Source organism: Phytomonospora endophytica, from assembly GCF_014202425.1.
Classification (GTDB): Bacteria; Actinomycetota; Actinomycetes; order Mycobacteriales; family Micromonosporaceae; genus Phytomonospora; species Phytomonospora endophytica.
The window spans coordinates 126,133-180,746 of the sequence record NZ_JACHGT010000019.1 but is presented as its reverse complement, the minus strand read 5'-3'; the positions used below and the strand labels follow the sequence as shown (position 1 = coordinate 180,746).

58 protein-coding genes and 1 pseudogene (2 of these 59 only partly in view) are annotated in these 54,614 nt (G+C 70.6%); 28 read left to right on the top strand and 31 right to left on the bottom strand.

Translation table 11 applies throughout. From position 1 onward, the window contains the following. On the top strand, nucleotides 1–493 hold the 3' portion of the coding sequence (locus HNR73_RS34155; protein WP_373316580.1) for an enoyl-CoA hydratase/isomerase family protein. 242 nt of this gene lie to the left of the window's left edge; only the last 493 of its 735 coding nucleotides appear in the window; its start codon lies beyond the left edge, outside the window; the stop codon is at nucleotides 491–493. Between the two features lie 48 nt (nucleotides 494–541). After that, on the top strand, nucleotides 542–1,321 hold the full coding sequence (locus HNR73_RS34150; RefSeq protein WP_184792120.1) for an SDR family oxidoreductase: 780 nt from the start codon (nucleotides 542–544) through the stop codon (nucleotides 1,319–1,321). A gap of 18 nt (nucleotides 1,322–1,339) precedes the next feature. Here HNR73_RS34150 and HNR73_RS34145 read toward each other — a convergent pair whose 3' ends face one another. From HNR73_RS34145 to HNR73_RS34130, 4 genes are all read right to left on the bottom strand, one after another. After that, a complete protein-coding gene (locus HNR73_RS34145) occupies nucleotides 1,340–1,921 on the bottom strand; it encodes a DUF1707 SHOCT-like domain-containing protein (RefSeq protein WP_184792118.1) in 582 nt (193 codons plus the stop codon). A gap of 182 nt (nucleotides 1,922–2,103) precedes the next feature. Further along, nucleotides 2,104–2,877 (bottom strand): DUF4097 family beta strand repeat-containing protein, encoded by a 774-nt coding sequence (locus HNR73_RS34140; protein WP_184792116.1) that lies wholly within the window; start codon nucleotides 2,875–2,877, stop codon nucleotides 2,104–2,106. A gap of 95 nt (nucleotides 2,878–2,972) precedes the next feature. Continuing rightward, on the bottom strand, nucleotides 2,973–3,866 hold the full coding sequence (locus tag HNR73_RS41045) for a carbohydrate kinase family protein (protein WP_184792114.1): 894 nt from the start codon (nucleotides 3,864–3,866) through the stop codon (nucleotides 2,973–2,975). Beyond that, entirely contained in the window at nucleotides 3,863–4,369 is a 507-nt protein-coding gene (locus HNR73_RS34130; protein WP_184792112.1) for a MarR family winged helix-turn-helix transcriptional regulator, read from the bottom strand. Before HNR73_RS34130 ends, HNR73_RS41045 begins: the two co-directional genes overlap by 4 nt. Nucleotides 4,370–4,502: 133 nt before the next feature. Between HNR73_RS34130 and HNR73_RS34125 the strand changes: the two genes are divergently transcribed. Beyond that, on the top strand, nucleotides 4,503–5,144 hold the full coding sequence (locus HNR73_RS34125) for an FMN-dependent NADH-azoreductase (RefSeq protein WP_184792110.1): 642 nt from the start codon (nucleotides 4,503–4,505) through the stop codon (nucleotides 5,142–5,144). Nucleotides 5,145–5,247: 103 nt separating this feature from the next. On the opposite strand, the gene HNR73_RS34120 is transcribed toward HNR73_RS34125, so the two are convergent. Next, complete coding sequence (locus HNR73_RS34120) at nucleotides 5,248–6,261, bottom strand: magnesium and cobalt transport protein CorA (protein WP_184792168.1); 1,014 nt, start codon at nucleotides 6,259–6,261, stop codon at nucleotides 5,248–5,250. 495 nt (nucleotides 6,262–6,756) lie between these two features. Here HNR73_RS34120 and HNR73_RS34115 point away from each other — a divergent pair, with 495 nt between their 5' ends. Together HNR73_RS34115 and HNR73_RS34110 are read left to right on the top strand one after the other, a co-directional pair. Then, entirely contained in the window at nucleotides 6,757–7,179 is a 423-nt protein-coding gene (locus HNR73_RS34115) for a hypothetical protein (RefSeq protein WP_184792108.1), read from the top strand. 60 nt (nucleotides 7,180–7,239) lie between these two features. Beyond that, nucleotides 7,240–7,941: a hypothetical protein gene (locus HNR73_RS34110; protein WP_184792106.1), complete on the top strand. Its 702-nt coding sequence runs from the start codon at nucleotides 7,240–7,242 to the stop codon at nucleotides 7,939–7,941. 30 nt (nucleotides 7,942–7,971) lie between these two features. On the opposite strand, the gene HNR73_RS34105 is transcribed toward HNR73_RS34110, so the two are convergent. Beyond that, on the bottom strand, nucleotides 7,972–10,470 hold the full coding sequence (locus HNR73_RS34105; RefSeq protein ID WP_184792104.1) for a polynucleotide kinase-phosphatase: 2,499 nt from the start codon (nucleotides 10,468–10,470) through the stop codon (nucleotides 7,972–7,974). After that, nucleotides 10,467–11,876 carry a 3' terminal RNA ribose 2'-O-methyltransferase Hen1 gene (locus HNR73_RS34100; protein ID WP_184792102.1) on the bottom strand — a complete coding sequence of 470 codons (1,410 nt, stop codon included), beginning with the start codon at nucleotides 11,874–11,876 and terminating at the stop codon, nucleotides 10,467–10,469. Before HNR73_RS34100 ends, HNR73_RS34105 begins: the two co-directional genes overlap by 4 nt. A 316-nt stretch (nucleotides 11,877–12,192) precedes the next feature. Here HNR73_RS34100 and HNR73_RS34095 point away from each other — a divergent pair, with 316 nt between their 5' ends. Beyond that, nucleotides 12,193–14,259 (top strand): tetratricopeptide repeat protein, encoded by a 2,067-nt coding sequence (locus HNR73_RS34095; RefSeq protein WP_184792100.1) that lies wholly within the window; start codon nucleotides 12,193–12,195, stop codon nucleotides 14,257–14,259. A gap of 590 nt (nucleotides 14,260–14,849) precedes the next feature. On the opposite strand, the gene HNR73_RS41280 is transcribed toward HNR73_RS34095, so the two are convergent. After that, a complete protein-coding gene (locus HNR73_RS41280; RefSeq protein WP_184792098.1) occupies nucleotides 14,850–15,149 on the bottom strand; it encodes a pentapeptide repeat-containing protein in 300 nt (99 codons plus the stop codon). 419 nt (nucleotides 15,150–15,568) lie between these two features. Next, nucleotides 15,569–16,360 carry a dihydropteroate synthase gene (gene folP / locus HNR73_RS34085; RefSeq protein ID WP_184792166.1) on the bottom strand — a complete coding sequence of 264 codons (792 nt, stop codon included), beginning with the start codon at nucleotides 16,358–16,360 and terminating at the stop codon, nucleotides 15,569–15,571. 144 nt (nucleotides 16,361–16,504) lie between these two features. Here folP and HNR73_RS34080 point away from each other — a divergent pair. Continuing rightward, a pseudogene (locus HNR73_RS34080) lies at nucleotides 16,505–16,975 on the top strand (aldo/keto reductase); the annotation flags it as partial. Nucleotides 16,976–17,026: 51 nt separating this feature from the next. Here the strand turns inward: HNR73_RS34080 and HNR73_RS34075 are convergent. The 10 genes from HNR73_RS34075 to HNR73_RS34030 all read right to left on the bottom strand — a co-directional run bounded on the left by HNR73_RS34075 (nucleotide 17,027) and on the right by HNR73_RS34030 (nucleotide 24,401). Continuing rightward, nucleotides 17,027–18,301 (bottom strand): peptidoglycan DD-metalloendopeptidase family protein, encoded by a 1,275-nt coding sequence (locus HNR73_RS34075; protein ID WP_203687046.1) that lies wholly within the window; start codon nucleotides 18,299–18,301, stop codon nucleotides 17,027–17,029. A gap of 90 nt (nucleotides 18,302–18,391) precedes the next feature. Then, nucleotides 18,392–19,960, bottom strand: coding sequence for a polyamine aminopropyltransferase (locus HNR73_RS34070; RefSeq protein ID WP_184792164.1), 1,569 nt, complete (start codon nucleotides 19,958–19,960; stop codon nucleotides 18,392–18,394). Nucleotides 19,961–20,010: 50 nt separating this feature from the next. Continuing rightward, nucleotides 20,011–20,436 (bottom strand): DUF350 domain-containing protein, encoded by a 426-nt coding sequence (locus HNR73_RS34065; RefSeq protein WP_184792092.1) that lies wholly within the window; start codon nucleotides 20,434–20,436, stop codon nucleotides 20,011–20,013. 37 nt (nucleotides 20,437–20,473) lie between these two features. Next, nucleotides 20,474–20,935 carry a DUF4247 domain-containing protein gene (locus HNR73_RS34060; RefSeq protein WP_184792090.1) on the bottom strand — a complete coding sequence of 154 codons (462 nt, stop codon included), beginning with the start codon at nucleotides 20,933–20,935 and terminating at the stop codon, nucleotides 20,474–20,476. Beyond that, nucleotides 20,932–21,459: a DUF2617 family protein gene (locus HNR73_RS34055; RefSeq protein ID WP_184792088.1), complete on the bottom strand. Its 528-nt coding sequence runs from the start codon at nucleotides 21,457–21,459 to the stop codon at nucleotides 20,932–20,934. The genes HNR73_RS34060 and HNR73_RS34055 overlap by 4 nt, the downstream gene beginning before the upstream one ends. After that, nucleotides 21,459–22,082, bottom strand: coding sequence for a DUF4178 domain-containing protein (locus tag HNR73_RS34050; RefSeq protein WP_184792086.1), 624 nt, complete (start codon nucleotides 22,080–22,082; stop codon nucleotides 21,459–21,461). Before HNR73_RS34050 ends, HNR73_RS34055 begins: the two co-directional genes overlap by 1 nt. 51 nt (nucleotides 22,083–22,133) lie before the next feature. Beyond that, nucleotides 22,134–22,658 carry a hypothetical protein gene (locus HNR73_RS34045; protein WP_184792084.1) on the bottom strand — a complete coding sequence of 175 codons (525 nt, stop codon included), beginning with the start codon at nucleotides 22,656–22,658 and terminating at the stop codon, nucleotides 22,134–22,136. A gap of 92 nt (nucleotides 22,659–22,750) precedes the next feature. After that, a complete protein-coding gene (locus HNR73_RS34040; RefSeq protein ID WP_184792081.1) occupies nucleotides 22,751–23,308 on the bottom strand; it encodes a hypothetical protein in 558 nt (185 codons plus the stop codon). A gap of 45 nt (nucleotides 23,309–23,353) precedes the next feature. Continuing rightward, on the bottom strand, nucleotides 23,354–23,875 hold the full coding sequence (locus HNR73_RS34035; protein ID WP_184792079.1) for a hypothetical protein: 522 nt from the start codon (nucleotides 23,873–23,875) through the stop codon (nucleotides 23,354–23,356). 16 nt (nucleotides 23,876–23,891) lie between these two features. Continuing rightward, nucleotides 23,892–24,401, bottom strand: coding sequence for a hypothetical protein (locus HNR73_RS34030; RefSeq protein WP_184792077.1), 510 nt, complete (start codon nucleotides 24,399–24,401; stop codon nucleotides 23,892–23,894). Nucleotides 24,402–24,545: 144 nt separating this feature from the next. On the opposite strand from HNR73_RS34030, the gene clpB reads away from it, so the two are divergent. The 6 genes from clpB to HNR73_RS34000 all read left to right on the top strand — a co-directional run bounded on the left by clpB (nucleotide 24,546) and on the right by HNR73_RS34000 (nucleotide 30,842). Next, nucleotides 24,546–27,146, top strand: a complete 2,601-nt coding sequence (clpB, locus tag HNR73_RS34025) for an ATP-dependent chaperone ClpB (protein ID WP_184792075.1) — start codon at nucleotides 24,546–24,548, stop codon at nucleotides 27,144–27,146. An 81-nt stretch (nucleotides 27,147–27,227) separates the two neighbouring features. Continuing rightward, nucleotides 27,228–28,019, top strand: coding sequence for a hypothetical protein (locus HNR73_RS34020; protein ID WP_184792073.1), 792 nt, complete (start codon nucleotides 27,228–27,230; stop codon nucleotides 28,017–28,019). A gap of 72 nt (nucleotides 28,020–28,091) precedes the next feature. Continuing rightward, entirely contained in the window at nucleotides 28,092–28,736 is a 645-nt protein-coding gene (locus HNR73_RS34015; RefSeq protein ID WP_184792071.1) for a hypothetical protein, read from the top strand. Nucleotides 28,737–28,780: 44 nt separating this feature from the next. Beyond that, the gene (locus HNR73_RS34010; RefSeq protein ID WP_184792069.1) at nucleotides 28,781–29,581 is read left to right on the top strand and encodes an SDR family NAD(P)-dependent oxidoreductase; all 801 of its coding nucleotides are present in this window, start codon (nucleotides 28,781–28,783) and stop codon (nucleotides 29,579–29,581) included. Beyond that, entirely contained in the window at nucleotides 29,578–30,003 is a 426-nt protein-coding gene (locus HNR73_RS34005) for a RidA family protein (RefSeq protein WP_184792067.1), read from the top strand. The genes HNR73_RS34010 and HNR73_RS34005 overlap by 4 nt, the downstream gene beginning before the upstream one ends. 47 nt (nucleotides 30,004–30,050) lie before the next feature. After that, entirely contained in the window at nucleotides 30,051–30,842 is a 792-nt protein-coding gene (locus HNR73_RS34000) for an SAM-dependent methyltransferase (protein WP_184792065.1), read from the top strand. On the opposite strand, the gene HNR73_RS33995 is transcribed toward HNR73_RS34000, so the two are convergent. Together HNR73_RS33995 and HNR73_RS33990 are read right to left on the bottom strand one after the other, a co-directional pair. Further along, nucleotides 30,839–31,462 (bottom strand): hypothetical protein, encoded by a 624-nt coding sequence (locus HNR73_RS33995; protein ID WP_184792063.1) that lies wholly within the window; start codon nucleotides 31,460–31,462, stop codon nucleotides 30,839–30,841. The two genes, HNR73_RS34000 and HNR73_RS33995, sit on opposite strands and share 4 nt — an antisense overlap. A gap of 77 nt (nucleotides 31,463–31,539) precedes the next feature. Next, a complete protein-coding gene (locus HNR73_RS33990) occupies nucleotides 31,540–32,331 on the bottom strand; it encodes a PaaX family transcriptional regulator (protein WP_184792061.1) in 792 nt (263 codons plus the stop codon). 132 nt (nucleotides 32,332–32,463) lie between these two features. Here HNR73_RS33990 and HNR73_RS33985 point away from each other — a divergent pair, with 132 nt between their 5' ends. The 3 genes from HNR73_RS33985 to HNR73_RS33975 all read left to right on the top strand — a co-directional run bounded on the left by HNR73_RS33985 (nucleotide 32,464) and on the right by HNR73_RS33975 (nucleotide 36,889). Beyond that, complete coding sequence (locus tag HNR73_RS33985) at nucleotides 32,464–34,041, top strand: AMP-binding protein (protein WP_184792059.1); 1,578 nt, start codon at nucleotides 32,464–32,466, stop codon at nucleotides 34,039–34,041. Nucleotides 34,042–35,400: 1,359 nt separating this feature from the next. Further along, a complete protein-coding gene (locus HNR73_RS33980) occupies nucleotides 35,401–35,829 on the top strand; it encodes a hypothetical protein (RefSeq protein ID WP_184792057.1) in 429 nt (142 codons plus the stop codon). 10 nt (nucleotides 35,830–35,839) lie between these two features. Further along, entirely contained in the window at nucleotides 35,840–36,889 is a 1,050-nt protein-coding gene (locus tag HNR73_RS33975) for a hypothetical protein (protein WP_184792055.1), read from the top strand. Nucleotides 36,890–36,932: 43 nt separating this feature from the next. Here HNR73_RS33975 and HNR73_RS33970 read toward each other — a convergent pair whose 3' ends face one another. Both HNR73_RS33970 and HNR73_RS33965 read right to left on the bottom strand, forming a co-directional pair. Then, a complete protein-coding gene (locus HNR73_RS33970) occupies nucleotides 36,933–37,706 on the bottom strand; it encodes a hypothetical protein (RefSeq protein ID WP_184792054.1) in 774 nt (257 codons plus the stop codon). Continuing rightward, nucleotides 37,703–38,263, bottom strand: a complete 561-nt coding sequence (locus tag HNR73_RS33965; protein WP_184792052.1) for a hypothetical protein — start codon at nucleotides 38,261–38,263, stop codon at nucleotides 37,703–37,705. The genes HNR73_RS33970 and HNR73_RS33965 overlap by 4 nt, the downstream gene beginning before the upstream one ends. A gap of 99 nt (nucleotides 38,264–38,362) precedes the next feature. Between HNR73_RS33965 and folB the strand changes: the two genes are divergently transcribed. From folB to HNR73_RS33935, 6 genes are all read left to right on the top strand, one after another. Next, a complete protein-coding gene (folB, locus tag HNR73_RS33960) occupies nucleotides 38,363–38,731 on the top strand; it encodes a dihydroneopterin aldolase (RefSeq protein ID WP_184792050.1) in 369 nt (122 codons plus the stop codon). Continuing rightward, nucleotides 38,728–39,252, top strand: coding sequence for a 2-amino-4-hydroxy-6-hydroxymethyldihydropteridine diphosphokinase (folK, locus tag HNR73_RS33955; protein ID WP_184792048.1), 525 nt, complete (start codon nucleotides 38,728–38,730; stop codon nucleotides 39,250–39,252). The genes folB and folK overlap by 4 nt, the downstream gene beginning before the upstream one ends. Before the next feature lie 10 nt (nucleotides 39,253–39,262). Next, complete coding sequence (locus HNR73_RS33950; protein WP_184792046.1) at nucleotides 39,263–39,772, top strand: DUF3180 domain-containing protein; 510 nt, start codon at nucleotides 39,263–39,265, stop codon at nucleotides 39,770–39,772. A 143-nt stretch (nucleotides 39,773–39,915) separates the two neighbouring features. After that, nucleotides 39,916–41,166 (top strand): hypothetical protein, encoded by a 1,251-nt coding sequence (locus tag HNR73_RS33945; protein WP_184792044.1) that lies wholly within the window; start codon nucleotides 39,916–39,918, stop codon nucleotides 41,164–41,166. 106 nt (nucleotides 41,167–41,272) lie between these two features. Next, on the top strand, nucleotides 41,273–41,824 hold the full coding sequence (locus tag HNR73_RS33940; protein ID WP_184792042.1) for an RNA polymerase sigma factor: 552 nt from the start codon (nucleotides 41,273–41,275) through the stop codon (nucleotides 41,822–41,824). 14 nt (nucleotides 41,825–41,838) lie between these two features. Beyond that, nucleotides 41,839–42,423 (top strand): hypothetical protein, encoded by a 585-nt coding sequence (locus tag HNR73_RS33935; RefSeq protein WP_184792040.1) that lies wholly within the window; start codon nucleotides 41,839–41,841, stop codon nucleotides 42,421–42,423. A 44-nt stretch (nucleotides 42,424–42,467) separates the two neighbouring features. Here the strand turns inward: HNR73_RS33935 and HNR73_RS33930 are convergent, their stop codons facing one another. Next, nucleotides 42,468–43,448 carry an ABC transporter ATP-binding protein gene (locus HNR73_RS33930; RefSeq protein ID WP_184792038.1) on the bottom strand — a complete coding sequence of 327 codons (981 nt, stop codon included), beginning with the start codon at nucleotides 43,446–43,448 and terminating at the stop codon, nucleotides 42,468–42,470. A 3-nt stretch (nucleotides 43,449–43,451) separates the two neighbouring features. Between HNR73_RS33930 and HNR73_RS33925 the strand changes: the two genes are divergently transcribed. The 3 genes from HNR73_RS33925 to HNR73_RS33915 are packed head-to-tail and all read left to right on the top strand — an operon-like array spanning nucleotide 43,452 to nucleotide 45,888. After that, the gene (locus HNR73_RS33925) at nucleotides 43,452–44,174 is read left to right on the top strand and encodes an ABC transporter permease (protein WP_239122289.1); all 723 of its coding nucleotides are present in this window, start codon (nucleotides 43,452–43,454) and stop codon (nucleotides 44,172–44,174) included. Further along, the gene (locus HNR73_RS33920; RefSeq protein ID WP_184792036.1) at nucleotides 44,174–44,857 is read left to right on the top strand and encodes an ABC transporter permease; all 684 of its coding nucleotides are present in this window, start codon (nucleotides 44,174–44,176) and stop codon (nucleotides 44,855–44,857) included. The genes HNR73_RS33925 and HNR73_RS33920 overlap by 1 nt, the downstream gene beginning before the upstream one ends. Before the next feature lie 32 nt (nucleotides 44,858–44,889). After that, nucleotides 44,890–45,888, top strand: a complete 999-nt coding sequence (locus tag HNR73_RS33915; RefSeq protein WP_184792034.1) for a glycine betaine ABC transporter substrate-binding protein — start codon at nucleotides 44,890–44,892, stop codon at nucleotides 45,886–45,888. 56 nt (nucleotides 45,889–45,944) lie between these two features. On the opposite strand, the gene HNR73_RS33910 is transcribed toward HNR73_RS33915, so the two are convergent. From HNR73_RS33910 to HNR73_RS33880, 7 genes are all read right to left on the bottom strand, one after another. After that, complete coding sequence (locus HNR73_RS33910) at nucleotides 45,945–46,811, bottom strand: GNAT family N-acetyltransferase (protein WP_184792032.1); 867 nt, start codon at nucleotides 46,809–46,811, stop codon at nucleotides 45,945–45,947. Between the two features lie 82 nt (nucleotides 46,812–46,893). Continuing rightward, nucleotides 46,894–47,661: an ABC transporter permease gene (locus HNR73_RS33905; RefSeq protein WP_184792030.1), complete on the bottom strand. Its 768-nt coding sequence runs from the start codon at nucleotides 47,659–47,661 to the stop codon at nucleotides 46,894–46,896. Beyond that, nucleotides 47,658–48,605: an ABC transporter ATP-binding protein gene (locus tag HNR73_RS41040; RefSeq protein ID WP_184792028.1), complete on the bottom strand. Its 948-nt coding sequence runs from the start codon at nucleotides 48,603–48,605 to the stop codon at nucleotides 47,658–47,660. Before HNR73_RS41040 ends, HNR73_RS33905 begins: the two co-directional genes overlap by 4 nt. Before the next feature lie 164 nt (nucleotides 48,606–48,769). Then, nucleotides 48,770–49,408, bottom strand: a complete 639-nt coding sequence (locus HNR73_RS33895) for a PadR family transcriptional regulator (protein ID WP_184792026.1) — start codon at nucleotides 49,406–49,408, stop codon at nucleotides 48,770–48,772. A 71-nt stretch (nucleotides 49,409–49,479) separates the two neighbouring features. Next, nucleotides 49,480–50,601 carry an epoxide hydrolase family protein gene (locus tag HNR73_RS33890; protein ID WP_373316635.1) on the bottom strand — a complete coding sequence of 374 codons (1,122 nt, stop codon included), beginning with the start codon at nucleotides 50,599–50,601 and terminating at the stop codon, nucleotides 49,480–49,482. Between the two features lie 18 nt (nucleotides 50,602–50,619). Next, nucleotides 50,620–51,813, bottom strand: coding sequence for an MFS transporter (locus HNR73_RS33885; protein ID WP_184792022.1), 1,194 nt, complete (start codon nucleotides 51,811–51,813; stop codon nucleotides 50,620–50,622). Next, nucleotides 51,810–52,424, bottom strand: a complete 615-nt coding sequence (locus HNR73_RS33880; protein WP_184792020.1) for a mycothiol-dependent nitroreductase Rv2466c family protein — start codon at nucleotides 52,422–52,424, stop codon at nucleotides 51,810–51,812. Before HNR73_RS33880 ends, HNR73_RS33885 begins: the two co-directional genes overlap by 4 nt. A gap of 65 nt (nucleotides 52,425–52,489) precedes the next feature. Here HNR73_RS33880 and pdxR point away from each other — a divergent pair, with 65 nt between their 5' ends. The 3 genes from pdxR to HNR73_RS33865 all read left to right on the top strand — a co-directional run. After that, nucleotides 52,490–53,869, top strand: coding sequence for a MocR-like pyridoxine biosynthesis transcription factor PdxR (gene pdxR / locus HNR73_RS33875; protein ID WP_184792018.1), 1,380 nt, complete (start codon nucleotides 52,490–52,492; stop codon nucleotides 53,867–53,869). A 74-nt stretch (nucleotides 53,870–53,943) separates the two neighbouring features. Next, on the top strand, nucleotides 53,944–54,459 hold the full coding sequence (locus HNR73_RS33870) for a ricin-type beta-trefoil lectin domain protein (RefSeq protein ID WP_184792016.1): 516 nt from the start codon (nucleotides 53,944–53,946) through the stop codon (nucleotides 54,457–54,459). 152 nt (nucleotides 54,460–54,611) lie between these two features. Continuing rightward, on the top strand, nucleotides 54,612–54,614 hold the 5' end (the start) of the coding sequence (locus tag HNR73_RS33865; protein ID WP_184792014.1) for a dihydrofolate reductase family protein. It continues 606 nt past the right edge of the window; only the first 3 of its 609 coding nucleotides appear in the window; it begins with the start codon at nucleotides 54,612–54,614; its stop codon lies off the right edge, out of view.

Here is a 54,614-nt window from a genome sequence, read left to right as displayed (position 1 = left end):
GTTGTTCACGCGGATCCTGAAGCTCCCGCTGCCGACGGTCGCGGCCGTCGACGGTCCCGCCCTCGGCGGCGGCGCCGAGCTCGCCTACGCCTGTGACGTGCGGGTCTGCACCGACCGGGCCTTCTTCGGTCAGCCGGAGGTGCGGCTCGGCATCATCGCGGGGGCGGGCGCGACGTGGCGGCTGCCGAGGCTGGTGGGGGAGTCCCTGGCGAAGGAACTGCTGTTCACGGGCCGCCGCATGCCGGCCGAGGAGGCCCTGGCGGCGCGGCTGGTGTCGCGAGTCGTGGCGCCCGGGGCGCTGCTCGACACCGCCCACGCGATCCTCGACGACATGGCGAAGGCCTCGCCGATGGCGTTGCGGTTGACGAAGCTCGCCGTCGACGCCCCCGAAGGCGCCCACCCGAACGTCGAGCTGGCGGCTCAGGCGGTGCTCTTCGACAGCGCCGACAAGCGCGAGCGGATGACGGCCTTCCTGGAGAAGCGGGCGAAGTAAGGCGAAAACCAGGTGATCTTCGCAAAGGCTTCGGGAACACTCCCGGGCATGAAGAACACCGATTCGCGTCCCCTCGCCCTCGTCACCGGTGTCGGCCGCCGCGCCGGTATCGGCGCTGCCGTCGCCGACCGGCTCGCCGCGACCGGCTGGAACGTCGCCTTCACCTACTGGTCGCCCTACGACGACCGGATGGACTGGACGAGCGCCGACGCCGAGGCCCGCGAGGTGATCGGCACGGGCCTGACCGCGCACGGCGCCGCCTGGCACGCCGTCGAGGCGGACCTGACGCGCCCGGAGGCTCCCGGCGAGATCTTCGCCGAGGTCACCGGGGCGCTCGGGCCGGTCACGGCGCTGGTCATGGTGCACTGCGAGTCGGTCGACTCCTCCATCCGCGACACGAGCGTCGAGGCCTTCGACCGGCACTTCGCGGTCAACAGCCGCGCCACCTGGCTGCTCATCAAGGAGTACGCCGAACGCCACGAGGTCCCGCACGGCACCGGCCGCATCATCGCCTTCACCAGCGACCACACGGTCCACAACATGCCCTACGGCGCCAGCAAGGGCGCCCTCGACCGCATCACCCTCGCCGCCGCCGAGGAACTCCGCGAGCTCGGCGTCACCGCCAACGTCGTCAACCCCGGCCCCATCGACACCGGCTGGATGACGCCCGAACTACGCGACTGGGTCCTCGCCCGCACGCCCCTGGCCCGCGCCGGGCGCCCGGAGGACGCGGCGAACCTCGTCGGGTTCCTGTGCTCACCCGAGGGCGGCTGGATGAACGGGCAGCTCCTGGAGAGCAACGGGGGGTTCAGCCACGGGGTGGGGTGAGGCCGCGCATCCGGAGGCTCAGTACTCCCACCACAGGAACCGCTGCCGGTGCCGGATCGTCAGCGAGCTGCCGGTCAGCTCGCCGTTGATCCGGAAGTGCAGCGGGGTCGGCCCGAAACCGGCGTCGACCTTGTTCTTCGACGACGAGCCGCGCATGGTGACGCCGGTGTCGTCGGCGGTGGCGTGCCTGGGCAGGACGAGTGTCACCGAGCTGCCCTTGATCTGGACGTCGACGTCGACGACCGTGTGCGGGATAACCGCCTCGGTCATGTCGAGCTTGATGGAGGCGCCCCGGGAGCGGATCGTCATGCGCCGGGGGACGAGCCAGCGTCCGCCGCGTTTGAGCGCCGACCCGTCGGTGCGGACCTCCAGCGCCCCGGTCTCGGGGGCGGGCCGGTCGGGCGCGTCGAGGGCGGGCAGGTCGACGGTGACCGGTTCCAGGTCGCCGAAGGTGCGGGCGGCGTAGACGGCGTCGACGCGTTCGGCGAACTCGTCGAGGTCGAGTCGCCCCTCGGCGGTGCAGGCCTGGAGGTGCTCGATGACGCGTTCGCGGTCGGCGTTCGATATCCGCAGGTCACGTCGGGCCAGTTCACCGCTCACGGGTGCCCCCTAGTCGTCGGCTCTGCACGACATCTTAGTGACGTCACTGTGCTGGCGCCAGGGGCGGGTCGAGGACGTTTCACGAAAGACGCGCTGAGGGCGCCCCGCCGAAGCGGGGCGCCCTCGACGAAAACGACCGGCCCGGCGAACCCCTCCGACCGGGCCGGTCGTTCGTCAACCGGTCACGTGCTGCTGACCCGCACGTTCCCGGAGTCCACGTTCGCGTTGATCGCGTGGGTCGAGGCGTCGTTCCGGGTGACGTCGATGGTGCTCTCACCCGAGTCGACCTCGGTGGTGACCTTGTACCCGTCGGTGGAGGCGGGGACCTTGACGTCGATGTCGCCGGAGTCGGCCTCCATGTCGAGCAGGATCGGGGCCTCGGCGAAGGTGATGTCGATGTCGCCGGAGCTCAGGGAGAGGTTGACGTTGTCGGAGGTGATCTGGGAGGCGTCGAGGTTGCCCGAGGACATCGTCACGTTGACCGTGTTGCTCAGGCCGCTGAACTCCAGGTCGCCCGAATCGAGGGTCGCCTCGACGGTCCCGGTGACGTCGCGCAGCTTCCCGTTGCCCGAGTCGATGTCGAGCTTGACGCTCACGTCCGGCGGCACGGTGATCACGTAGTCGATCCCGCAGTTGCCGGTGCAGTCGCTGACGACCTTGAAGGTCGTGCCGTTCCAGGTCTCGTTGATCGTGGGCTTGGTGTTGTACCACTTGAGCGTCCGCTCGACCGTGACCTCACCGACGTTGCCCGGCTTGATCTCGACCTCGCCGGAATCCGACTCGACCTCGATCCGCGTGGCCGTCTGGCTGTAGGTCTGCGCCTGCGTCTCGGTCTGCTTCGGGCCGAAGCCGTTGGTGACCCCCCAGACGACGAGGCCGCCGGCGATCAGCAAGCCGAGCACGACGAGACCGATCAGAATGATCGCCCGGCTCGACTGGTCGTTGTTCTCCGCCATCGTCTTCTCCATGGGCTGGTGGCTTGGACTTGAGCCAACTTTATGGAGAAGCCGTGGTCTTTCCCATGGGTTGATCCCCCTAATCCGGAGGGGGGTTATCCCCCCGGAAGGGATCCGCCCAAAGTCGTAGCGTCGATGAACGCGCTGGCAGTGCCCTCGGACGTACAGGCGAACGCGCCACCGACCAGACCCGCGCGCACGCAGTCGTCGGTCTCGCCGCCGCGTGCCCTCGCCCACAGGAACGCCGCCACGAAGGAGTCGCCGGCCCCGTTGGAGTCCACGACCGGGCCCGGCGGATCGACCGCCGGGAAGTGGCGCGGGCCGTCGTCGTCGAGGACGTCGACACCCCGCGCGCCCGACGTCGCCACCACCACCGACGCGCGGCCCTCGTCGCGGATCGCGCGCATCACCTCGCCGCGGCGCTCGCCGAGGGCGACCGCCGACAGGAACACCAGATCGGCGCGCAGCGCGAAACGACGGTGGTAGGGGTTCACCCCGTCCCAGTCGTGCAGGTCCGTGGAGGTGGAGACGCCCGGGCCGACGTCGTCGAAGACGCCGGCGGCGTAGTCGGAGATGGTGACGTGGACGTGGCGGGCGCGTTCGACGTAGGGGAGATAGAAGTCGCGCGGCAGGTCGCGGCCGGGATGGCGCGGGTCGAAGAAGGACTGCCGCCGGCCGGTGGCGTCGACGAGGTTCACCGAGCGGGTCGTGCCCGCCGGGTTCGGCAGCCACGCGAAGTCGAGGCCCCGCCGGGCGTACTCGGCGCGCACGAGGGCGCCCTGGGTGTCCTCGCCGAGGAAGTCGATGAGGGTCGTGGCCATGCCCAGCGTGTGGCAGGCGAGCGCGACGGCGTTGCCGGTGTTGCCGACCCAGTCGCGGATGGGCGGGACGGGCACGCTGTCGGCGTAGGGGACCGGATGGGAGTCGACGCGGACGATCGTGTCCACGCCCGTGCCGCCGACGACGAGGACGTCGAGGCGTCCGGTCACATGCACGACCCGTGGAGCCCGCCGTCGCCGTCACCGAAGGCGAGGCGGCGCAGGACGTGCTGGAAGACGTTGCGTTCCTCGTCGGTGAACTCGTCGAGCATGGCGTTCTCGACGCCGTCGCGGCAGTCCTGGAGTGCGGCCTGCACCTCGCGGCCCTTCTCGGTGGCCTCGGGGACGCGGGCGCGCCGGTCGTGGGGGTCGACGGTGCGGACGATGAAGCCGTCGCGCTCCAGGCGGTCGAGGAGGGCGGTGAGGGTCGTCTTGTCGAGGGCGACCTCGTGGCTGATGGCGAGCTGGGTGCGCTTCTCCCCGCTGACCAGGGCGGCGAGCACGATCCAGTCGCGGAAGCCGGACAGGCCGTAGCCGCGGGCCTTCTCGTCGAGGTCGGTCTTGATGCGCTGGGCGGCGCGGTGGAGCAGCCAGGACAGGTCGCCGTTGGGGCTCGTGCGGTCGGGTTCGGGGCAGACCCGGGCCGCTTCGGCGGTGCCTCTGGTGACGGTCATGGGGCCAAGACTAGCGCAGGAAGTTCTAGGGTGATACATTCCGAACCGAGAACGTCTTGACTCGGAACATCTCAAGTCGTAAGTTCTGAGTTGAGATCACTACCCGTGAACCTGTGAAAGAGGGCAATCCCAGATGGCGACGCTGCTGCACATCGACTCCAGCATCAACGGCGAGAACTCCTTCTCCCGCAAGGTCACCGCCACCTATGCCGAGGAGTGGCGCAAGGCGAACCCCGACGGCACCTACATCTACCGCGACCTCGGCGCCGACCCGATCCCGCACATGACGGCGCTCGCCTACGGCGCGCAGAACACCGACCCGGCCGAGCACGACCCCGAGCAGGCGAAGGCGTGGGAGCTGACCGGGACGATCCACGCGGAGGTCGACGCCGCCGACGTGATCCTGCTCGGCGCGCCGATGTACAACTTCTCGATCCCCTCGACGCTGAAGGCGTGGCTGGACCGCATCGCCTCGCAGAAGTACGCCGCCGGGCCCGACGGCAGGAGCGCGCTGTCGGACAAGAAGCTCATCGTGGCGACCGCGCGCGGCGGCTCGTACGCGCCGGGCACCCCGCGCGAGTCCTTCGAGCACCAGGAGCCCTACCTGCGCAGCTTCTTCACTTTCCTCGGGCTGACCGACGACGTGCACTTCCTGCACACCGAGATGACGCTGTCGCACGTGGTTCCGGCGCTTGAGCAGTTCAAGCACATCTTCGAGGCGACCAGCGAGCAGGCCCACGGCCGCGCGCGCGAGCTGGCGGGGGCGGTGGGCTAGAGCGTGACGTCCGGGCCCGGGACGCCGGGCCCGGCGAGACGTGGGGAGGCGACGGGAAGGGCGGGCCGCGTGGTGGCCCGCCCTTTCGCATGGGTGCTGGCCCCTACAGCCAGTCGCGCCGTTTGAAGGTGACGAACAGTCCCGCGCACACCAGCAACATCAGCAGGATCGCGAAGGGATAACCCAGCTCCCAGTGCGTCTCGGGCATGACGTCGAAGTTCATGCCGTAGACGGTCCCGATCAGGGTCGGGGCGAACAGGATCGCCGCCCATGCCGAGATCTTCTTGACCTCCTCGTTCTGCGCGAGGCTGGCCTCGGTGAGCCGCTTCATCTCCTCGTTCTGCTGCTGGGCAACGAGGGTCGCGTTGACGTTGAGCACCGCCTGGAGCAGCTGCCGGAAACCGTCGAGCCGCTCGATGACGCGCACGAGGTGGTCCTGCACGTCGCGCAGCCGGCGCTGGAGTTCCTCGCCGACGCCGTACTTGGCGAAGCCCGCCGCCAACCGCACCAGCACCGTCGACAGTGGACGCGCGGCCCGCTGGAACTCCACGACCTGCCGCGACAGTTCGTAGATCCGCTGCGACACGCGCGGCTGGCCGCTGAAGACCTCCGCCTCGATCTCGTCGATGTCCTGTTCGAGACCGTCGACGACGGGCAGGTAGTCGTCGACGACCTGGTCGATGATCGCGTACAGGACCGCCTCGGGACCCTGGTCGAGCAGGCTCGGGTCGCGTTCGGCCCGGGCGCGGACCTTGCCGAGGTTCGGGGCGCCGCCGTGCCGCACGGTCAAGACGAAGTCCGGACCGGTGAACACGTGCAGCTCGCTGAACTCGACCTTCTCGGTGGAATCGACGTACCGCGCGGGCCGCAGCACGACGTAAAGGGTCTTGCCGTAACGCTCGATCTTGGGCCGCTGATGCGCTTTGAGCGCGTCCTCGACGGCCAGATCGTGCAGTTCGAACTCCCGCGCGAGCGAGGTCAGTTCGCGTACGTCGGGCTCGAAGAGCCCGATCCAGGCCAGGCCGTCCGACTCGCGGAGCAGCCGGTAGGTCTCCGCGAGCGACTCCGGGCGCGCCACGGGGCGCCCCGACTCGTACACGCAGTTGTCGACGATCATCACCACACGTCCTCCTTTGGGGGAGGGTGTGCGCACACAATGGTCACGGTGTGCCGGCCCACGCGCACGATCGCACCACCGGGCCGCACGGCGGAAAGCCGTGCCGTCACGGGGACGCGAAAAGAGCGCGGTGGGGCGCGTTCACACCACCGGGAAGATCTCGGTCACTCGCGCAGCCGCCCGCCGACGAGTCACGGCCTCTTTCAGATGAGGGCCGGAACGAAAGACGCGGCAAGCGGCCACCGGGTTCGACCAAGACTGCCACTGGCCATGTGCCGCTCACCTGCCTTCCTGTTCTTGTGGGTCGGCGCACCATTTGTGCGGACCGCCGAAAAGAGTAGCAAAGCGCACGCCGAGGGCGCTAACCGGCGCGCTCGGTCGTCCGGCCGGAATCGGCGGGCGGTTCGGTCGCAACCGCGACAGCCCGCTGGCGGGCCCGGCCCCGCAGCGGCTACTTTTGTGCCGCGCGTGACGACACCGACCTGGGGAGGCGCGATGGTGGAACGTGCCGTCTTCACGGGCTTCGCCGATCCCGTGAACCCGACCCGCGAAGAGGTCACGGCCTGGGCCTACGACCCGGTCGCGGGGATCCCGATCAGCCAGGACTGGGACCTGGTCGTCGCCGACGACGAGATCGCTCCCGCCCTGCTCGAACTCGCCTGCGACCCCGTCTGTCCCAAACGGACCTTCGCGCTGCACTGTCTCTACATCTACGCCGGCGACTCGGTGCGCACCGGCTTCCGCGCGCACCCGAAGCGCAAGGTGCTCAAGCTCCTCGAACTGGCCGCCGCCAGCGGCGACCCGTGGGTGAGCCTGTGGACGTACAACACCAAGGCGCTCATCGACAACCCGCGGCTGTTCGACTACGGCGACTGGTGCGACGGGGGACTGGCCCGCAGACCGCGCCGGATCGTCTAACCGGAGGACGTGCCGGGATCGGTTAGGGTGGCGAGTTCCCGATCCCGACGAGGTGCCGCCATGACCTATCCCGGCCCGCAGCAGCCGACCGGACCCGTTCCGCCGCAAGGGTTTCCGCCCCCGCCGCCGCAGGGCTTCCCACCGCCGTCCCCGCGTCGCAAGAGCCGGGCCGCGCTGTGGATCGCGATGGCGTCGGTGCTCGTCTTCGTCGTCCTCGTCGGCGGTGCCGCCGGGCTCTATGCGGCCGGGGTCATCGGTCCCGGCGACGACCCGGCGACGCCGCAGGAGCCGGTGAACCAGACCCACAAGTACGACGCCGAGGTCTGCGAGCGGATCGACCTGTCGGTCTACGAGCGTTTCGGGAAGCCGGACGGAGCGGTCTCCGCCGTGCCCAACGACACCGACACCGACGACTTCATCGGCTGCAACATCACCTTCAGCGGTGACGCCTTCGTCGGCGGGACCCTGATGATGACGCTGTGGTTCTACCAGAACCCCGAGTCCGCCATCGAGAAGATGGGCTACAGCGGGGTCGGGCCGCTCATGGACGAGGTCGAGGCCCTGCCCGCCGGGTCCTGGGACGAGGGCACCTGGGGATGGCGCCTGCAGAACGACGGTGAGGCCGTCGACGTCGATCTCGTCTCCCGGCACGCCAACCTCGTCGTCGAGGTCGTCTGGCACTGGACGGGTGAGGTGATCGCGCCCTCGATCCACCGGGACGCCGTCCTGGAGACCGCCGAGTCGGCGTTCGCCGTCGCGTGAGCGTGGGGGCGGTCGCCCGCCCCCACCACGTCACAGCCTCGGGTCCACGCCCTCCGACTCCAGCGCCAGGATCGCGAAGACCAGTTCGTGCACCCGCCACAGTGGTTCCCCGGCGGCGAGCCGGTCGAGGGCCTCCATGCCCAGCGCGTTCTCCCGGATCGCCAGGCCGCGTTTGCGGCCGAGATGCCGGTCGCGCAGGCGTTCGAGGTTGTCGGGGCGGGTGTAGTCGGGTCCGTAGATGATCCGCAGGTACTCCCGGCCGCGGCATTTTACGCCGGGCTGCGCGATGCGCCTTCCGTTGCGCACCAGGCCTTCCCACGGTTTGACGACCATGCCCTCACCGCCGGCGGCGGTCAGGTCGAGCCACCAGTCCGTCGCGGCCTCGACCTGCGCCTCGTCGTCGAGGGACACCGTCATCCGCCGCGTCGGCGTGAACAGCGCCGGGTCGGCGGCGACGAGCCGGTCGGCCATCGACAGGTGCCAGCCGTGGTCGCGGGCGTGGTGCGCGGCTCCTTCGCTCGCCAGCACGACGAAAGGCGCGAGGGTGACCTCGTCCCCACCGACGTAGGCGCGATAGGCGTCGCGGTAGGCGAAGGCGTTGTCGCGGCGTTCCCGCAGGCTCGCCAGGAGCTCCCCGGCGCCTTCGGCCCGGTCGGCGATCCCTCGCAGGACCTCGACGGCGGCCGGAAGCACGCCCGTCGCGGCGGCGCCGACGGCCGCGTACTGGCCGCGGATCAGGCCCATCGCCTTGGCGGACCAGGGAAGCAGCTCGCCGTCGAGCAGCAGCCAGTCCGACCTCAGTTCCTCGAAGAGCCCTTCGGCGGCCGACGCGACCCGCGTCAGCAGCGCGGAAGTCTCACCGGGACCGAAGAAGGAGCGCCCGGTGCGGGTATAGATCGCGCCTTTCGACGGGTCGTCGCGGTGGACGCGCACGACCGCGCGCGAACCCATGTGCTTCTCCTCGCACACGACTTTGACGACCCCGTCGCCCCGGTAGTCGGCGAAGGCCTCGGCCGGGTGCTCCAGGTAGCCCTCGCGCGTCGAGGTCGAGCACGGCGCCATCGTCGGCGGCAGCCACGGCACCCGCGCCGGTTCGAGCGCGAAACGGCTCATGACCTCAAGGGCCGCCGCGTTCTGCTCGGCCGGGATCGTGATGCGGCCGTAGCCGGTCTCGATGGTGCGGCGGCCGGTCACGTCGCCGAGGCCGAGCATGCCGCCGTCGTCGGCGGGACCGTCCACAGTGTTGTGCACAGGGAAAGGCTTGACCGGTTCGTAGTGCACGGCCGTCGCGGGCACCGACACCAGCTCGCGCTCGGGGTAGCGCAGCGCGGTCAGCCGCCCGCCGAACACCGCGCCGGTGTCGAGGCAGATGGTGTTGTTGACCCATTCCGGCACCGGCGTCGGGGTGTGGCCGTAGACGACCATCGCGCGGCCCCGGTACTCACGCGCCCACGGGTGGCGCACCGGCAGGCCGAACTCGTCGGTCTCACCGGTCGTCTCCCCGTACAGGCAGAAGGCCCGCACCCGCGCCGAAGCGCGCCCCTGGAGCCGCTCCTTGATCCCGGCGTGCGCGACGACGAGCCTCCCGCCGTCGAGCCGGACATGGCTGACCAGACCGTCGATGAACCGCACGACCTCGGCACGGAACTCGGGAGTCTCCCGATCGAGCTGCTCGATCGTCTCGGCGAGACCATGGGCCACCGTCACCTTGCGGCCCCGCAGATGTCGGGCGAGCTTGTCCTCGTGGTTCCCGGGCACGCACAGGGCCGTGCCCTCACCGACCATGCCCATCGCCAGGCGCAGCGCGCCCGGCGAGTCCGGTCCGCGGTCGACGAGGTCACCGACGAACACCGCCGTGCGCCCTTCGGGATGGGCGGCACCGACCGCGCGGCCCTCGTCGTCGAAACGCAGGACGTAACCGAGCTCGCCGAGCAGCGTGCGCAGTTCCTCGGCGCAGCCGTGGACGTCGCCGATGATGTCGAAGGGGCCGGTGAGGTGCGTCTTGTCCGTCCACAGTGGTTCGAGGGTGACGTGGGCGCCGTCGATGTCCTCGGCGGTGCTCAGCACGAAGACGCGCCGGAACCCCTCCTTGGCGAGGAATCGCAGGCTGCGCTTGAGGTCGCGCCGTTGCCGTTTGATGACGGGCCGCCCGAAGTCGCGATCGGGCCGCGCCTCGGTGCGTTCCCAGCAGGTGTCCTCGTCGACGTCGAGGACGATCGCGACGGGCAGGACGTGGTGCTCCTTGGCGAGTTTGAGGACCGCCGCGCGGGCGTGCGGCTGGGTGTTGGTGGCGTCGACGACGGTGAGGCGCTGAGCTTCGAGGCGTTTCGCGGCGACGTAGTAGAGCGCGTCGAAGGCCTCGGCGCTGACCGCCTGGTCGTTCTCGTCGCCCGACACCAGGAAACGGAAGTGGTCCCCGGACAGGACGTTGCCGGCGCCGAAGTGCTTCGCCGCGAAGGTGCTCTTGCCCGAGCCGGACACGCCGACGAGCGCGACGAGCGCCACCTCGGGGATCTTGATCTCGGTCATGCCGCCGCTCCCTTACTGAAGACCGCCATCTGGGTGGGCGAGCCGACCTCGCCGTCCTCGTCGCCGATCCCGGTGATCGCGACGTCGTATCCGTAGCGCGCGCCCTGCTCGGCGCACCACGCGGCGAAGGCCGCACGGTCCCACTCGAAGCGGTGGTCGTGGTGCCGGACGGCGCCGTCGGCCATGCCCTCGTAGCGGACGTTGTACTCGGCGTTCGGGGTCGTCATGACCACTGTGGACGGTGCGGCGTGGCCGAACACCGCGTGCGCCAGAGCGGGCAGGCGCGGCGGGTCGACGTGCTCGACGACCTCCATGAGGACGGCCGCGTCGAAGCCCTTGAGGCGGTCGTCGGTGTAGGTGAGGGCGGTCTGCACCAGCGTGATCCGCTCCCGTTCGAGGTCGCCGCGCCGTTCCAGCTTGAGCCGCCGTTCGGCGATCTCCAGGGCACGGGTCGACACGTCGGCGCCCAGGATCTCGCGGAAGGCGTGGTCGGCGAACAGATCCAGCAGCAGCGCCCCGCCGCCGCAGCCGAGGTCGGCGACCTTGACCGCGCCCTTCTCCTTGAGCACGGCGAGGATCGCCTCGCGCCGGCGTGCGGCCAGGGGCGTCTTCTGTTCGGCCGCGACGGGCAGCTCGGCGTCCTCATCGAGAACGTGCGCGCCGTCGTCCACAAGGGACTCGATCTCCTCGGCGAGCCGCGCCTTCGCCTCGTGCACCAGCGATCCTTTGCGCTTGAGGTAGCGCCGGGTGATCAGATCACGCGCCGGATGCGTGGCGAGCCAGCCCGCGCCGGCCCGGACGAGCTTGTCCACCTCGTCGGTTGAGATCCAGTAATGCTTGGCGTTGTCGAGCACGGGAAGCAGGACGTAGAGGTGACTCAAAGCCGCCGACAGGGTCAGCTCGCCGGTCAGAGTGAGGTCGGCGTAAGGTGCGTCGCCCCACTCGGGACGATCCGGGTCGAGCGGCAGCGGCTTCGCCTCCACGGCCCAGCCGAGGGGCGCGAAGAGCCGCTCGCACAGCTCGGGCGTGCCGCGCAGCACCGGGACCCGGACTTCGAGGGGCAGCGGCGTGCCGGTCAGCTCCGGGCGGTCCTTGGAGCGGCCGCCGAGAGCACTCCGGAAGACCTTGCCCAGCGCCACCGACAGCAGGCTCGACGCGGCATAGGGACGGTCGTTGACGTACTGGCCGAGAGTGAAGTCCTCGGCGATGTTCCGCCCGCGCGCCAAGCCCACCGGGTCGACGTCGAGGACGAGCGCGACGGTGCAGCGCTCGTCGTCGGCCCGTGGATAACCGACGTAGGCGGGCCCGGCCGAGGTCTCGAAACGCTGAAGGCGCCCGGGATGCTTGGCGAGGAGATAGCCGAGGTCGGTCGCGGGCCGGTGAGTCGTCGATATGGTGAGCAGCACCCGGTCATCGTGCCGGGTGCCGACCACATCGGCACCCCGGTTTCGGCGCGGCCGGAGTGGTGACGCGGTCGACACCGTCGGCATAGCCCGCAAAAAAGACCAAGCGGACATCACCCCGAGTGCGTTTACCACCGGTTCATGCCGGGTATGCCGATACCGCCTCCCCGCTAGGTAATCCATACGCCTGAAGAGGGTGGCATCGCCCGGACAAGTACGGCATCCTTGAGCATTAGGGCGGTAAAGGTCGACTGTGGACTCAGGACACGGCCGACGAAACGGAGATATCGGCGCGGTCGGAAGGCTTGGGGGCACGGCATTGGACAGAGCACCCGGCGCGCTCGTCCGCCACGGACGAAGCCCTGACGACGGACGATGGTTCGACCCGCACGACGCCGCCCGGCACTCACACGCCTGGCGCACGCCGATCCCGTGGCCCGTCCGCGTCGGCGTCCTCCCCGCCGAAGCCCGCTGCCACCAGCACCGCGCCGTGTCGGCCCCCCTCGACCAGCCGCGCGACTGGAACCGCGAAACCGCCACCACCGGCCCCGTGCACCTCGTCACCGGGCCCTCCGGCGTCGGCAAGACCCAGCTCGTCGCACACTACGTCCGCACCCTCTGGGACGCCGGCGACGTCGACCTGCTCATCTGGATCACCGCCGCCTCAAGGGAGGCGATTCTCTCCGCCTACGCCGAAGCCGCCGAGATCGCCGACCGCGGCAGCAGCGCCCTGCCCGGCGCCGAAGCCCGCGCCCGGCACTTCCTGAACTGGGCCCGCGACACCCACAAACGCTGGATCGTCGTCTTCGACGACCTCGCCGACGCCGCCCACCTCGAAGGCCTGTGGCCCACCGGCAACCCCAACGGGCGCGTGATCACCACGGCGACAACGGTTCCAGAACTCCCCGAGGCCCCCATCGCCATCGAACTCGGCGGATTCGGCGAAGTCGAGGCCTACGAGTTCCTCGCCACGAGCCTCCTCCACGAACCCGAACTCCTCGACGAGGCCGACCAACTCGCCGCCGACCTCGACCGCCTGCCCCTCGCCCTCGGCCAGGCCGCCGCCTACATCCGCGACCAGAGCATCACCTGCGCCGACTACCGCAAACGCCTCGCCAACGCCGACGTCACGCACGGCGTCGTCGGCGCCACCAGCGAACTGTGCGCGGAACTCGCCGACGACCTCGTCCCCGACTCCATCGCCCGGATGCTCCGCCACCTGCTCGCCTACCTCGACGGCCGTGGCTTCCCGGCCGCCGTGTGCGTACAGCCCGTCGTACTGCACCACCTCGGCCGTTTCGCGGGCCGCCCGGTGTCGGCGGGGGACGTCACGGGGGCGCTCGACCAGCTGCAACGGCTCGGACTGCTGACCCGCGACGCCGAGTTCGCCCAGATCGCCGGTCCCACAAGGGAAGCGGTCTTCGCCCGCATCCCGGCCGAGGCGCACTGGACGGTCGCGCACGTCGTCGCCGAGGCGCTCACGACCGCGTGGCCGCAAGGCGACCACGACGACGCACTCACCAGGTCGCTGCGGGACAACGCGACGGGCCTGCGCGAACGCGCGGGGGAGATGCTCTGGACGCCCGACTGCCACCTGCTCCTGCTTCGCCTCGGTGACAGCCTCGGGACCGCGGGCTTCGCCTCCGCGGCCACCGTCCACTTCGGAGAGATGGCCCGACTGGCGCTGAGGCATCTGGGCCCCGACCACCCACGGACACTGGCCAGCCGCTACCGGCACGCCGGATGGTGCGGAGAAGCCGGCGACCCCGCCGGTGCCGCCGAAGGATTCGCCCTGCTGCTCAACGACCGGTTGCGGACGCTCGGGCCGGACCACCCGGAAACCCTGGACGCCTGGACACAACTGGCGCTATGGCAGGCGCGCGGCGGAGACACCGACGGCGCCGTCGAGAACCTGACAGTGCTCTTCGAACAACACGCGCGAGTGTTCGGCGCCGAACACCTGGAGACACTGAAGGCCGGAGAGCGGCTCGCCGAGCTGCTCGGGAACGCACAGGGGCCGGACGCGGCCGTGCGAGTGCTGGCGCCGTTGGTCGTCGCGGCCTCGCGGACTTTGGGGCCACACCACCCCAACACACTCGCCGCACGACACGACCTGGCCAACTGGCACGGGCTGGGCGGCCACGCGGCCGCCGCCGTCGGGAGCCTGACGGCGTTGCTGGAACTGCGGGAACGCCTGCTCGGGGACGGGCACCCGGACACGCTGCTGACGAGGCACGACCTGCTGAATTGGCAGGGGGTTTCGGGGGGTTCCGCGCTCGCGGCGGAAGGGTACGCGGGGTTGGTGGCGGACGCGAAGTACGTGCTGGGCACCGGGCATCCGCAGACGGTGGCGGCTGGGGAGTGTTTGGGGTATTGGGGGGAGTAGGGGGCTGCGGTCGTTTCTGTTTGGCCGTAGTGTTCCCGGCCGTCGGTCGGGCTGTGGGTTCGGGGCGTTGCCGGGGGTGTGGGTTCGGGGTGTGACCGGGGCTGTGGTTTCGGGCCGTTGCCGGGGCTCTGCCCCGGACCCCGCAAAGGGGCTTCGCCCCCTTGACCCCCGGCCTCGCTCGGGAGACGGGGGGTGCCTTAGCGGTCTCCGGCCGGGTGGCCGGGGTGCGGGCTGAGGTTGTTCGGCACACGCCGTGTCTCCGTCTTTTTCGGCCGGTCAAGGGGACACGAAGAACCTGGGGCAATCAAGGGAAAGAGCGCCCTTGACAGCCCCAGAACCTTCGTGTTGCACCAATCCCTGGCCGAAGCGACGGAGACACAGGTTAGTGGTGGTGAGGGGTGTGTCGCGCTGCGCGCGACCCCGAGGCCGGTCCCCGAGGGTCACGGTCGTGTGGTGGGTAGTGCGTCCCGGCGAGCGCGGGAACACACCGTGAGGTCAACACCACCCGCGCTCGCTATGGCCCCTGCCGTCTCGGCACGTTCCCGCGCGCTCGCCCAGACCCCCGCTGTCTCGGCACAACCCGCACGTGCCTAACCCTCGCTGTCTTGCCACAACCCGCACGTGCGCAACGCCCGCCATCTCGGCACTTTCCCGCGCTCGCCCGGACCTGCTGTCTCGGCACTCCCTGCGTTCGCCGTCCCTGCGTTCGCCGTCCCTGCGTTCGCCGTCCCTGCGTTCGCCGTCCCTGCGTTCGCCGTCCCTGCGTTCGCCGTCCCTGCGTTCGCCGTGTGTCCTGTCGCTGACCGAGACCACCCCTGCGTCAGGGCGTGCGGGTGGTGTTGACCTCGCGGTGTGTTCCCGCGTTCGCGGGGAAGCCATACCCACCACACGACCCGCAACCCTTAGGGACCAGCCCCTGGGGTCGCGCGCAGCGCGACACACCCCAGGGCATCTACCTGTGTCTCCGTCGCTTCGGCCATTGATTGGACGACATGAAGGTTCTGGGGCTGTCAAGGGCGCTCTTTCCCTTGACTGTCCCAGGTTCTTCATGTGCCCTTGAAAAGGCCGAAAAAGACGGAGACACGCATGTGCCGAACCACCCCAGCCCCACAACCCCGGCCACCCAACCAAAGACCGCTAAGGCACCCCCAGTCTCCCGAGCGAGGCCGGGGGTCAAGGGGGCGAAGCCCCTTTGCGGGGTCCGGGGCAGAGCCCCGGCAACGCACCCGATCTCAAGGACGCAGGGGCCTCGGTGGAGCGGGTGAACCCGCAACCCCCCCACCACAGCAGCGGAACGGCACCACCCCCCTCACCCCACCGTCGCCCCCCAAACCCTCGCCGCATCCACGTTCCCGCGCACATCGTGCACCCGCACACCCCACGCCCCGGCGGCCAACGCCAGCACCGTCGTCGCCAACGTCGCCGCCTCCCGCTCGCCCACCGGTCGCGGGCGCCCCTCGTCGTCGGCGAGCAGCGTCCCCAGGTACGACTTCCGCGACGACGCGAACAGCACCGGCCACCCCATCGCCACGAGCACGTCCAGTCGTGCGGACAGAGCCCAGTTGTGCTCCGGCCGTTTCGCGAAGCCCAGTCCCGGGTCGATCGCGATCTTCGAGGCGTCGACTCCCGCGGCCAGGGCCGCGTCGACGCGTGCGGCGAGTTCGTCGCGGACGTCGGTCACGACGTCGTCGTAGCGCGCCAGATCCGCCATGCGGTCGGCGTGGCCACGCCAGTGCATGAGGATCCAGGGACAGTCGGCGTCCCGGACGACTTTGGCCATGTCGGGGTCGGCGAGGCCGCCGGAGACGTCGTTGACGCCGAGGGCTCCGGCGGCGAGCGCGGCTTCGGCGACGGCCGCCCGCGTCGTGTCGACGGTCATCGGGACGTCCAGGGCGGCGAGTTCGGCGATGACGGGCACGACGCGCGCGATCTCGGTCTTCGCGTCGACGCGTGCGGCTCCGGGCCTGGTCGACTCACCGCCGACGTCGATGAGGTCGGCGCCTTCGTCGCGCATGCGGACGGCGTGCGCGACGGCGTCGCCGAGGTCGGCGTAGCGTCCGCCGTCGGAGAAGGAATCGGGCGTCACGTTGAGGACGCCCATGATCACCGGCCGGTCCGGCCGCGGCAGTTCACCCACGGCGACACGGTACTCGCCGGGCGGGTTCGGACGGTGGCGAGGGCGCCGGCCTCGGTGTCGGCGATGAGGGCGGCGAGGGAGGTCCGCATGCGGGTCAGTTCGCCGATCCTCCATCCCTACGCGGACGGCCTCGTCGTCGCCACGAAGGTCGGCGTCACCCGGCCTTCGCCCGGTGAGTGGGTGCCGCTGGGCCGTCCCGAGTACCTGCGGCGGCTCAAGGTCGAGCGGATCGGCCTGCTCCAGTTGCACCGCGTCGACCCGCAGGTGCCCTTCGCCGACCAGATCGGCGCCTTGAGGCAGCTGCTCGGCGCGGGCGGCGTCGCCCACATCGGACTGTCCGAAGTGGATGTCGTGCGGCTCAAGGCCGCCGCCGCTCCCGACGGCCCGATCGCCGCCGTGGCGGTGGAACTGGGCATCACTCCGGCTCAGGCGTCCCTCGCGTGGCTGCTGCGGCGTTCGCCGGTGATCCTGCCGATCCCCGGGACGCGCCCGGTGGCCCATCTCGCGGAGAACGTGGCGGCGGGCGAGGTCGCGCTCACCGACGGGCAGTTCGCGCGGCTGTCGGCGGTCGGGGCCTGAGCGCGGACGCGAGGGCTCCCGGAGCGACGCCGGGAGCCCTCTCCGTACGAATCAGAGCACGAAGCGGAAGGTGCCCCAGCCGTGCCCGATCTTCACCGGTGGGGCCAGGCCGCTGCCGCTGTGCGGGTAGTAGAAGAGGCCCCCACCGGAGTCGACGCCCAGCACGTCGGCGTGCCCGTCGCCACTCCAGTCCGAGGCGATGACGTGCTTGAACGTGCCCCAGCCATGGCCGATCTTCACCGGCGACGCCAGGGCACTGCCGCTGTGCGGGTAGTACAGCAGGTTCCCGCTCGCGTCGACACCGAGGACGTCGGCTTTGCCGTCGCCACTCCAATCCGACGACATCACCTGCTTGAACCCGCTCCAGCCGTGCCCGATTTTCACGGGCGAGGCCAGGCCGCTGCCGCTGTGCGGGTAGTACAGCAGGTTCCCGCTCGCGTCGACACCGAGGACGTCGGCTTTGCCGTCGCCACTCCAGTCGGCGGCCATGACGTGCTTGAACCCGCCCCAGCCGTGCCCGATTTTCACGGGCGAGGCCAGGCCGTTGCCGCTGTGCGGGTAGTAGAAGAGGCCCCCACCGGAGTCGACACCGAGGACGTCGGCTTTGCCGTCACCGCTCCAGTCGGCGGCCATGACGTGCTTGAACCCGCCCCAGCCGTGCCCGATCTTCACCGGTGAGGCCAGACCGCTGCCGCTGTGCGGGTAGTACAGCAGGTTCCCGCTCGCATCGACCCCGAGCACGTCGGACTTCCCGTCACCGCTCCAGTCCGACACGCGCTCCATGTCGGCGCCGGACGACCCGCCGTTCCGGCTCACCGGCGCGTACCCGGTCGGGTAGCTGGTGCCCGTCTCGACGGAGTTCGGGATCTCGCGGCTGAGCTGGGAGTCGCAGTAGACGATGTTCCAGTGCAGGTGCGGGCCGGTGGCGTTGCCGGTGGCGCCCGACGACGCGATCCGCTGCCCCTGCGAGACCCACGCGCCCGCGGCGACGTTGAAGCCGCTCAAGTGCGCGTACTGGCTGCATCTGTTGCCGCCGTGGTCGATCAGCACCATGTTGCCGCCGCCGTTCGACCAGGACGCGAAGTAGACCGTCCCGGCCGCCGAGGCGAGGATCGGCGTGCCCGACGGCGTGGCGAAGTCCACGGCGTGGCGGTTGTAGGCGTCGTTGTGCGAGTAGGGGTTACCGGGGGTCTGCGTGATCGTGTAGGCCGACCCGGCGGGGTACGGCAGTTTGAACGGCGCGGCGGCGTGCGCCGGACTCGTCGGCGCGACGGCGGCGAGTCCGGCCGCGAGCACGGCGCAGAGCACTGCGAGGGATCGGCGCATGGGCGCACTCCAGGGGTGTGGGAACGAGGGCGCACCGACGGTCGCGCGCCCGGCGCCCGGCGTCATCGGTCGATCGACCGGTGCCCGGCGTCAGTAGTCCCGCCACTCGCCTTGCGCGTACTCCAGGATCACCGGGTTCATCAGCGTCGACGCCTCCAGCTCCAGCGGCGGCCGGTCCAGCGGGAACGCCGTTGAGGCCTCCAGGAGCCGCTGGTCCATGAACTTCAGGCCCGGTGGCGGATCCATCGTCAGTGTCGGCGGCGTGTCCCCGGGCACGGCGAGGAAGTAGCCCCAGTCGCCGAAGGACGGGACGTCCACGTGGTACGGGACCGTCGCCAGTCCCGCCTCCTTCATCGTCTCGGCGATGCACCAGTAGGCCTTCGGCGCGAAGTACGGCGAACCCGACTGCACGACCATCCGCCCGCCGGGTGCCAGGACGCTGCCGACGAGGCCGTAGAACTCCACCGAGTAGAGCTTGGCGGTGGCGGTCTCGTCGGGGTCGGGCATGTCGACGACGATCGCGTCGTAGGTGCCGGCCGACTCGCGCAGCCAGCTGAAGGCGTCGGCGTTGACGACGGTGACGCGCGGATCGTCCAGCGAGTGTCCATTGAGGACACTGAGCCGCTCGTCGGTGCGTGCCAGGTCGGTCATCGCCGGATCGAGCTCGACGAGCGTCACCGTCCGCACGTCGGGGTACTTCAGGATCTCGCGGACGGCGAGCCCGTCGCCGCCGCCGAGCACGAGCACGTCGCCGCGACTCCCGGCGAGCACCGGATGCACCAGCGACTCGTGGTACCGGTACTCGTCGACCGAGGAGAACTGGAGGTCCCCGTTGAGGAACAGCCGGAAGTCCGACGAGCCCTCCCAGGAGAACTCCTCGGTCATCACGATCTCCTGATACCGCGTCTGCTGCGCGTAGACGACCGGGTCGCGGTACATCGCCTGCCGCGCGCTGGCCTCGAAGGAGCTGGAGAACACGAAGGCACCGGCCAGGATCACCGCCACGGCACCCGACGCGAGCCCCAGCCCGATCCGGGCGCGGACCCCGAGATCCTTACGGAACAAGGTGAACACCAGGATCGTCCCGGCCACCGCGTTGACCGCGCCGACCACCAGCGCGCCCCTGATCTGCCCGAACACCGGCAGCAGCAGGAACGGGAAGGCCAGCCCGCCGAGGAGCGCGCCGACGTAGTCGGCGGCGAACAGGTCGGCGACCGCGCTGCCCGCGTCCTGCTTGCGGATGCGCTGGAGCAGCACCATCAGCAGCGGGATCTCGGCACCGATCAGGCCGCCGACGATCAGCGCCACACCGACCATCGCGAAGGTGTACAGGTGCAGCCACGCGAAGGCCGCGTACAGGCCGAGCACCGACAGCCCGCCCAGCAGCGCCAGCAGCAGCTCGATCAGCGCGAAGGACACCGCGGCCTTGCGCTGCAGGGGTTTCGCGGCGAGCGCCCCGATCCCCATCGCGAAGACCATGACACCCAGCACGATCGAGGCCTGCGCCGCGGTGTTCCCGATCAGGTAGCTGCCCAGCGCGACCAGCGCGAGTTCGTAGACCAGACCGCAGGCCGCGCAGATGAACACGACCAGGAGCAGGGCCACGCGGGAGAGCCGGCCGGCGCGCACCGGGGGCGCCTCGGCTCCAGACGTGCCGATGGCCGCCTCCTCGTCAGAGGAGACGGCCGCTTCGGCGGTGTTCCGCGAGGTCAAGACAACGCCGCTGCGATGACCGCGCCGACGGCGATGTGCACGGCGGCCGACACCCACACCGCTGGATGCGGTTCGGCGTCGACGAGGATCGTGCCGAGCTTGCCGGGGGTCAGCAGGTCGAGGACGAGGAACGCGACGGCCATGACGATCAGCCCGACCACGCCGTAGGCGAAGGAGTACAGCAGGCCCTGGGCGAGCTTCCCCTCACTGGCGACGATCGCGGCCACGACGATGATGCCGACACCGAGAATGTTGGAGGCCACCAGGATGGACGCGTTGCGGTTGCGCTGCATCCAGATGAGCTCGTGGAGCTTGCCGGGCGTGATGGCGTCGACGAGGAGATAGCCGAGGGCCATCAGGACGATCCCGACGCCGCTGTAGGCCAGCGACGCGACGGTCTCCTCGGCCAGCGTGCGAAACATGGTCTGCCTTTCGGAAGTTAGGGACTGGGCCTGCGCGTCACTTGCCGCCGCCGCCGGAACCGCCGCCGCGACCCCAGCCGCCGCCGGGCGGGCTGGACGACCACCAGCCGCCGACGAAGACGTAGTAGTGGCGGTGCACGCGGTCATAGTCGTCGGCCATGATCTTGGTGCCCCCGTTGTAGGGGAACATCGCCACGATGTCGTCGCTGTACTGGAACCAGATCGAACCGTCCGAACCGGTCTTGCGGTCGACCGGCTTGGACTGGGCGGCGATCTCGTTCGCCACGACGTCCGGCGTCTTCGTGGTGGTGAAGGCGTCGATCTCGTCCTCGTCGAGCTGCGGGGCACGGGTGTAGGTGCGCTCGATGAAGTCGTCGGGCGACTGGTTGGCGCTCGCCGAGATGGCGCAGGCGGCGATGATGCCGCCGACGATGGCGATGATGACGACGAACCAGATGATCTTCTTCGTATTGGATCCGGCGCCGACTGCCGACGTCATCTCGGGTCCCCTTCTGTCTGGGCGGTCACGGTCGTCCGGGTGACGACCAGTTGACCGGTTTGCGGGTAGGCGTGCCAGGTACGCCAGACCACGCGGGCGTGGCCGGGCTCCACGAGCAGCGCCGTGATGGCGTTGTCGTCACCGGGGAAGACACCTACCAGGCCGTACGGGCTGCGCGCAACCCCTTGCCGCAGCGTGCTGACGACGTCACCGAAATCCCCGGTGGGCGGGGACTCGACGAAGACGCCGAAACGGTAGTGCATTCCCGCAACTCGCGTCTCCACCATGGGGGGCAGGCTGGGGGTGCGGTCGGTGAGGCACGCCAGGGTCTCGGTGAGCGTGCCTTCGGGCGTGCGCAGCACGACCTGGTGGCTCGCGCCGAGCAGGCGCAGGGTCAGCTCGCCGCCGTCGAAGACGCCGGCGAGTTCGCGCGTCTCCAGGGCGGGCAGTTCGGGCAGGTCGAGGGCGAAGCTCAACTGGCCGGGGGCGGTGTCGGCGTAGGGGACCGATAGTTCGGCGTGCACTACGCGGCGAAGATGGTGACGTCGTAGCGGCTGAGCACTTCGCCGCGGGCGCACTCCCACTTGCCGGTCTCGCCGAAGTCCTCGAAGGAGAGGCGTGTGCCGTCGCCGGCCCGGTAGTCGTGGTAGCGCATCGTGCCGTTCGGGTGGAGGCCCGTGGTGCCCTCGCCGGTGAACTGCGCGCGGCCGTGCTCGTGGCTGGTGTAGACGCGGCCGTCGAGGTGCAGGTCGCGGGGGCCGGGGGCGACGGTGACGTCGCGCAGCTCGTCCCACAGGACCAGTTCGATGTCGGGGTCCTCCTCGACCGACAGCCAGCGGCGGCGGCCGGTGCCGGTGTCGAGCAGCTGCTCGGTCCAGGAGTAGCCGCCCTCGGTGAGGCGGAGGGTGCCGCGGACGGCGAAGTTCTCGCCGCGGACGTCGACCATGTCGCCGGCCTTGATGCGACGAGGGTCACCCCGCAGCGAGTCGGTGTCGGCGCTGGAGAAGGGGTCGCGGGGGCGGTTGGCCTCCCACGCGGCCTTCCGCGCCTGCTTCTTGGCGGCGTTCCGGGCCAGCAGAACCACCACGAGTCCGGCGATGGCCACCAAAGCGACCAGGACGATCAGTGCAACGAGGAGTCCATCCACGTCATCCACGGTAGCGGGTCCCGCCAAGCCGGTTGATCAGCCGAATGTGTCCTACCACTGGCCGGGCGCGCTGGGGCGGGGTCCGCTGACGAGGGTGAGGTTCGCACGGAACCACCTGGTGACGGCCGGTTGCCACAGGTAGACGATCGCGGCGATCAGCGCGACGCACGCCAGGCCCGAGCACAGGCCGCTGACGACGGCGAGGGAGTCGCGCAGGGCGTCGGGGTCCTCGACGTTCTGGTAGGTGAGCCCGGCGAAGCCGACGAAACTCGTGCAGCACAGGAATCCCGGCATGGGCGCGACACCGGCCGCGCTGACCATGACCCGGCCGTCGCCGAGGCCTTTGCGGACGCGGAAGGCGCCGATCGGGAGCATCACGAGGGCGGCGGCCAGGACGAGCATGTTCCCGACGGCCACGACCGCGGCCCCGGTGCCGTCGTCACCGGGCTGGGCCCGGACGACGGCGAAGAGCACGATGACGAAGGTGACGAGGTGGACCAGCGTCGCGCCCCAGCCGATCGCGACGGCCACGAGCGCGCGGGGAACCGCGCGGGGTCGGTCGTAGGGGTCTTCCACGGTGGCCTGCCAGGGAATCCGAAGGGGTGGGCTCGGCTCGACGGTAACCCACGGGCGCACGCCTGGACGTGCGGTTCGAAGCGGTCGGTGGGCTAGTACCCGTACGGGGACTGCGGCGGGTACTGCGGTGTGGTGTACCCGTACTGCTGCATTGGCGGCTTGAGCCACTGGCCGACGGCGCGGCGGCCGAGGAAGACCATCCCGGTGACGAGGGCGATGAGGCCGAGGAAGGACCCGACGACGGCGAGGAGGAACATCCACTGCGGCGGGTAGTTGTCCCAGTCCTCCTGCGCGCCCATGACCGTGACGAGGAGCCCGCCGCCGCCGCAGCTGAGCATCGTCATGATGGAGATGCCGCCGACGACCCAGATGAGGATCCGGCCGCCGCCGATGCGGCGGAGGATGAGCACCGCGCCGAGCATGAGCAGCAGGACCGACAGTCCGCCCCAGCCGGTGTACCCGATCAGGAAGCCCCGGGCACCGTCGTCGACGGCCGCGTCGGTGCCGCCGTCGGGGTCATAGGTGAAGGTCAGGACGGCCGAGAAGGTGGACACCAGCAGGCCGAGGCAGGTCACGCCGATCGCGGCCGCGCCCTTGGTGGCTTCCGCGGGCCGCTCGTCGGGGACCTGGGCGGGGACGGGTTGATACATGCCGGTTCACACCAATGCTCGTTCGGGGACCGCTCCAGGGTACGGCTAGCGGTACGGGTGATGGAACGGGACGAGGACGCCGAACCAGGTCCGGGCCTCGCGGTTGTTGAGGAAGATCAGGCCCGTGACGGCGGCGGCGACGCCGGTCACGGCACCGGTGGCGCCCAGGAACGCCGCCCAGTTCGGGGCGCTCGGACCATGCCGCACGATCACCATCACGACGCTCCCGGCGCTGGAGATCGTGCAGGCGCCGAGGACGAACAGGGTGGCCGCGCCGGCGATGTTGAACATGATCCGCCCGGCGTTGCGGCGGCGCCCCATGACGACCGCCGCGTGCGTCAGCACGCAACCGGCGGGCGCGGCCAGGACCGTGAAGAACCCGACGGCGATGAACCCGCCGCCCTCGGCCATCGCCGGTGGCGTGTCCGGTCCCGGGCTGACGGCCATGCCGACGGCCGCGATCATCGCGAGGAGATGGCCGATCGCCGCCGTGACGGCGGCGCGGGTCCCGATTACCACCGACGACGACCGCCGGACAGGAGCCAAGGCGTACTGGGGCGGGTGCACGCGCGGATCCTCACGTTCAGCGGTACTGCGGGGCGGGGTAGTACATGACCGGCGGCGGTTTGAGCCATTCGCGGGTGGAGCGGCGGCCGTAGTAGACCAGGCCGGTGATCGCGGCGGCGACGCCGAGGACGGCGCCGGTCATCCCGATCGCGGCCATCCACATCGGCGGATGCTCCCGGGCGGCCTCCTCCAGCCGCTGGATCTCCGCCCCGGCGATGCCGTTGTAGACGCCGCAGGCGAGATGGTTGATCAGCCCGATGACGCCCACGACGTAGAACAGGACCCGCCCGGCGTGGCGGCGGCGCAGGGTCAGCAGGGCCGCGAGGAGCAGCAGCACCGCCGAGACGACGCCCCAGCTGACGAAGAACACCCCCGCGCCGACGGAAGGGGCGTCGTCGCCGTCGGTCCAGGTCGTGAAGGACACCGTGCCCGCGGTGACGACCAGCTGGGCGACGGCGGTGACCATGGCGGCGTAGGCCCCGCGCGTGGCGCTGGCGGGACGCTCGGCCGGGAGCAGCGGATGCATGGCGGGCGTCCTTGTCCTCGGAGGTGGCGCAGTCTATCCAGGCGACGCATCCCGCGCGCGAATCACACCCCCGACCCCTCGCGCCGAAAAGTTGAGCGGGATAGACTCAACTTCGCCAAACGCAAGCCCGGACAGGGGGAAGTCTTGAACGTCGACCGGTTGACCACGAAGAGCCGCGAGGCCATCTCCGCCGCCGTGCACTCGGCCGGACAGCGGGGCCACGGCACCGTCGAGCCCTGGCACCTTTTCACCGCCCTCCTCGACCTCCAGGGATCGACCGCCGTCGCCCTGCTGCGCGCGACCGGAGCCGACACCACGGCCCTCGCCCGCCAGGCCGAGCAGGCGCTCACCCGCATGCCCAGCGCCAAAGGCTCCAGCATGGGCGAACCGTCCATGGCCCGCGAACTGCTCAACGTCCTCAACACCGCCGAACAGCTCGCGTCCTCCCAAGGCGACGAGTACACCTCGACCGAGCACCTCCTCGTCGGACTCGCGCAGGTCGGCGGCGCCGTCGGCGCGGCCCTCAACAGCGCCGGCGCCACCCCGAAGGCCCTCGTCGACGCCTTCCCGACCGTCCGCGGCGGCGACCGCAAGGTCACCAGCGCCGACCCCGAAGAGCAGTACAAGGCCCTGGAGAAGTACGGCGTCGACCTGACCTCCGCCGCCCGCGACGGCAAGGTCGACCCCGTCATCGGCCGCGACACCGAGATCCGCCGCGTCATCCAGGTCCTGTCCCGCCGCACCAAGAACAACCCCGTCCTGATCGGCGAGCCCGGCGTCGGCAAGACCGCCATCGTCGAAGGTCTCGCCCAGCGCGTCGTCGCCGGGGACGTGCCCGAGACCCTCCGCGACCGCCGCGTCGTGTCCCTCGACCTCGGCGCGATGGTCGCCGGAGCGCAGTACCGCGGCCAGTTCGAGGAGCGGCTGAAGTCGGTCCTTGAGGAGATCAAGAACAGCGACGGGAAGGTCATCACCTTCCTCGACGAACTGCACACCATGGTCGGCGCCGGCAAGACCGAGGGCGCGATGGACGCCTCGAACATGCTCAAGCCGATGCTCGCGCGCGGCGAACTGCGCATGGTCGGCGCCACGACCCTCGACGAGTACCGCAAGCACATCGAGACCGACGCCGCCCTCGAACGCCGCTTCCAGCCCATCATGGTCGGCGAGCCCTCGACCGCCGACGCCGTCGGCATCCTCCGCGGCCTCAAGGAACGCTACGAGGTGCACCACGGCGTCCGCATCACCGACACCGCGCTCGTCGCGGCGGTGACCATGTCGGACCGCTACATCACCGACCGCTTCCTCCCCGACAAGGCCATCGACCTCATTGACGAGGCCGCGTCCCGGCTGCGCATGGAGATCGACTCGCGGCCGGTCGAGGTCGACGAGATCGAACGGGCCGTGCGGCGCCTGGAGATCGAGGAGATGGCGCTGTCTAAAGAGGACGACGCCGCCTCGAAGCAGCGCCTTGAGTCGCTGCGCCGGGAGCTCGCCGACCGGCGTGAGGAGCTGACGGCGCTGTCGGAGCGCTGGAACAACGAGAAGCAGCACATCACCGCGATCTCCGACATCAAGGAGGAGCTGGAGACCCTGCGCAGCGTCGCCGACCGCGCCGAACGCGACGGCGAGCTGGCGAAGGCCTCGGAGCTGCGGTACGGGAAGATCCCCTCTCTGGAGCAGGACCTGACCGACGCGGAGGCCGAGCTCGCCGCGCTCCAGGCCAACGGCGCCATGCTCAACGAGGAGGTCGGTCCCGACGACATCGCCGGGGTGGTCTCGTCGTGGACGGGCATCCCCGCCGGGCGGCTCCTCGAAGGCGAGACCGCGAAGCTGCTGCGCATGGAGGAGGAGCTGGGGCGTCGCGTCGTCGGGCAGAAGACGGCCGTGACGGCCGTGTCGGACGCCGTGCGCCGGGCCCGCGCGGGCCTGTCGGACCCCGACCGCCCGACCGGTTCCTTCCTGTTCCTCGGCCCGACCGGTGTCGGCAAGACCGAGCTGGCCAAGGCCCTCGCGGAGTTCCTCTTCGACGACGAGCGCGCCATCGTGCGCATCGACATGAGCGAGTACGGGGAGCGGCACTCGGTGGCGCGGCTCGTCGGCGCGCCTCCCGGTTACGTCGGGTACGAGGAGGGCGGTCAGCTCACCGAGGCCGTCCGCCGCCGCCCGTACTCGGTGGTCCTCCTCGACGAGGTCGAGAAGGCGCACCCGGCGGTCTTCGACGTGCTGCTCCAGGTCCTCGACGACGGCCGCCTCACCGACGGGCAGGGCCGCACCGTCGACTTCCGCAACACGATCCTCATCCTCACCTCGAACCTCGGTTCGGCCTCGATCGCCGACCCGACGCTGTCGCCCGACGCCCGCCGCGAGGCGGCCCTGGCGGCGGTCCGGTCGAGTTTCAAGCCGGAGTTCTTGAACCGCCTCGACGACATCGTCATCTTCGACGCGCTGACCCTCGCCGAGCTGGCCTCGATCGTCGACGTGCAGATCGCCGCGCTGGGCCGGCGCCTCGCCGACCGGCGGCTGACGCTCGACGTGACCCCGGAGGCCCGTGAGTGGCTGGCGCGTAACGGTTTCGACACGGTTTACGGGGCCCGGCCGCTGCGCCGTCTCGTGCAGACCACGATCGGCGACAGCCTCGCCAGGCGTCTCCTGGCCGGTGACGTGCGCGACGGCGACACGGTGACGGTCGGCGTGGACGAGGACGCGACACATCTGACCGTCGCGTTAGGGACCACCACGTAAAGGACATTGTGCCCGGTGAGGGGCGGCGTGGCCCGCCGCTCATCGGGTGCGAAGGTCGCACCGGACGGCTAGAGTGCGGCCATGTACTACCAAGGACAGGCTCCGGCGGAACGCGAGCGCCCCGGCGTGCTGATGGCCGGCGTGATGACCGTGTTCGGCACGGTCGCGCTGACGCTCGGCACGACGATGGCGCTGGTCTTGTCGTACCAGTGGGTCACCGTGAAGATGGCGGCCGAGACCTATTCCAGCTCCAACCAGGACTTCGCCGACCTGCTCCGCTCGAACATGATCATCGTGATCGCGTTCTACGCGGTGATCAGCATCGTGCTCGCCGTCGGCGCCATCCTGACCATGCGGCAGCAGAACGCCGGCCGGATCCTGGTGTGGGTCGGCGGCGGCGTCCTGTCGGTGGTCAACCTCTGCTGCGGGTTGTCCTTCGCGGCGATCGTGACGATGGTCAGCGACATCGCCGCCCAGTCGTCGAGCTACGACGGGAGTCCCGCGCCGGACGCGCCGACCACCGAGTTGTGGATGGCCACGATCTTCACGTTCACCGCCGTCGTCGCCGCGATCGTGGCGATGATCCTGCTGGCGCAGCGCTCCGTCGGGCTGTGGATCAAGGGGAACCCGCAGGTCGCGCCGGGTGGTTTCGCCGTGCCGATGGCGGGGACGCCGATGCCGGGCAGTCCGGTGGCCTACCCGCAGCCGCCGCAGCCCTACCAGGCTCCGCCGCCGCAGCAGCAGTACCCGCCGCAGTACGGGCCGGGTTCGTACGGGGACCAGTACGGTCCGGGGCAGCAGCCCTACAACGGCGGCGACCAGTACGGTCCGGGCAACCCGACCTCCGGTCCGCCGAACCAGCCCGGCTGGTGACCCCACCCCGAGGGTGAGGGGATCCCCCACGCTGGGGAGGGCGTGCCGGTCGCCGCGGCCGAACATGGCCGTATGACCACTCTTCTTCGCCGCACCCCCGGACCCGCCGTCGCCTGGTGGGGTTTCGGTGTCGCCGCCTTCTACGCCATCGCCGTCCGCTTCTATCAGGCGGCGGGCGGCGAGATCGGCATGGCCGGGGAGATGTTGCCCGAGCACGCGGCGGGCGCGGGGATGGCGAGCTATCTCGCCGGCCTGCTGATCCTGCTCGGGGGCGTCGCCTGCCTGTACCTCGGGCTGCCGGAGGTACGGCGGATCCCGCGCTGGTTCCCCGTCGGCGGCGGTCGCGAGATCCCGGGGGTGCTGCTGCGGCCGCTGTGCCTGACGCCGGTCCTGGTGGGCGCGGTCTTCGCCGTCGCGCACGCGTTCGTCGGGACGACCACGAAGGCGGCCGCGCTCCTCGGCGTCATGGAGATCCCCTACCCGGACGTGTGGGCGTGGATCGACGAGGACGCGACGGCCTGGTGGGACCTGGCCTTCTACGAGCCGTGCTTCTTGCTGCTCGGGGTGTTCCTGCACCTGTCGGCGGTCCGCTACCTGCGCGCCACCGGTCGCGAAGCGGTCGCGCGGTGGACGACGGTGGTGTCGGCGGTGTGCGCGGTGGGCTTCGCCGCCGTCGGGATCTGGATGGTCGCCTCGGACAAGGTCCTCGTCCTGTAGATCTTGTGGCCCCACGCCCGGCGTGGACTCAATAGAGTGGCGGCATGTCAGTCGACCCGACAGTCCCATACCGGCCCGGTGACGTCCATCCCGACTCGCGTACCTGTGTGGTCACCGGCGCCGGGCGCGGCATCGGCCGCGAGATCGCCCTGCGGCTCTCCCGCGCCGGGCACCGCGTGGCGCTCGTCGCCCGCAGCGAGGAGCAGCTGCGGGAGGTCGCCGACCTGTGCCCGAACCCGGCGCTGACGATCCCGGTCGACGTCACCGACCCGCAGGCCGCCGAGACGATCTTCCAGGTCACCGAGCGCTGGGCCGGGCAGGTCGAGATCCTCGTGGCCAACGCGGGTTCGGCGACCTCGGCGCCGATCGCGAAGGTCACCGACGCCGACTGGCAGGCCTCCCTCGACCTGAACCTGACGGCGCCGTTCCGGTGCGTCCGGCGGGCCGTGCCGAACATGACGGCCGTCGGTTTCGGCCGGATCGTGGTCGTCGCGTCGGTCGCGTCGAAACGCGGGGAGCCCTACGTCGCGGCCTACACCGCCGCCAAGCACGGCGTGCTCGGCCTCGTCCGGTCCGCCGCGGCCGAACTGGCCGGGAAGGGCGTCACCGTCAACGCGGTCTGCCCGGCCTATGTGGACACTCCGATGACCGACGGCGCCGTCGACATCATCGTCGCCAAGACCGGCATGTCGCCCGCCGACGCCCGGGCCCACCTGGAGAACGTGCAGCCGATCGGGCGCCTCATCACCACCGAGGAGGTCGCCGACGCCGTCATGTTCTGCGTGGACAACGCGGCCGTCAACGGCCAGGGCATCAACGTCGACGGAGGGGCGATCCAAGGATGAGCAGCCTGCGACGCGTCAATCCGGCGCACCTGGCCGCGCCCAAGGGCTTCAGCCACGCCGTCGTCGCCGAAGCCGGCGGCACGCCGGTCTACCTGGCGGGCCAGACCGGCATGGCACCCGACGGGTCCATTGTGGACGGCGGGATCGTCGCCCAGTTCCGCCAGGCCCTGAGCAACCTCCTGGCCGCGCTGGAAGCCGCCGGCGGCACCCCCGCCGACCTGGCCCAGCTGCGCATCTACATCGTCGACATGGACGCCTACCGCGCCGCCGCGCGCGAGATCGGTGCCGTGTGGCGCGAACTCGCCGGCACCGAATACCCGGCGATGGCCGGGATCGGTGTGGCGCGACTGTGGGACGTGGAGGCCCTCGTCGAAGTCGAAGGGGTCGCGGTGGTGGCCGGGTCCCACCCGAAATCCGCTTGAGTCTCACCGCGGATCGGGCAGGCTCCGGTCAACGAAACGGAGACCCCATGCCCGACCCGCTCTCCCGCACCTACAGCCCCGAGACCTGGAACGTCTACGACCGGCTCGACGTCTCCCTCGACCCCGGCGGACCCGACACGCTCCTCGACCTCGCCGCCGAATACCTCACCGGCACCCCGCGGATCCTCGACGCGGGCTGCCGCGACGCCGCCCACCTCATCGAACTCGTCACCCGCCACGACGCGACCGGCGTCGCCGCCGACCCCGTCGCCGTCCACATCGGATGGGCGCGCGAGAAAGTCGCCGAAGCCGGCCTGTCACAGCAAATCGAGATCTTCCACGGCCTCGCCGAGGACCTCCCGCGTCCCGCCGCGGGCTTCGACCTGATCTGGTGCCGCGACGTCCTCGAACAGGTCGCCGACCTCGACGCCTTCACCCGCGCGCTCGCCCGGCTGCTCGCCCCCGGCGGCCGCGTCATCGCCTACACCAGCGTCGTCACCGAACTCCTGGAACCCGGCGAGGCCGCGATGCTGCGCCACCACATGGGCAACGTGCACGAGAACCTCCACGAACCGAGACTCCTCGACGCCTTCACCGCGGCGGGTCTCACCGTCGAGCGCCGCGTCTCCATCGGCACCGAATGGCGCGAATGGGCCGAGGAACGCACGCGACCGGTCTCGGAGTCGCTCCTGCGGCTGTCCCGGCTCCGCCGGCGACGAGAGGAGATCATCGCCGAACACGGCCTGGAGATCTACCTGCACGCCGAGGCGAACCTGCACTGGCTGCCCTACCAGTTCCTCGGCAAACTCGAAGCGGTCGTCTACGTCCTGCGCGGCTAGCGCTGTTCGTCCACCTCGTAGATCCGTTGCGGCAGTTGCTCTTCGGCCCAGTCGGCGTCGGCCTCCAGGTCGAGCCAGAGCTGACTGCGCGGCCCGCCCGCGTCGTCGAGACCCGACATCGCGATCGTGAACACGCCCGACAGGACATGGAAACTGTCGTCGGGCGAACGCACGCCGAGTCCGAAGGGGACGGCGATCGCGGCCCGGGTGAGGGTCAGCTGGTCGCCGTCGCCGGTGCGGCTCCCGCCGGTGAGGTGACGGGGTTCGTCGATGACCTTCATCCACTCGACCTCGGCGCCCTCGACCTGGTCGCCGAGCATTCCGGCAAGGCCGAAACGGACGGTCGCGGCGGGGTCGTCACCGAGCCAGCCGAGCCAGGAGTCCGGGGAGACGAGGCGGGTGAAGTCGTCGGCGGGCGTGCCGGCGCGGGGATTGGTCTCGAACTCGCCGGTGAGGCGGCCCTCCTCGTCGACCTTCCAGGTGCCCAGGATCGCTTCGGCGGGAATGTAACCGTCGGGATCCCCTTCGAACTCCGGGTCGATCTCGGCGACGACCCCGCCGGGATTCTCGGCGGCCTCGGCGACGAGTTCGGGGGACGGGTCGAAATCGGGCTGCGGCATCAAGGCTCCAGATCCGTCGTATGGGGAGATGGCCGGATCTTATGTCAGCGCGTGGATGAGGCGGCGCTCCGGCGCGCTCAACCGAGGACGCCGTCGACGTGCCGCGCGGCGGGTCCGCCGAGGCGTCGGCGCAGCTCGTCGAACATGGCCGTGGCCCTCGTGGCGGGCCAGTCCGGTGGCAGGAGGGCGATCGGGAGACCGGGGTCGAGGAAGGGGAGACGACGCCAGTCGTTGACGGCACGGACCCAGCGGGCGAAGGCCTCGGCGGGGGCGGCGCCGGGTTCCTCGGCGCGCCATCCGTGGACGGTGATCCAGTCGATGTACATCCGGTGGAGGGCCTTGAGGTCCCACCAGCGCGCGACCTCGTCGGCGAGGGGCGCGGTGCCGAGGTGGTCGGCGCGGAAGAGGGAGACATAGCCGTCGAGGCCGTGCCGTCGCAGGGTTTCGGCGGCGGCGCCGGCGACGTGGGCGGGGGCGATCCAGACGCCGGAGGTGGCGACGCCGAAGCCGAGCCAGGTCAGTTTCGCGCGCAGGGTGTGCCGTTTGGTGCGCTGGGACTCCGGGACGGAGAAGACGCACAGGACCCAGCCGTCCTCGACGGTGCTGTCGAGGCGGCCGAAGATGCGCCGGTCGCCTTCTTCGAGCAGCGCGCGGCCCCAGTCGGTGAGGGCGTACCCCGCCGACTCGCCGACGCGCGCGGGAGCGACCAGCCCACGCCGCTTGAGTCGCGACACCGCCGAACGGACGGCCGGTTCGTCGACGCCGAGGGCGGCCATGAGACGGATCAGGCCGGCCACCGGAAGGGCACCGCCGGACTCGCGCGCGTACAGGCCGTAGACGGTGACGATCAGGGAGCGAGGAGTCGCCATCTCGCACACATTAGCGGCAGTTTCGCCAACAGTGCAGGTGACGGTTCGTTTCACCGCCCCAAATGTGGGCCGGGCCGTGGATACTGCTCGATACGAGACACCGCACCACTGATGACCCAGTGGAGGGTTGCCATGTCAATGACGCCATCGGCACACGTCGACACGTTCGCGCGGGACAACCTCCCGCCCGTCGAGCAGTGGCCGCTCATGCCCTACGACCTGCCGGAGCTGGGCTATCCCGACCGGCTCAACTGCGCCGTCGCCCTGCTCGACGCGACCATCGCGCGCCTCGGGCCGGACAGACCGTGCATCATCAGCCCGCGGGAGAACTGGACCTACGGCGAGCTGCTGGCCAACGCCAACCGCGTGGCCAACGTACTGGTCAACGACCTCGGCGTCGTCCCCGGAAACCGTGTGCTGCTCAGGGGACCGAACAACGCCTACCTGGTCGCCTGCTGGTTCGCCGTGCTGAAGGCCGGAGCCGTCGCCGTCACCACCATGCCGCTGCTGAAAGAGAACGAACTGCGCACCATCGGCGACATCGCGAAAGTCGATCTGTCCCTGGTGGACGACCGTTTCGCCGCCGACCTGCTGTCCGCCGACGTCTCCGCCGTGCACACCTTCGAAGAACTCCGCGACCGCGCCACGACCTCATCGCCGCTGTTCGCCGACGTCGACACCGCCGCCGACGACGTCGCCCTCCTCGCCTTCACCAGCGGCACCACCGGAAGACCCAAGGCGACCATGCACTTCCACCGCGACGTCATGGCCAACGCCGACACCTTCTCCCGCCACATCCTCAAACCGACGGCCGACGACGTCTTCGCGGGATCACCACCCCTCGGGTTCACCTTCGGACTCGGCATGGAAGTCGTGTTCCCCATGCACGTCGGCGCCGCCACATTGCTGCTGGAGAAGGGGACACCGGACCTGCTGCTGCCGGCGCTCGCCGAGCACAAGGTGACCGTGATGGCCACCGCCCCCACCGCCTACCGCGCCATGCTGACGCAGAGCGAGGTCGACGTGAAGCTCCCGTCGCTGCGCCGCTGCGTGTCGGCGGGCGAGCCCCTCCCCGAACCCACCTGGCACGACTGGAGGAGCGCCACCGGCGTCTCCCTGATCGACGGAATCGGTGCCACCGAGATGCTGCACATCTTCATCTCCGCCGCCGACACCGACATCCGCCCCGGCTCGACGGGACGACCCGTGCCCGGCTTCACCGCACAGATCGTCGACGACGACGGCGACGCACTCCCCGACGGCGAACTCGGCAGACTCGCCGTACGCGGCCCCACGGGCTGCCGCTACCTCGCCGACGACAGGCAGACGGAGTACGTCAAGAACGGCTGGAACCTCACCGGAGACGTCTACGCCAGGGATGAGGACGGCTATTACTGGTACCACTCCCGCAGCGACGACATGATCATCTCGGCGGGTTACAACATCTCCGGCGCGGAGGTCGAATGGGTCCTGCTGTCGCACCCCGACGTGGCGGAATGCGCCGTCGTCGGCATACCCGACGCCGAGCGGACGATGACGGTGAAGGCGTACGTGGTCGTACGCGCGGGAGCCGAGGCCCCGGCACCCGACGACCTGATCAACCACTGCCGCGACCGCATCGCGGTGTACAAGCGGCCACGGGAAGTCGAGTTCGTCGAGGCGCTGCCGAGGACGTCGACGGGGAAGGTGCAGCGGTTTCGGTTGAGGTGAGGGTGGCGTTGGGTCAGGGTGGAGATCGCCGAGATGTGTGGTGGATCGACTGTTGCGGGTTTACCCGCTCTCCACCGAGACGTCTGTTTCTTTGGGTGCGGGGTGCGTTGCCGGGGCTCTGCCCCGGACCCCGCAAGGGGCTTCGCCCCCTTGACCCCCGGCCTCGCTCGGGAGACGGGGAAGAACCATCAACCTTCCAGGTCTTGACCAGGCTGCGGCAGGCCTGTGGCTGGGGCGTGTCGCGGGGTCCGCGCTCATCAAGGTGGCTGGCACACGTTGTGTCTCCGTCTTTTTCGGCCGGTCAAGGGGACACGAAGAACCTGGGGCAGTCAAGGGAAAGAGCGCCCTTGACAGCCCCAGAACCTTCGTGTTGCACCAATCCCTGGCCGAAGCGACGGAGACACACGCAAGACGTTCGAGGGGTCCGATCGCGCTACGCGCGAAAGGCGAGCGCTCCGCCAATGCCTTGCCATGCCGTACATGGCGCGAACATTGTGACCTGTGCCATACTCTGGCATCGACCGTGATCAATGCGGCACGGCCGGTGATCATCGATTCCGCGATCAGGGAGAAACCGTGAAGTTACTCAAATCCGCAAGTGACGCAATGCTCGGCCTGCTCGTTCCCAAGACCAAGGCGGGAGCATGCTGCACCGATCAGGGCAAGTGTAAGGACGTCGCCTGCAATATCCATTCACACAAGCGCTGTTGCCTCAACTGCAACTGCGTGTGGATGTGCAGCGCCTGCGTCCTCAATTAGGCGCAGATTCCACAGTCGTACGCGTTCCGAGCAAGCGCGACATGAAGCGAAGATCCGCCCGATGCGGCCATGGGAGCACGGCAACCCGGCACCTCCCCAGGTCGCGCGCAGCGCGACACACCCCCCGCCACCACTAACCTGTGTCTCCGTCGCTTCGGCCATTGATTGGACGACATGAAGCGTTCTGCCGGGGTCAAGGGCGCTCTTTCCCTTGACCCCGGCAGGTTCTTCATGTGCCCTTGAAAAGGCCGATAAGACGGAGACAGGTTGTGCCAAACAACCTCAGCCCGCGCCCCGGCCACCCAACCAAAGACCGCTAAGGCACCCCCCGTCTCCCGAGCGAGGCCGGGGGTCAAGGGGGCGAAGCCCCTTGCGGGGTCCGGGGCAGAGCCCCGGCAACGCCCCCGATCTCAAAGACGCAGGGGTCCCGGTGGAGCGGGTGAACCGCAACCCAAAGAAACAGACCCCTCGCCGCAGCGGGCGAACCCGCACCCAAAGAAACACCCCCCACCGCAAGAACACCACCCCCTTGCACCCCCCCACTACACTCCCCCCACCGCCCTGGGGAGGCGCGCACGCACCCCTGAAAGGAAAGCCGTCATGCCACTTTCAGGCCCCGCGCTCGGCGTCAAGCTGGCCGACCTCCGGAAAGCCGGCCTCGTCTATCTGCCGCACATGGCATCCACCTACATCCACGTCAACGGCAAGCTCGCCGAGACCTCGGGCGCGGGCGACGCCTTGTCGCGTTCGGCGTTGGTCGGTCCCGGTGTCGAGGGCACCGGGTTCGGTGACTTCTACGGTCCTTGGCTGGAGTTGCGCAACACCGTCCAGACGATCATGGCGAACACGGCCAACAATCTGGAGAAGGCGGGTTCGACTCTCGTCCACATCTGCGACGTCTACGCCCAGGAGGACACGGCGGCGGGTGGCGCGATGAACACGGCGTGGGGCGGTGGTCCGCTCGATCCCAATGATCCCGACGGCAGCAAGCCCTTGACCGAACCGCTGCCCGAACCGAAGTTGCCGTAGGGGGCTCGCCATGGCGCATCCGACCGAAGGCCAACTGCGCGACCTCGGCCAGCGTGTCCTGGACACGCTGGTGCGCATGACCATCAAGCAGTCCGAGTCCCTTGTGGAGGCACGTAAACGCCAGCTCGGCGAGGACTACCCGGACTACAAGCCGGGCCAGCCCGGCTCGGTGAACCCGCCGATGAAGTCCGGTGAGGAGATGTGGCTCCAGGAGATCAAGCCCTGGATCGAGAAGAACTACGCCTGGATCCCCGACACCTTCGCCAAGTACGCCAAGCCGGACGAGGCGCAGTTCGACGGCCACATCGCCGCGCTCGTCAACGGCCAGACCTTTCTCAAACCCGACTTGAAGACGGCGGGCGAGAAGTGGACGAAGTGGCTCGACCCCACCGTGGTCAAGGGTCCCGGCAAGACGGTCTTCGACCAGGTCGGGATCGTCAACAGTTTCGTTGACGACTGGCACGGGACGGCGGCCGACTCCTTCCACGAGAACTACCTGGCGTCCTTCGGGACCTCGATCGGTTACCAGCACGACCTCATGTTCACGCTGGCCGCGACTCTTCAGGCCGGTCAGGAGATCTACAAGCGCATGGGCGTCGACATCGTCGACATCGGCGAGAAGACCATCCAGGTCCTCGAAACCGCCGACGACAAGGACATCAAGGGAACGGCGATCACCCTGTCGGTCCTCGGCGCGGTGGCCGGCATCGCCGCGGCGGTGGCGACCGGTGGCGCCTCGATCCTCCTGGCGGCGGTCGCGGCGACGGCGTCGACGGCCTCCGACATCGTCGGCGCGCAGGACCCGCCGCCGCCCCCGTCGACGGAGATCAAGGGCTCGACGACGCTGGAGATCATCGCCAGCATGACCGACGCGATCTCCAAGCTCAACCAGGGCGTCTACGACCAGGAGCACAAGATCGCGCGAGCGCTGGTCACCATCAACCAGACGGTTGGGAGCATGCGCGCCCAGATCGAGATCCCGCCTCCGGCGGACTTCAACCTGATGGCCAACGCCGACTACACCAACATCAAGGGCCCCGGCGGGGTCTACTACGAATGACGTCGGCGGGTGCGGTCCCTTGTGGACCGCACCCGGCCGCCCGTCAGATCAGGATCGGGACGTACACCTCGGTCGCGGCGGGCGCGGCCGACAGCGGCATCCCGTACTCCACACCGAATCCGCCCTTGGACTCTCCACTGGGGAGCGCCGACGGCTCGGGCGCCGTCGTGCCGCCGACGATCTTGCCGGCCTCGTCGCGGAACACCGCCGCCGCGCGGGTGCTCACCAGCTGCTCGGTGTAGCCCGAGGTGACGGTGAACATCAGCTGCTTCGGCGGGTGCGCGCGGTCGGTGGCGACGTCCCCGACGGTGATCGGCGCGAACTCCAGTGCCGTGTTGTCCTTCGCCCACCATTCGGCGGTGACGAGTTCGACGTCCATCTTCTCGGCCCCCTTTGCCACCGACAGGAACGTCGCGCCGAAGCCGACGCGCTCGCCGGGCAGGACGACCGTGACGCGACCGTCGAGGAAGGACCCCTCGGGCGCCATCACGTCCAGCCCGGACGCGTCGGTGAACCGCACCGACGCGGTGGTCTGGAAGGCGACGCGATCACTGGTGTTCTCCACGATCACCCCGTAGGAGAACACCTTGACGCCCTCTCTGGACTCGTGCGACCAGCCGCTGTCGACGACCCGCAGCGCCCCCGCCGCCGGTGCGGTCGCGTCCGGCTCGGCCGGCGCGGACAGCGGCAGGTCGCTCGGCGTATCCGATGTGGACGGTGACGCCGTCGGCGAGCCGTCCTTCGCGCAGCCCGCGAGCGCACCCACCCCGGCCGCCACGGCCAGCCCCAGCACGGCCCTGCGCCCCACGCCCGTCACGACGCCGCCTTCGGCAGCGGGTAGGCGTCGTTGAGCCAGTCGCGCATCCCCGGCGGCAGATCGAGCCGGAAGTGTTCGTCCTTGAGGACCATCACCTTGCGGTCGTGCTCGGCGAACACCCGCCGCAGCGCCGCCGTCGTCTCGGCGAGGAACTCGCCCTCCGGCAGCCGCTCCAGCGCCCCGGGCCTGATCGCGACCTTCCAGCGCAGGAACCCCTTCGTCGCCAGCCGCACCCAGCCGCCCGGCGACTCCGCCCGCACCTCGATCTCGGCGAGCCCCGCCCGATAGGCGCGGCCCGCCGGTGAGGGATCGTGTTCCTCACCGACCAGGAACGACACCCCGTCGGCCGTCGCGGCCTGCGTCAGCCCGCGCCGGAAACCCGTCCAGCACAGGGCCGCCAGTCCGGTCAGCTGCCGTTCGAGACCGGGCACGTCGTAGCGGGCGTAGGCACCCGGACGGAACTCCACCGACACCTCGTGTGGGTGTCTGATCGCGGCCCGGATCTGATTGTCGGGGGAGGTCACGCGAACCACGAGACCGTCCAGCGGCGAGGTCATGTCGCCCCCTTCGTTCCGAAGATCCCGCCAGGCTACCGGTCCCGGGCAAGCCAGCGCGTACGTCGCCGCCGCCCGTCCGCGGTCGGCTAGCGTACGCACGTGACCGATCGCATCACCCTCACCGGCCTGACCGTGCGCGGCAGGCACGGCGTCTACGACTTCGAACGCGCCGAAGGGCAGGACTTCGGCTGCGACGTCGTCCTCGACATGGACACCCGCGCCGCCGCCGCGAGCGACGACATCGCCGACACCGTCCACTACGGCGAACTCGCCGACGCGCTCGCCGAAGTCCTCGCCGGCGAGCCCGTCAACCTCCTGGAGACCCTCGCCGAACGTCTCGCCGCGATCTGCCTCGCCGACCCGCGTGTCGACGCCTGCGAGGTCACCGTGCACAAGCCTCAGGCGCCCATCGCGCACGCCTTCACCGATGTTTCGGTCACCGTCCGAAGGGAAAGGAAGAACGGATGACCCGCGTCCTGCTCTCCCTCGGCGGCAACCTCGGCGGCCCCGCCGCGGTCCTCGCCGTCTTCCGGAAGACCCTCGCGGCCCTCGGTGACGCGGTCGTCGCGGTCTCCCCGGTCTACGAGACACCGCCCTGGGGCGACCCCGACCAGCCGCCCTACCGCAACGCCGTCGTCCTCGCCGACCGCCCCGACCTCGACCCGGAGGCCTGGCTCGCGCTCACCCAGGAGCTGGAGAACACCGCTGGACGCGTCCGCGACCCCGCCCGCCGTTTCGGGCCCCGCGTCCTCGACGTCGACATCATCGCCGCCTGGGACGAGTCGGGCGAAGCGGTCCACAGCGACGACGAACGGCTCACCCTGCCTCACCCGAGAGCGCACCTGCGGGCCTTCGTGCTCGTACCCTGGTCGAAGATCGAACCCGACGCCGTCCTGCCCGGGCACGGACCGGTCGCCGGGCTCCTGACCGATACGACACTGGCCGCCGACGCCCGTCAGGTGACACCGACGGGCGAGGCACTGGGATAGGTTCTGCGCCATGCCGCCGTCCGCACCGAAGAAACCGACCCTACCGCCGACCCGACCGTCCACATTGTTCGTCGCCGCGCTCGGCGCGGCCGCCGTCGGACTGCTCGTGGTCACCCGGTTCTACAGCGACATGCCCGGAGCCTCCTGGTTCACGGGCGCCTCGCTGCTGCTGGTCGCCGTCGTGTGCGGCTACAGCGCCGTACAGACCCGCGCGCGCATCGAACGGCGCCCCGGGACCCGGCCCGTCGAGCCGCTGTCGGTGGCCCGCTTCGCCGCCTTCTCCAAGGCCTGCTCCCTCGGCGGCGCGCTGTTCACCGGCTGGTACGCCGCGCTCCTCGTCTACTCCATCGCCCAGCGCGGACGTCTCCAGGCCGCCGCCGACGACCTCCTCCCCACGGCCTTCAGCTTCGTCGCCGGACTGCTCCTCGTCGCCGCCGCGCTCTGGCTGGAACGCGCCTGCCGCATCCCCCGCCGCCCCGACGACGAGTCCACTGAGGACGGCGGCCCCGCGAGCGCCTGAGACGACCCCGGCAAGCATTAGCCGCTTTTAAGGTCCCTTCGACCTTGAAGGGGTGTCGTGGGACACCCCGGTGCTTGTACCGTGCGGATCGACCCCGTCTTACCCCCGAGACGCATGGGTGATTTCCGCAGGAGTGAGCCGTCATGGCGTATGACGACGGAGGCCGCAGATACCCCGACGGGTACGGGCCGCCCGACGACAGCAACCCACCCGCCCACGGCGACTATCGTGACGATCCGCCCGGATACTCCTCGTCGCCGGACTACCGCGACGACCCCTACTCGGCCTCGTCGGACCTCCCGACCGCCGACAACCGGTACACGCCCGACCCGGTGACCGCGATCGGCGACCGCCTCGACCACGTCTACGACGAAGTCGGCGGACGCGACGCCAACGACCGGCTCCTGGTGCACATCGTCCTCGAAGTCGTCTTGATGCTGGCGGCCGCCGGCGTCTTCTTCTGGGCCCGCTCGACCGACTCCACCCTCTTCGAGGGCACCCCCCTCAAGCACCTCGTCCTCGGCTTCAGCGCCGTGCTGCTGCTGGCCACCGCGACCGCCCTGACGCTGCGGGTCCGCGCGGTCAACCTCGGCCTCTTCGCCTTCGCGCTGGCCGCGGCGGCCCTGTTCTTCAAGTTCTACGACGGCCAGGGCACCGCGATCGCGGCGGTCGTCGCCGTCGGCGCCTGCCTCGGCGCCGGACTGGTCCTCGCGCTGCTGATCCTGCTGTTCAAGGTCCCCGGCTGGGCCGCCGGACTCGGTGTCGGCCTCGCCCTGTTCGCCGGCGTCGAGTCGATCAAGCTGCCGGCACTGGCGCCCGACTACGCCTTCAACATCAACGACCGGGGCGTCATCGTCCTCGGCCTGGCCGCCGCGCTGTCCATCGTCGGCGGCGTCGTCGGCTCCCTCCCCGGCACCCGCAGGCTCCTCGGCGCCTGCCGCGACGGCGACACCGGTGGCCGCCGCACGCGCGGCGCCGTGACCCTCACCCTCTTCGGCACCCTCGGATCGACCGCCCTGGCGGGCGTGGCGGGCGTCGTCATCGCCCTCGGCACCGCCCAGGGCATGCCGACCGGCCCGACCTCCCAGACCGCGCTCCTCTACGGCGGGCTCGCCCTGGCCGGCGCGCTCCTCGGCGGGACCAGCGCGCAGGGCCGCCGCGGCGGCTTCGCCGGGACCCTGCTCGGGACCGCCGTCATGGTCGGCGTCGTCCAGCTCGGCGCCGCCCAGGACTGGCACCTCCACCCGGCCGTCTACGTCGCCGGCGGCCTCGTCGCCGGACTGGTCGCGACCTGGCTCGTCGAGACCCTCGGCAAGCCCGACGAGGTGCCCGACTACAGCGCCGACGACGGCAAGCGCGAGCGCGACCGGGAGTCCTTCGCCTCCCTGCGGTGACGACTCACGTCAACGGGGCCTTTCCTTCGGGAAAGGCCCCGTTCTCGTGTAACAGCACACTTCTCCCGAACGAAGCACCGGGTGAGAACAACGAGAGGAGGAGTTCATGGACGAAGTTCACCCGAAGGACGTCGGCACCGACGCCGACGCCTTCGAGCGCTTCTACCGCGCGCACTACGAGCGCGTCACCCGGTTCATCGCCCGCCGCGTCGACGACCCCTGCACCGCGGCAGACCTCACCGCCGAGGTGTTCCTCGCCGTCGTCGACACCGCGCACACCTACCGGCCCCGGAAGGGGACGGTCACCGGGTGGCTTTACGGAGTCGCGCGCAACGTCGTCGCCGAGGAGCGGCGGCGCCGGGGGCGCGACCTCGCCGCCGTCCGCCGGATCACCGGCCGCCGCCTGCTCGACGCCGAAGGCGTCGCGCGGATGGAGGAGCGCATCGACGCCGAACACGCCGCCCGGCGGATCGTCGCGGCCCTCGACGGGCTGCCCGAGAAGACGCGGGCGTTGCTGGAACTCATCGCCGTCGACGGGCTCACCGTCGCCGAGGCGGCCGCCGCGCTGGGCGTCACCCGCGTCGCGGCGAGCGTCCGGCTGCACCGGGCCCGCAAGACCCTGGCCGCGGTGGTCGAACCCGAGCCGGTCTACGTGTGAGAGGGGAGAAGGAGATGGCAGATCCGTTCAAGGAGCGCCTGCTCGTGGCGCTGAAGGAAGAGGTCGCGTCCCGGGAGCCGGCCCGGCCGGCGCGCTCGCACCGGCGGAAGTACGCGCTCGCGGCGGGGTTCGCCGCGGTGGTGGCGGGGGCCGCGATCGTGGGCGTGCCGATGCTGGGAGAGGATCCGGCTTACGCGGTGGAGCGGGAGCCGGACGGGACGATCAAGGTCAAGGCCGGTTTCGACATCGAGCCCGCCGACGCCGCCGCCATCCAGCGCAAGCTGGAGTTCTTCGGCGTTCCGGCGGTCGTCGACCTCCTCCGCGGCGGCGAGGACTGCGCCGGACCGCGCGGGGCCTACGTCGGCGATGAGGACGGGTCGCCGCCGGACGGGTTCATCACCCAGACGGACAGCGGGTTCGACGACGACGACTGGTCGCACTGGAACTACCGGATCGACCCGAGCCGCCTCGAACCCGGGCAGACACTGGTGTGGGAGATCCACACCCACGGGGAAGGGGACTCCAAGGGAGTCACCGGCGACGTCTGGATCGTCGAGGGACCGGTCCGGCCCTGCGAGATCGTTCCGGGGGACTTCTAGCAGGGAAGGACCCGCGACGCCCGTCGCGGGTCCTTCACCGCGTCCTAGGCCGCCGCGCTCTCCACCTGAGCCGCCCGGTAGATGTCGTCGGCGTTCATCGCACCCAGCAGGTCCTCGCCACGCCTCACCACGACGTGCCCGGTCCCGCCCTCAAGCAGCGCGGCCAGCGCGTCGTACAGCGTCCCGGCCGAGGAGACCTCCGGCGAGTCCCCGTCCGCCTCACCGACCGGGCGCAGCAGCTCCGGATCGATATCGGTCACCGAAAGGCGCTTGATGCCGCGGTCGGCGCCGATGAACTCCGCGACGAAGGCCGAGGCCGGCCGGGCCAGCAACTCCGCGGGCGGCGCGTACTGCTCCAGCTTCCCGCCCTCCGACAGCAGCGCGATCCGGTCACCGAGCCGGACGGCCTCGTCGACGTCGTGCGTCACCAGCAGGATCGTCTTGCGCACGGTCTCCTGCAACCGCAGGAACTCGCCCTGCAGGCGGTGGCGCACGATCGGGTCGACCGCCGAGAACGGCTCGTCCATCAGCAGCACGACCGGGTCGGCGGCCAGCGCGCGGGCCACGCCGACACGCTGCCGCTGCCCACCGGACAGCTGATGCGGATAGCGCTTCCCGTGCAGGCCGTCGTCGAGGCCGACGAGGTCGAGGAGCTCCTCGACACGAGCCGAGATGCGCGCCTTCGGCCAGCCCAGCAGCTTCGGGACGGTCGCGACGTTCTGCGCCACCGTCTGATGCGGGAACAGTCCCACGTGCTGGATCACGTAACCGATCTTTCGGCGCAGTCGCACCTTGTCCACACCGGCGGTGTCGGCGCCGTCGAGGAGGATGTTCCCGGCCGTCGGTGCGATGAGGCGGTTGACCATGCGCAGCACGGTCGACTTCCCGCATCCCGACGGTCCAACCAGCACGGTCAGCGAGCCGGCCGGGACGTGCAGGTCCAGATGGGACACCGCGACGCTCCCCCCGGCATATTCCTTTCGCACACCGGACAACTCGATATCGGCCGCGGCGGTAGCGTCCATGTCATGCCTTTCCCCAGCGGAGCGGACTTGCGCCCGGACGCGGTGTCGGCCATGCTCGACGCCGTGCCGGACGATCCCTGGTTCTCCTGGTCGTACATACAGAACAACGCCGAGTCTCTCGGCGCGGCTTTTACCGAACACGTCGAGTTGACGGCTCTGGCGATGCTGTTCGCCGCGGTTCTCGCGATACCCCTGGGGATTCTCGCGTACCGGACCCGCTGGCTCACGGCTCCCATCCTCGCACTCTCGGGTGTTTTGTACACGGTGCCTTCACTGGCGCTGTTCGCGTTGCTCGCGCCGTTCATGGGTTTGACCGCGACCACGGTACTCGTCGGCCTGGTCATGTACGCGCTGTTGATCATCGTAAGAGGCACCTTGACCGGTTTGCGCCAGGTGCCCGAAGAGGTCCGCGACGCCGCCGACGGCATGGGGTACGGCAGCTTCGCGATGCTCATGCGCATCGAGATACCCCTCGCGCTCCCGAGTATTCTCACCGGCCTGCGCATCGCCGCCGTCTCCACGGTCGCGCTGGTCACCGTCGGTGCCGTCCTCGGCAAAGGCGGTCTCGGCGGACTGATCCTCTCGGGGTTCCGCAACAACCTCTACAAACCCCAGATCGTCACCGCGACCGTGTTGTGCGTCGCGCTCGCCCTCGCGTGTGATCTGCTCCTCTCCTGGCTCGGGAAACTCGTGACTCCCTGGACCCGGAAGGCGGTGGCCTCCTGATGGGCGACACCATCTCCCAGGCGATCGCCTGGCTCAACGACCCGCTGAACTGGACCAACCCCCAAGGTGTCATCGACCTGCTCATCGAGCACCTGTGGCTCTCGGCGCTCGCGGTCCTCCTCGGTTGCCTCATCGCCTGGCCGCTGGGCATCTGGGTCGGCCACACCGGCCGCGGCGGCGGCCTCACCGTCGCCGTCTCCAACGTCACCCGGGCCGTCCCGACCCTCGCCCTGCTCAGCCTGCTCCCGCTGACCGCGCTGGGCTTCGGGGCGCCCTCGGTCGTGCCCGCGCTCGCCGTGTTCGCGATCCCGCCGCTGCTGGCGACCGCCTACAACGGGGTCCGCGACGCCGACGCCGACGCCCGCGACGCCGCCTACGGCATGGGCCTGTCGGGCCGCCAGGTGCTGTGGCGGGTCGAGCTGCCCCTGGCCGTACCGCAGCTCGCCAGTGGTTTCCGGACCGCCGCGGTACAGGTCGTGGCCACCGCGACGCTCGCCGCGCTCGTCAACGGCGGCGGCCTCGGGCTGATCATCTCGCGCGGTTTCGGGCTCGGCATGTCCGTCGGCGGCGGGCAGATCCTGGCCGGCGGGATCCTTGTGGCGCTCGTCGCACTGGTGATCGAAGGGCTGCTCGCGCTGGTGGAGAAGGTGCTCACCCCGCGTTCTCTTCGCCCAGCTCGGTGACGAGGTCGCTCCCTTCCAGTACGGTCTTGTGCATGTCCCTCACACGGAGCAAATCCCTCATCGCGGTGCCGGCCATCGGGCTGATGGCGCTGGCGCTGGCGGCGTGCGGCAAGGCCGGTTCCTCGGGAACCGACGCCCCGGATGACGTGGCGGGCGCCGGTTGCGCCCCCGTCGCCGGGACCTCACTCGTCGTCCTCGAAGACGACAAGAAGCTGCAGAACGCCGACAACATCATCGCGGCCGTCAACGCCGACGCCGCGAGCGAGTCGCTGCTCGCGGCCGTCAACAAGGTCGCCGCCTCGCTCGACACGCAGAAGCTCGTCGGCCTCAACAAGGCCGTCGACGTCGACCGCAAGACCCCGGCACAGGCCGCCGAGGAGTTCGCCACGACGGCCGGTCTGGCGACCGGGCTGAGCGGCGGATCCGGCGACATCACGGTCGGCCACGGCAACTTCTCGGAGTCGAACACGATCGCCGAGCTGTACAAGATCGCCCTAGAGGCGTCCGGCTTCACCGTGAAGCTGCAGGACGTCGGCAACCGCGAACTCTACGAGCCGGCCCTGGAGAAGGGCGACATCCAGGTCATGCCCGAGTACGCCGCGACCCTCGCGGAGTTCCTCAACGGCAAGACCAACGGCAAGGACGCCGCGCCGGTCGCCAGCTCCGACCTCGCCGCGACGGTCACCGCCCTGCAGGGCCTCGCCGAGAAGAACGGCCTCGTCGTGGGCGAGGCCTCGCCCGCCGCGGACGTCAACGTGTACGCGGTGACGAAGGAGTTCGCCGACCAGCACCAGGTGAAGACCCTGTCGGACTTCGCCGCCAAGTGCAGCGGCAAGGCCTCCATCCTCGGCGGACCGCCGGAGTGCCCCGAGCGCGCGTTCTGCCAGCCGGGCCTGAAGGACACCTACGGGATCGAGTTCGGGCAATTCTCCAGCCTGGACGTCGGGCCGCTGACGCAGGCCGCCCTCAAGGCCGGCGAGATCACCGTCGGGACGACGCTGTCGACCGACGGCGGGCTCGCGGCGGGCTGACCCCCGTTCGACGTGAAGGGCCCCGGCGTACGCCGGGGCCCTTTCGCATGCCCGGATCAGGCCGTCCGGATCCGGTCGTGCACCTCCGGCTGCGTCACGAACCCGGCCGCCCTGTACGTGGCGACACCGCCGACGTTGGACGTCGGCGTGCAGACGCGCGCGCTCGACGCGCCCATCTCCCGCAGTGCCGCCGCCCCGGCCACGGTGATCGCCCGCCCGTAGCCGCGACCGCGGTGGTCCTCGTGCACGCCCATCGGCTCGACGAGTCCCGGCTTACCCGGGCCGGCCGACCACACCGTCACCACCGCCGCCACGCTGCCGTCGTCGTCATAGGCGCCAAGGCAGCGGGCGTCGGAGAAGAACGGCGCCAGCGACATCTTCTCCCAGTACTCACGCGTGGGCCGCTTGGTGTTGAACGCCGAGCGCAGGACGTGCGCGAAGTCCTCCGCCCGCTCCGCGCCGATCGCTTCGAGCCGGACGCCCGGGTCCTCGACCGGCTCGGCGAGGTCGCGGAAGAACGGCGTCCACGGCTCGTCGAGGCCCCAGCCCGCCTCGGCGAGCAGGTCGTGCATCAGCAGGCCCGTCGGTGCCTCGATCGACACCGCACCCGCCGGCAGCACCCCGCGCTCGGGGAGCGAGAAGTCCTCGACGAGCCGCCGCGCGAGCTCTTCGTCCCGGAAGGCGTCGGGGGCGACCGTCATCCGCACCAGCGTCGGCGAGTCCTGCATCCCGACGGCGAGGATCCGCCCGTCCCGGCTCCAGGTCCGGACCGCGGCGGCCGTCTCGGGCGTGCCGAAGCGGTGGTTCCAGCCGATGTCCCCCGCGTGGAACTGCATCGGTGCCTCGTCGTACTGCCATTCCCGCAGTGCGGCCATGGCGCTGCGGACCTCGTCGACCGTCGGCGTTTCCAGCGCAATCGTCATGACCGGGATGAGACACCGAGCCCGGAAGTCGCCGCAAGCGATTAAGCGGCGGGCGGCGGTGGGCCGCCGCCCGCCGCCCGGTTCACACCTTGCGCTGGTAGCCGCCGAAGGTCAGCGTCGAGAGCCACACCATCGCCGCGGCCAGGGCCAGCAGCCAGCCACCGCGCCCGAGGAGCATCGGCCAGTCCACGGAGGCGGCGAGGGCCCCCCGCGCCGCTTCGAGGGACCAGTTCACCGGGTTCGCCGCCGCGACGCCCTGCATCCAGCCGGGCATGAGGGACTCGGCCATGAACGCCGTCGACAGGAAGGTCAGCGGCAGCAGCAGGAAGATGCTCAACCCGATCACGCTCTCGCGCTGGCGGACGGCCATGCCGAAGGCGTTCGACAGTCCCGTGAACACCGTGCCCAGCACCATCGACAGCACCACCAGGGCGACCGGACCGAAGACGCCGCCCGGGTAGTGGGCGCCGGCGGCCCAGCCGAGCAGCACGATGATCGTCGACTGCAGGGCCGTGCTCGCCGCCGCCACGATCACGTTGGCGTTCATGATCGCGCCACGGCGGACCGGCGCGGTCAGGAAGCGGTCGAGGGTGCCGCGCTCGATCTCGTCGATCGTCGTCATCCCCGCCCACATGTTCGCCGAGACGGCGTTCATGACGACGATCCCCGGCACCAGGTAGTCCAGGTAGGACCCGGCGCCGAAGCCGGGCAGGTCGACGATCCGGCGGAAGAGGTTCCCGAACAGGAACAGCCAGACGACCGGCTGCATCAAGGTGATGACGAGGACCCCGGGCTGGCGAGCCAGGGCCTTGAGCTGCCGGTGGGTCAGCCACCAGGTCTGACGGATCATCGCGCGACTCCTTCGGCGAAGCGGCGGCCGACGTGGCGCAGGTACACGTCGTCGAGGGACGGGCGGGCGACGGTGACCGCGGCCGCGGGCGAGCCCGCGCGGTCGAGGGCGGCGAGGACGCCGGGGACGGCCGCCGCGCCGTCGTCGGCGCGGGCCGACAGGACCCGGCCGTCGACCGTCACATCGCGCACGACGGCCCCGATCGCCTGCCGGACGAGGGCCTCGTCGAGGTCGCCGGACAGTTCGACGTGGACGGCGTCGCCGCGCAGGGAGCCCTTGAGGGCGTCGGCGGTCCCGGTCACCAGGACCTTGCCCTCGTCCACGATGGCCAGCCGGTCGGTGAGCCGGTCGGCCTCCTCCAGGTAGTGCGTCGTCAGCAGGATCGTCAGCCCCTCCGATCCCGCCAGGCGGGAGATCTCGGCCCACATCGCCGATCGCGCCTCCGGGTCGAGGCCGTTGGTCGGCTCGTCCAGGAACAGCACCACCGGCCGGTGGACGAGGCCGAGGGCGACGTCGAGCCGCCGGCGCATGCCGCCGGAGAAGCCCTTCACCGGCCGGTCGGCGGCTCCGGCGAGATCGAAGCGGTCCAGCAGTTCGCCGACGCGCGTTCGCAGGTCACGGCCGCGCACGCCGTACAGGCGGCCCTGGAGCAGCAGGTTGTCGCGCGCGGTGGCGAGCGGGTCGGCGCCCGAGTTCTGCGCGACGACGCCGATCGCGCGCCGGACCCGGTCGGGATGGCGCGCCAGGTCGTGCCCGGCCACGGACGCCGTGCCGGAGTCGGCGCGGGCGAGGGTGGTCAGGATCTTGACGGTCGTGGACTTCCCGGCGCCGTTCGGCCCGAGCAGGCCGAACACCTCACCGGGCTCGATGGTGATGGACAGTCCGTCGAGCGCGCGAACGCCCGGCGGGTAGGTCTTGACGAGGTCGTGCGCCTCGACGTGCATGGCGGTGCTCCGTTTCGCGGGGTATGCGATGTCACGCCCGCGGGGATGGAGTTCCTGGTTAACCTTGCGAGTGCCAACTCTGCGACCAGGAGTCCCGTTCCCGCGGGACGGTTGCGTGGTACTGCGCCCCGGTGCGGTGTTCCCGCACCGCGCCGGGTGCGCGGTTATTCGCTGTCGAGCATCTCCTTCCATTCCGGTGGCGGACGGCCTCCGGCGTCGTGGAACTCCCGCCACTCCCGCACGCCCGACAGTGAGTCGTCCGCGATCGCGGCGAGCAGCCCGCGAACCCACGCGGCCTCGGCCTCGCGCATCGCGAGGGTGTACTCGACCTCGATGAGGAACACGCGCGGCAGGTCACCGGCGTCGTCCAGCTCCCGGCGCTGTGCGGCGCTCTCGGCGTCGAGCGCGTCGAGCCGCCGCTCCAGCAGCCGCACGACGTCGTCGGGGGAGAGCACGCCCAGGATCGACAGGGCCGCGCGGAAGCGCGGGTACTCGTGCTGCGGGACGGCGACGAGCTCGCCGAGCCAGTCGGTCAGCTCCGCGCGCCCGGCGGGGGTGATCTTGTAAGGGGTGCGCTCGGGGCGGCGCCCGTCGCGTTCGGCGGTGACCGCCTCGATGAAGCCGTGCTTCTCAAGGTTCTGCACGACGGTGTAGAGCGAGCCGACCTTGATGTTCATGTCCTGCTCCTTGCCGGTGTGGCGAAGGATGCGGGCCATCTCGTAGGGGTGGAGGGCGTCTCCTGGGACGAGCAGGGACAGCAGGGCGAGGCCGAGGATGTTGCCGACCTTGCGTCGCTGTGCCATGACGGTCCTCCGAAGACTCCGAATACTCGTAGGCGAATATACGTCTCCGAGTGAAAGGCGTCAAGTAGACGTCAGCGCAGTGTCCGAAAGAACGCGCGGACGTCGCCGACGAGCAGGTCGGGCGCTTCGAGGGCCGCGAAGTGGCCACCGCGGTCGAACTCCGACCAGTGCACGACGTGGTGGTCGCGTTCCATCAGCCGCCGGATCGCGGGGTCGGTCGGGAAGACCGCGACGCCCGTCGGGACGCCGTCCGGGCCCGGCGGGGCGACCGGGGCGGCGCGGACCTCGTAGTAGAGGTGGGCCGAGGTCGCGCCGGTGCCGGTCAGCCAGTAGAGCGTCACGTTCGTCAGCAGGTGGCCGACGGGTACGGCGTCCTCGGGGAGGTCGCGGGCCGGGTCGGTCCAGCCGTGGAACTTCTCGACGATCCAGGACAGCTGCCCGACCGGTGAGTCGTGCAGGGCGTAGGCGACCGTCTGCGGCTTGGTGGACTGGAGCTCGGCGTAGCCGGTGCCCGTCGCGCGGAGCCGTTCGGCGGCGGCGATCCGCTCGCGTTCACGCGGCGAGAGCCCGCTCAGGTCCCCTTCGGGGAAGGCGAGGCCGCCGTTGACGTGCACGCCGACGACCCGCTCGGACGCGATCCGGCCGAGCTCCGGCGAGACCAGGGAGCCGGTGTCGCCGCCCTGGGCGCCGTAGCGTTCGTAGCCGAGCCGGTCCATCAGCACGGCCCAGGCGTGGGCGATGCGGGCGTGGTTCCAGCCGGGCAGCAGCGGTGTCGAATACCCGAAGCCGGGCACCGACGGGGCCACGACGTGGAAGGCGTCGGCCGGGTCGCCGCCGTGGGCGCGCGGGTCGGTCAGCGGGCCGATGACCTCAAGGAACTCCGCGACCGAGCCCGGCCAGCCGTGCGTGAGGATCAGCGGCAGCGCGCCGGGCTCGGGGGAGCGGACGTGCAGGAAGTGGAGGTTCTGGCCGTCGATCTCGGTCGTGAACTGCGGGTGGGCGTTGAGCCGCGCCTCCCAGGCCGTCCAGTCGTAGTCGTGCCGCCAGTGTTCGGCGAGCCGGCGGAGGTACCCGACCGGGACGCCGCGTTCCCAGCCGGTGCCGGGGATCTCGGCTGGCCAGCGGGTCGCGTCGATGCGGCGGCGCAGGTCGTCGAGCGCCTCGGGCGGGGTGGACCGGCGGAAGGGGACGATCGCTGCCATCCCCCCACACTAGGCAGCCGCCACGACCTCCCCGGCCCGCTTGCGTGACGCCCACCGCGCCACCGGCCCGGTCGCCAGTCCCGCCGCCAGGAACATCGCCCCGAGCAGTGCCCACCCCGGCGCGCCCCACTCCAGGACCGCCACCGCCAGCAGTCCCGGCCCCGCCATCCTCGCCACCGGCACTCCCGTGCCGAAGAAGCCCTGATACTGCCCCTGCGAGCCCTCGGGTGCCAGCCCGAAGCTGATCTCCCACGAACCCGCCGCCAGCAGCATCTCCCCGAGGACCTGCGACGCGGCTCCCGCCAGCAGGACCAGACCGGCCGCCCAGGCTCCCCGCCACATCCCCGACAGGGCGAGGATTCCGCACGAGGCCGCGAGCACGATCCCGGCCCAGCGGACGCAACGGCCCGCGTCGGTCAACGTCCGCACGCCCTTCGCCACGCGCACCTGGAACAGCACGACACCGCCGGTGTTGAGCACGAACAGCGCCGCCACCATCCACTTGGGAGCGTCGGTGCGCTGCGCGATCCACAGCGGCAGGATCACCGACAGCAGCGGCATCGTCAGCAGCATCACCGCGTTCAGTCCGGCCAGGGCCGCGTACGGCCTGTCCCGCAGCACCTCCAGCCGCCGCGCACCCGTCGCGGGCGTGCCCGCGACGGCCCCGACGCGGGCCAGCAGCACCGCCGCGAGGACGAAGGCCACCGCGTCCATCCCGAACGCCGCCAGGTAGGCCGACTCGGTCCCGACGCTCAGCGCCACCCCGCCGATCCCCGCGCCCACGGCGATTCCCGCGTTCGAGGTCGCCTGGATCCGTGCCCGGACCTTCGTGCGTTCACCCGCTTCGACGAGTCCGGCGAGCAGTGCCTGCCGTGCGGCCGACAGTCCACTTTGGCAGGTCGCGTACACCACGAGGACCGCCAGGAACGGCCAGAACGACCGCACCGTCAGGAAGGCCGAGACCGCGACGGCGGTGCCCACGGCCAGCAGGACCGCGACCCCGCGCGGCCCGCGCCGGTCGGCGAGCGCGCCGATCGGTACTCCGGCGAGTGCCCCGATGCCCCAGGCGACGGTCAGCGCGAGGCCGACGCGGACGGGGGAGAGGCCGACGATGGTGGTGAAGAACAGGGCGGAGGTGACGTAGTAGGCGCCGTCGCCGATGGAGTTGGCCAGTTGCGCGAGGGCCAGGCGGCGGGTGTTCACCGCGTCGCCGGGCGCGGGCGGCCGCCGCGTTTGAGTTCGTAGAAGCCGGGGGCGGAGGCGAGCGCGAGGACGCCGTCGAGGATGCGGCCGGCGTCCTCGCCGCGGGGGATGGGGGTGATGACGGGCCCGAAGAAGGCGACGGGTTCCCCGTCGGGGCCGGGGAGGTGGATGGTCGGGGTGCCGAGGTCTTCGCCGACGAGGTCGAGTCCGGCGTGGTGGCTGGCGAGGAGGGCTTCGTCGTACTTGTCGGTGTCGGCGGCTTCGGCGAGGGAGGGGTCGAGGCCGAGTTCGGCGAGGGCGTCGGCGTAGAGCTCGGGGCCGATGGCGCGCCTGTCGCGGTGGATGCGGGTGCCGAGGGCGGTGTAGAGGTCGCGGAGGATCTCGTCGCCGTACTTCTGTTCGGCGGCGATGGCGACGCGGACGGGACCGCGGGTGTCGGCGAGCCACGTGGCGTACCAGTCGTCAAGGCCTTCGCGGCCTTCGTTGAGGACGGACAGGCTCATGACGTGGAAGCGGGTCTCGACGTCGCGGACCCGTTCGGCCTCCAGGAGCCAGCGGGAGGCGATCCAGGCCCAGGGGCACTTGGGGTCGAACCACATGTCGATCTGCATGTGATCAACCTATGAGCGTGATTGGCCGGGCGTAAGTACCAATTTCGCGTGAGATGATTGGGCCAATGGAACTGCATGTGAGCCTCGCCGACGGTGACCTCGCGGCGGGCATCTACCGCCAGCTGCGCGAGGCGATCGTCGACGGGCGGCTGCGGCCGGGGGAGCGGCTCCCGTCGACGCGGGACTTCGCCGGGCGGCTGGCGGTCTCCCGCAACACCGTCGCGGTCGCCTACGAGCGGCTCATCGCCGAGGGTTTCTGTTCGGCGCGCGTCGGTTCGGGCACCTTCGTCGCCTTCACCGAGCCCGGGGAGCCCGCCGCGACCGGTACCTCGCCGTCGCCCCGCCCGCAGTGGCGGACCGACCCGGCGCCCGACCCGCGCCGCTTCGACTACGACTTCCAGATCGGCGTGCCCGACCCGGCCCTGTTCCCCTACGTAGCCTGGCGCCGCCTCGTCTCCCGCGAACTGCGTCCCTCGGCGGCGCCCCTGCCCGGCTACGCCTCGGCCGCCGGGCATCCCGGGCTGCGCGAGGCCGTCGCCCGCCACATCGGCCTGTCCCGGGCCGTGCGCGCCGACCCCGAGGACGTCCTGATCACGCAGGGCGCGCAACAGGCCCTCGACCTGACCAGCCGCGTCCTGGTCGAGCCCGGCGACACCGTCGCCGTCGAAGATCCCGGCTACCCGCCCGCCCGCGACCTCTTCGCCGCCCTCGGCGCCCGGATCGCGCCGGTGCCCGTCGACGCCGAGGGCATCGACGTCGACCGCATCCCGCCCGGGACGCGCCTGGTCTACGTCACGCCCTCCCACCAGTTCCCGCTCGGCATGCCGATGAGCCTCGCCCGCCGCCGCGCCCTGCTCGACTGGGCCGAACGGCACGACGGCGTCATCGTCGAAGACGACTACGACAGCGAGTTCCGCTACTCCGAACGGCCCCTCGAACCGCTCTACAGCCTCGGCGGCGGGCGCGGGCGAGTCCTCTACGTCGGCTCCTTCTCGAAAGTCCTGTCGCCCCTGCTCCGCGTCGGTTTCCTGATCGCGCCGCCCGCCCTGCGCGGCCCGCTGCGGACGGCCCGGCGCCTGTCGGGCTGGCACGGCGAATGGTGGACGCAGGCCGCGCTCGCCCGCTTCATCGACGAAGGGCAGCTCGGCCGCCACGTCCGCAAGGCGACCCGTCTCTACGCGGCCCGCTGGGAACGCCTCACCGAAGGACTCGCCGCGATCGGCGGCCTCACCCTCGTCCCCGGTTCGGCGGGCCTGCACGTGTGCGTCCACGGCGACTTCGACGGCGTCGCCGTCGCCGAACGCGCCGCCCGCCTCGGCGTCCGCGTCCGCGAGGTGACCCGCTTCGGCGGCACCCGCCAGGGGCTCGTGCTCGGCTTCGGTGTCATCACCGCCGAACGCGTCCCGGAGGGCCTGCGGCGCCTCGCGACGGCCCTTCGGCCCTAGTGCTTCCACGCGAGCCCGGCCACCGTGGCCTGCGTGCCCGCCGGAACGGGGCACCGCACCAGCAAGGAGACGACATGCAACGCAGGCTCTCAGCCGTCCTTTCGGCCCTCGTCCTCGCCATCGGCCTCGTGTTCGTACCCGCCGCGCCCGCCCAGGCCGCCTTCATCTGGCAGGGCGACTTCACGATCAGCTCCGGCGGCCTCTGCATGGGGGTCTCGGGCAACTCCAGCGCCAACGGCGCCCTCATCTACCCGCAGAACTGCTCCTTCGGCGCCGAGATCCAGAAATGGCGCATCTACCGGCTCGACGACCAGAACAACTACATGTTCCAGTCCTTCAAGTACGCCGCCCAGAACAAGTGCCTCGACGGCCCCGACAGCGATCCCCGCATCGTCCACCTCTGGGGCTGCCACGGTGGCAATCAGCAACGCTTCTATCTGAGCCCCACGGCGACCGGGCCGCAGCAGATCCGGCAGGCCGGCGGCAACGAATGTCTCGGTGTCGTCCTCGGCCCCCTCACTTACTCGCTCCAGCAGCTCAACTGCAGCGCCTCCACCCCGCCCATGCTCATCCTGACCCGCGTCGCCTGACCCGTGCCCCGGACGGCCCTCGGGCCGCCCGGGCACCTGTGTCACACGTCACGCGGCGAATCCGGCCGGCGGTATGTCGAAACCCGCCGCACCGTCCCGACCCCCTTGCGGAACCCGCCCACCAGGGGCGGGACCCACGAGAGGATCGCCCCATG

What these genes read in the sequence shown, in the direction of transcription:
- HNR73_RS33940 (WP_184792042.1), top strand. Translation starts at nt 41,273, where the DNA reads ATGGACGAAGTTCACCCGAAGGACGTCGGCACCGACGCCGACGCCTTC.
- HNR73_RS33910 (WP_184792032.1), bottom strand. Translation starts at nt 46,811, where the DNA reads ATGACGATTGCGCTGGAAACGCCGACGGTCGACGAGGTCCGCAGCGCC.
- folK (WP_184792048.1), top strand. Translation starts at nt 38,728, where the DNA reads ATGACCCGCGTCCTGCTCTCCCTCGGCGGCAACCTCGGCGGCCCCGCC.
- HNR73_RS33995 (WP_184792063.1), bottom strand. Translation starts at nt 31,462, where the DNA reads ATGCCGCAGCCCGATTTCGACCCGTCCCCCGAACTCGTCGCCGAGGCC.
- HNR73_RS33990 (WP_184792061.1), bottom strand. Translation starts at nt 32,331, where the DNA reads ATGGCGACTCCTCGCTCCCTGATCGTCACCGTCTACGGCCTGTACGCG.
- HNR73_RS34010 (WP_184792069.1), top strand. Translation starts at nt 28,781, where the DNA reads ATGTCAGTCGACCCGACAGTCCCATACCGGCCCGGTGACGTCCATCCC.
- HNR73_RS34005 (WP_184792067.1), top strand. Translation starts at nt 29,578, where the DNA reads ATGAGCAGCCTGCGACGCGTCAATCCGGCGCACCTGGCCGCGCCCAAG.
- HNR73_RS34020 (WP_184792073.1), top strand. Translation starts at nt 27,228, where the DNA reads ATGTACTACCAAGGACAGGCTCCGGCGGAACGCGAGCGCCCCGGCGTG.
- HNR73_RS34150 (WP_184792120.1), top strand. Translation starts at nt 542, where the DNA reads ATGAAGAACACCGATTCGCGTCCCCTCGCCCTCGTCACCGGTGTCGGC.
- HNR73_RS33950 (WP_184792046.1), top strand. Translation starts at nt 39,263, where the DNA reads ATGCCGCCGTCCGCACCGAAGAAACCGACCCTACCGCCGACCCGACCG.
- HNR73_RS33935 (WP_184792040.1), top strand. Translation starts at nt 41,839, where the DNA reads ATGGCAGATCCGTTCAAGGAGCGCCTGCTCGTGGCGCTGAAGGAAGAG.
- HNR73_RS33930 (WP_184792038.1), bottom strand. Translation starts at nt 43,448, where the DNA reads ATGGACGCTACCGCCGCGGCCGATATCGAGTTGTCCGGTGTGCGAAAG.
- HNR73_RS33870 (WP_184792016.1), top strand. Translation starts at nt 53,944, where the DNA reads ATGCAACGCAGGCTCTCAGCCGTCCTTTCGGCCCTCGTCCTCGCCATC.
- HNR73_RS33925 (WP_239122289.1), top strand. Translation starts at nt 43,452, where the DNA reads ATGCCTTTCCCCAGCGGAGCGGACTTGCGCCCGGACGCGGTGTCGGCC.
- HNR73_RS34075 (WP_203687046.1), bottom strand. Translation starts at nt 18,301, where the DNA reads ATGCGCCGATCCCTCGCAGTGCTCTGCGCCGTGCTCGCGGCCGGACTC.
- folP (WP_184792166.1), bottom strand. Translation starts at nt 16,360, where the DNA reads ATGGGCGTCCTCAACGTGACGCCCGATTCCTTCTCCGACGGCGGACGC.
- HNR73_RS33920 (WP_184792036.1), top strand. Translation starts at nt 44,174, where the DNA reads ATGGGCGACACCATCTCCCAGGCGATCGCCTGGCTCAACGACCCGCTG.
- HNR73_RS34125 (WP_184792110.1), top strand. Translation starts at nt 4,503, where the DNA reads ATGGCGACGCTGCTGCACATCGACTCCAGCATCAACGGCGAGAACTCC.
- HNR73_RS34140 (WP_184792116.1), bottom strand. Translation starts at nt 2,877, where the DNA reads ATGGCGGAGAACAACGACCAGTCGAGCCGGGCGATCATTCTGATCGGT.
- HNR73_RS33895 (WP_184792026.1), bottom strand. Translation starts at nt 49,408, where the DNA reads ATGGCACAGCGACGCAAGGTCGGCAACATCCTCGGCCTCGCCCTGCTG.
- HNR73_RS33905 (WP_184792030.1), bottom strand. Translation starts at nt 47,661, where the DNA reads ATGATCCGTCAGACCTGGTGGCTGACCCACCGGCAGCTCAAGGCCCTG.
- HNR73_RS34120 (WP_184792168.1), bottom strand. Translation starts at nt 6,261, where the DNA reads ATGATCGTCGACAACTGCGTGTACGAGTCGGGGCGCCCCGTGGCGCGC.
- HNR73_RS34110 (WP_184792106.1), top strand. Translation starts at nt 7,240, where the DNA reads ATGACCTATCCCGGCCCGCAGCAGCCGACCGGACCCGTTCCGCCGCAA.
- HNR73_RS33980 (WP_184792057.1), top strand. Translation starts at nt 35,401, where the DNA reads ATGCCACTTTCAGGCCCCGCGCTCGGCGTCAAGCTGGCCGACCTCCGG.
- HNR73_RS34000 (WP_184792065.1), top strand. Translation starts at nt 30,051, where the DNA reads ATGCCCGACCCGCTCTCCCGCACCTACAGCCCCGAGACCTGGAACGTC.
- HNR73_RS34115 (WP_184792108.1), top strand. Translation starts at nt 6,757, where the DNA reads ATGGTGGAACGTGCCGTCTTCACGGGCTTCGCCGATCCCGTGAACCCG.
- HNR73_RS34040 (WP_184792081.1), bottom strand. Translation starts at nt 23,308, where the DNA reads ATGTATCAACCCGTCCCCGCCCAGGTCCCCGACGAGCGGCCCGCGGAA.
- HNR73_RS34130 (WP_184792112.1), bottom strand. Translation starts at nt 4,369, where the DNA reads ATGACCGTCACCAGAGGCACCGCCGAAGCGGCCCGGGTCTGCCCCGAA.
- HNR73_RS33965 (WP_184792052.1), bottom strand. Translation starts at nt 38,263, where the DNA reads ATGACCTCGCCGCTGGACGGTCTCGTGGTTCGCGTGACCTCCCCCGAC.
- HNR73_RS34030 (WP_184792077.1), bottom strand. Translation starts at nt 24,401, where the DNA reads ATGCATCCGCTGCTCCCGGCCGAGCGTCCCGCCAGCGCCACGCGCGGG.
- HNR73_RS33975 (WP_184792055.1), top strand. Translation starts at nt 35,840, where the DNA reads ATGGCGCATCCGACCGAAGGCCAACTGCGCGACCTCGGCCAGCGTGTC.
- HNR73_RS33915 (WP_184792034.1), top strand. Translation starts at nt 44,890, where the DNA reads ATGTCCCTCACACGGAGCAAATCCCTCATCGCGGTGCCGGCCATCGGG.
- HNR73_RS34015 (WP_184792071.1), top strand. Translation starts at nt 28,092, where the DNA reads ATGACCACTCTTCTTCGCCGCACCCCCGGACCCGCCGTCGCCTGGTGG.
- HNR73_RS34065 (WP_184792092.1), bottom strand. Translation starts at nt 20,436, where the DNA reads ATGTTTCGCACGCTGGCCGAGGAGACCGTCGCGTCGCTGGCCTACAGC.
- HNR73_RS33985 (WP_184792059.1), top strand. Translation starts at nt 32,464, where the DNA reads ATGTCAATGACGCCATCGGCACACGTCGACACGTTCGCGCGGGACAAC.
- HNR73_RS33880 (WP_184792020.1), bottom strand. Translation starts at nt 52,424, where the DNA reads ATGCAGATCGACATGTGGTTCGACCCCAAGTGCCCCTGGGCCTGGATC.
- HNR73_RS34105 (WP_184792104.1), bottom strand. Translation starts at nt 10,470, where the DNA reads ATGACCGAGATCAAGATCCCCGAGGTGGCGCTCGTCGCGCTCGTCGGC.
- HNR73_RS41040 (WP_184792028.1), bottom strand. Translation starts at nt 48,605, where the DNA reads ATGCACGTCGAGGCGCACGACCTCGTCAAGACCTACCCGCCGGGCGTT.
- pdxR (WP_184792018.1), top strand. Translation starts at nt 52,490, where the DNA reads ATGGAACTGCATGTGAGCCTCGCCGACGGTGACCTCGCGGCGGGCATC.
- HNR73_RS34060 (WP_184792090.1), bottom strand. Translation starts at nt 20,935, where the DNA reads ATGACGTCGGCAGTCGGCGCCGGATCCAATACGAAGAAGATCATCTGG.
- HNR73_RS33945 (WP_184792044.1), top strand. Translation starts at nt 39,916, where the DNA reads ATGGCGTATGACGACGGAGGCCGCAGATACCCCGACGGGTACGGGCCG.